This window comes from Pseudomonas sp. H3(2019) (genome assembly GCF_007713465.1).
GTDB lineage: Bacteria > Pseudomonadota > Gammaproteobacteria > Pseudomonadales > Pseudomonadaceae > Aquipseudomonas.
The window spans coordinates 1-56697 of sequence record NZ_VMSG01000012.1; the positions used below are offsets into that span (position 1 = coordinate 1).

51 protein-coding genes and 3 pseudogenes (1 of these 54 only partly in view) are annotated in these 56697 nt (G+C 58.1%); 28 read left to right on the forward strand and 26 right to left on the reverse strand.

Annotated elements, in window-relative coordinates; all coding sequences use genetic code 11:
* Window positions 1-52: 52 nt before the first annotated feature.
* Both FPT12_RS13610 and FPT12_RS13615 read right to left on the reverse strand, forming a co-directional pair.
* Window positions 53-1831, reverse strand: coding sequence for a Mu transposase C-terminal domain-containing protein (locus tag FPT12_RS13610; RefSeq protein ID WP_145016716.1), 1779 nt, complete (start codon window positions 1829-1831; stop codon window positions 53-55).
* A 1672-nt stretch (window positions 1832-3503) separates the two neighbouring features.
* A complete protein-coding gene (locus FPT12_RS13615) occupies window positions 3504-4460 on the reverse strand; it encodes a GlxA family transcriptional regulator (protein ID WP_145016717.1) in 957 nt (318 codons plus the stop codon).
* A 94-nt stretch (window positions 4461-4554) separates the two neighbouring features.
* Here FPT12_RS13615 and FPT12_RS13620 point away from each other — a divergent pair, with 94 nt between their 5' ends.
* The gene (locus FPT12_RS13620; RefSeq protein ID WP_145016718.1) at window positions 4555-5019 is read left to right on the forward strand and encodes a tautomerase family protein; all 465 of its coding nucleotides are present in this window, start codon (window positions 4555-4557) and stop codon (window positions 5017-5019) included.
* Between the two features lie 382 nt (window positions 5020-5401).
* Here the strand turns inward: FPT12_RS13620 and FPT12_RS13625 are convergent, their stop codons facing one another.
* Genes FPT12_RS13625 through FPT12_RS27985 form a run of 3 tightly spaced genes read right to left on the reverse strand, consistent with a single transcriptional unit; the run spans window position 5402 to window position 6715 of the window.
* On the reverse strand, window positions 5402-5710 hold the full coding sequence (locus FPT12_RS13625) for a hypothetical protein (protein ID WP_145016719.1): 309 nt from the start codon (window positions 5708-5710) through the stop codon (window positions 5402-5404).
* A 44-nt stretch (window positions 5711-5754) separates the two neighbouring features.
* Window positions 5755-6468, reverse strand: coding sequence for a YafY family protein (locus FPT12_RS13630; RefSeq protein WP_145016720.1), 714 nt, complete (start codon window positions 6466-6468; stop codon window positions 5755-5757).
* Window positions 6461-6715, reverse strand: a complete 255-nt coding sequence (locus FPT12_RS27985; RefSeq protein ID WP_145016721.1) for a helix-hairpin-helix domain-containing protein — start codon at window positions 6713-6715, stop codon at window positions 6461-6463. The genes FPT12_RS13630 and FPT12_RS27985 overlap by 8 nt, the downstream gene beginning before the upstream one ends.
* A gap of 154 nt (window positions 6716-6869) precedes the next feature.
* Between FPT12_RS27985 and FPT12_RS13640 the strand changes: the two are divergent.
* Window positions 6870-7007, forward strand: a pseudogene (locus FPT12_RS13640) (transposase); the annotation flags it as partial.
* A gap of 187 nt (window positions 7008-7194) precedes the next feature.
* Here the strand turns inward: FPT12_RS13640 and FPT12_RS13645 are convergent.
* From FPT12_RS13645 to FPT12_RS13660, 4 genes and pseudogenes are all read right to left on the reverse strand, one after another.
* Window positions 7195-7560, reverse strand: a complete 366-nt coding sequence (locus FPT12_RS13645) for a histone-like nucleoid-structuring protein, MvaT/MvaU family (RefSeq protein ID WP_145016722.1) — start codon at window positions 7558-7560, stop codon at window positions 7195-7197.
* A gap of 307 nt (window positions 7561-7867) precedes the next feature.
* A complete protein-coding gene (locus tag FPT12_RS13650; RefSeq protein ID WP_145016881.1) occupies window positions 7868-8776 on the reverse strand; it encodes a carbohydrate kinase in 909 nt (302 codons plus the stop codon).
* Window positions 8777-8844: 68 nt separating this feature from the next.
* Window positions 8845-9067 (reverse strand): annotated as a pseudogene (locus FPT12_RS13655) (helix-turn-helix domain-containing protein); the annotation flags it as partial.
* Between the two features lie 13 nt (window positions 9068-9080).
* Window positions 9081-10655 (reverse strand): carbohydrate porin, encoded by a 1575-nt coding sequence (locus tag FPT12_RS13660; RefSeq protein WP_145016724.1) that lies wholly within the window; start codon window positions 10653-10655, stop codon window positions 9081-9083.
* 167 nt (window positions 10656-10822) lie between these two features.
* On the opposite strand from FPT12_RS13660, the gene FPT12_RS13665 reads away from it, so the two are divergent.
* The 6 genes from FPT12_RS13665 to FPT12_RS13690 all read left to right on the forward strand — a co-directional run bounded on the left by FPT12_RS13665 (window position 10823) and on the right by FPT12_RS13690 (window position 17660).
* Window positions 10823-12097 carry an ABC transporter substrate-binding protein gene (locus FPT12_RS13665; RefSeq protein WP_145016725.1) on the forward strand — a complete coding sequence of 425 codons (1275 nt, stop codon included), beginning with the start codon at window positions 10823-10825 and terminating at the stop codon, window positions 12095-12097.
* 21 nt (window positions 12098-12118) lie between these two features.
* Window positions 12119-13081: a carbohydrate ABC transporter permease gene (locus tag FPT12_RS13670; protein WP_145016726.1), complete on the forward strand. Its 963-nt coding sequence runs from the start codon at window positions 12119-12121 to the stop codon at window positions 13079-13081.
* A complete protein-coding gene (locus FPT12_RS13675; RefSeq protein ID WP_054597387.1) occupies window positions 13078-13920 on the forward strand; it encodes a carbohydrate ABC transporter permease in 843 nt (280 codons plus the stop codon). Before FPT12_RS13670 ends, FPT12_RS13675 begins: the two co-directional genes overlap by 4 nt.
* A gap of 27 nt (window positions 13921-13947) precedes the next feature.
* On the forward strand, window positions 13948-15093 hold the full coding sequence (locus tag FPT12_RS13680) for an ABC transporter ATP-binding protein (protein ID WP_145016727.1): 1146 nt from the start codon (window positions 13948-13950) through the stop codon (window positions 15091-15093).
* The gene (locus FPT12_RS13685) at window positions 15090-16592 is read left to right on the forward strand and encodes a glycoside hydrolase family 32 protein (protein WP_178098749.1); all 1503 of its coding nucleotides are present in this window, start codon (window positions 15090-15092) and stop codon (window positions 16590-16592) included. Before FPT12_RS13680 ends, FPT12_RS13685 begins: the two co-directional genes overlap by 4 nt.
* Before the next feature lie 75 nt (window positions 16593-16667).
* Window positions 16668-17660, forward strand: a complete 993-nt coding sequence (locus FPT12_RS13690; RefSeq protein ID WP_145016729.1) for a LacI family DNA-binding transcriptional regulator — start codon at window positions 16668-16670, stop codon at window positions 17658-17660.
* A gap of 27 nt (window positions 17661-17687) precedes the next feature.
* Here FPT12_RS13690 and FPT12_RS27990 read toward each other — a convergent pair.
* The 6 genes and pseudogenes from FPT12_RS27990 to FPT12_RS13720 form a co-directional block, all read right to left on the reverse strand.
* Window positions 17688-17858: pseudogene (locus FPT12_RS27990) on the reverse strand (amino acid permease); the annotation flags it as partial.
* Window positions 17859-17883: 25 nt separating this feature from the next.
* Window positions 17884-18948 (reverse strand): 2,3-butanediol dehydrogenase, encoded by a 1065-nt coding sequence (locus FPT12_RS13700; RefSeq protein WP_256676756.1) that lies wholly within the window; start codon window positions 18946-18948, stop codon window positions 17884-17886.
* A 91-nt stretch (window positions 18949-19039) separates the two neighbouring features.
* Window positions 19040-20164 (reverse strand): acetoin dehydrogenase dihydrolipoyllysine-residue acetyltransferase subunit, encoded by a 1125-nt coding sequence (locus tag FPT12_RS13705; RefSeq protein ID WP_145016731.1) that lies wholly within the window; start codon window positions 20162-20164, stop codon window positions 19040-19042.
* On the reverse strand, window positions 20161-21180 hold the full coding sequence (locus FPT12_RS13710; protein ID WP_054597393.1) for an alpha-ketoacid dehydrogenase subunit beta: 1020 nt from the start codon (window positions 21178-21180) through the stop codon (window positions 20161-20163). Before FPT12_RS13710 ends, FPT12_RS13705 begins: the two co-directional genes overlap by 4 nt.
* A gap of 33 nt (window positions 21181-21213) precedes the next feature.
* On the reverse strand, window positions 21214-22191 hold the full coding sequence (locus tag FPT12_RS13715) for a thiamine pyrophosphate-dependent dehydrogenase E1 component subunit alpha (RefSeq protein WP_145016732.1): 978 nt from the start codon (window positions 22189-22191) through the stop codon (window positions 21214-21216).
* On the reverse strand, window positions 22169-23269 hold the full coding sequence (locus FPT12_RS13720; RefSeq protein ID WP_145016733.1) for an ATP-NAD kinase family protein: 1101 nt from the start codon (window positions 23267-23269) through the stop codon (window positions 22169-22171). The genes FPT12_RS13715 and FPT12_RS13720 overlap by 23 nt, the downstream gene beginning before the upstream one ends.
* A 342-nt stretch (window positions 23270-23611) precedes the next feature.
* On the opposite strand from FPT12_RS13720, the gene FPT12_RS13725 reads away from it, so the two are divergent.
* The gene (locus FPT12_RS13725; protein WP_145016734.1) at window positions 23612-25504 is read left to right on the forward strand and encodes a sigma-54-dependent Fis family transcriptional regulator; all 1893 of its coding nucleotides are present in this window, start codon (window positions 23612-23614) and stop codon (window positions 25502-25504) included.
* Between the two features lie 66 nt (window positions 25505-25570).
* Here FPT12_RS13725 and FPT12_RS13730 read toward each other — a convergent pair whose 3' ends face one another.
* Entirely contained in the window at window positions 25571-26071 is a 501-nt protein-coding gene (locus FPT12_RS13730) for an Lrp/AsnC family transcriptional regulator (RefSeq protein WP_145016735.1), read from the reverse strand.
* Window positions 26072-26190: 119 nt separating this feature from the next.
* Between FPT12_RS13730 and FPT12_RS13735 the strand changes: the two genes are divergently transcribed.
* The 3 genes from FPT12_RS13735 (at window position 26191) to FPT12_RS13745 (ending at window position 29904) form a co-directional block, all read left to right on the forward strand.
* Window positions 26191-27225 carry a histone deacetylase family protein gene (locus FPT12_RS13735; protein WP_145016736.1) on the forward strand — a complete coding sequence of 345 codons (1035 nt, stop codon included), beginning with the start codon at window positions 26191-26193 and terminating at the stop codon, window positions 27223-27225.
* A 50-nt stretch (window positions 27226-27275) separates the two neighbouring features.
* Window positions 27276-28328, forward strand: a complete 1053-nt coding sequence (locus FPT12_RS13740; protein ID WP_145016737.1) for an ornithine cyclodeaminase — start codon at window positions 27276-27278, stop codon at window positions 28326-28328.
* 160 nt (window positions 28329-28488) lie between these two features.
* The gene (locus tag FPT12_RS13745) at window positions 28489-29904 is read left to right on the forward strand and encodes an amino acid permease (protein WP_145016738.1); all 1416 of its coding nucleotides are present in this window, start codon (window positions 28489-28491) and stop codon (window positions 29902-29904) included.
* A 404-nt stretch (window positions 29905-30308) separates the two neighbouring features.
* Here FPT12_RS13745 and FPT12_RS13755 read toward each other — a convergent pair whose 3' ends face one another.
* The 6 genes from FPT12_RS13755 to FPT12_RS13780 all read right to left on the reverse strand — a co-directional run bounded on the left by FPT12_RS13755 (window position 30309) and on the right by FPT12_RS13780 (window position 37810).
* Complete coding sequence (locus FPT12_RS13755) at window positions 30309-30578, reverse strand: hypothetical protein (RefSeq protein WP_145016740.1); 270 nt, start codon at window positions 30576-30578, stop codon at window positions 30309-30311.
* A 201-nt stretch (window positions 30579-30779) separates the two neighbouring features.
* The gene (locus tag FPT12_RS13760) at window positions 30780-31676 is read right to left on the reverse strand and encodes a hypothetical protein (protein WP_145016741.1); all 897 of its coding nucleotides are present in this window, start codon (window positions 31674-31676) and stop codon (window positions 30780-30782) included.
* The gene (locus FPT12_RS13765; protein WP_145016742.1) at window positions 31673-32641 is read right to left on the reverse strand and encodes a hypothetical protein; all 969 of its coding nucleotides are present in this window, start codon (window positions 32639-32641) and stop codon (window positions 31673-31675) included. The genes FPT12_RS13760 and FPT12_RS13765 overlap by 4 nt, the downstream gene beginning before the upstream one ends.
* Before the next feature lie 4 nt (window positions 32642-32645).
* Window positions 32646-34328 (reverse strand): hypothetical protein, encoded by a 1683-nt coding sequence (locus FPT12_RS13770; RefSeq protein WP_145016743.1) that lies wholly within the window; start codon window positions 34326-34328, stop codon window positions 32646-32648.
* A 106-nt stretch (window positions 34329-34434) separates the two neighbouring features.
* On the reverse strand, window positions 34435-36735 hold the full coding sequence (locus tag FPT12_RS13775; RefSeq protein ID WP_145016744.1) for a hypothetical protein: 2301 nt from the start codon (window positions 36733-36735) through the stop codon (window positions 34435-34437).
* A gap of 406 nt (window positions 36736-37141) precedes the next feature.
* Window positions 37142-37810, reverse strand: coding sequence for an ATPase (locus tag FPT12_RS13780; RefSeq protein WP_145016745.1), 669 nt, complete (start codon window positions 37808-37810; stop codon window positions 37142-37144).
* A 365-nt stretch (window positions 37811-38175) separates the two neighbouring features.
* On the opposite strand from FPT12_RS13780, the gene FPT12_RS13785 reads away from it, so the two are divergent.
* The 3 genes from FPT12_RS13785 to FPT12_RS13795 all read left to right on the forward strand — a co-directional run bounded on the left by FPT12_RS13785 (window position 38176) and on the right by FPT12_RS13795 (window position 40936).
* Window positions 38176-39417 (forward strand): molybdopterin-dependent oxidoreductase, encoded by a 1242-nt coding sequence (locus FPT12_RS13785; protein ID WP_145016746.1) that lies wholly within the window; start codon window positions 38176-38178, stop codon window positions 39415-39417.
* A gap of 11 nt (window positions 39418-39428) precedes the next feature.
* Window positions 39429-40067, forward strand: a complete 639-nt coding sequence (locus FPT12_RS13790; RefSeq protein WP_145016747.1) for a c-type cytochrome — start codon at window positions 39429-39431, stop codon at window positions 40065-40067.
* A gap of 209 nt (window positions 40068-40276) precedes the next feature.
* A complete protein-coding gene (locus FPT12_RS13795) occupies window positions 40277-40936 on the forward strand; it encodes an MliC family protein (RefSeq protein ID WP_145016748.1) in 660 nt (219 codons plus the stop codon).
* A 217-nt stretch (window positions 40937-41153) separates the two neighbouring features.
* Here the strand turns inward: FPT12_RS13795 and FPT12_RS13800 are convergent, their stop codons facing one another.
* Genes FPT12_RS13800 through FPT12_RS13810 form a run of 3 tightly spaced genes read right to left on the reverse strand, consistent with a single transcriptional unit; the run spans window position 41154 to window position 44311 of the window.
* A complete protein-coding gene (locus tag FPT12_RS13800) occupies window positions 41154-41951 on the reverse strand; it encodes a transglutaminase family protein (RefSeq protein WP_145016749.1) in 798 nt (265 codons plus the stop codon).
* Complete coding sequence (locus FPT12_RS13805; protein WP_123581615.1) at window positions 41948-42898, reverse strand: alpha-E domain-containing protein; 951 nt, start codon at window positions 42896-42898, stop codon at window positions 41948-41950. Before FPT12_RS13805 ends, FPT12_RS13800 begins: the two co-directional genes overlap by 4 nt.
* Window positions 42899-42901: 3 nt before the next feature.
* A complete protein-coding gene (locus FPT12_RS13810; protein ID WP_145016750.1) occupies window positions 42902-44311 on the reverse strand; it encodes a circularly permuted type 2 ATP-grasp protein in 1410 nt (469 codons plus the stop codon).
* Between the two features lie 906 nt (window positions 44312-45217).
* Here FPT12_RS13810 and FPT12_RS13815 point away from each other — a divergent pair.
* The 8 genes from FPT12_RS13815 to FPT12_RS13850 all read left to right on the forward strand — a co-directional run bounded on the left by FPT12_RS13815 (window position 45218) and on the right by FPT12_RS13850 (window position 52072).
* Window positions 45218-45808, forward strand: a complete 591-nt coding sequence (locus FPT12_RS13815; RefSeq protein ID WP_047226613.1) for an amino acid synthesis family protein — start codon at window positions 45218-45220, stop codon at window positions 45806-45808.
* Window positions 45809-45853: 45 nt separating this feature from the next.
* A complete protein-coding gene (locus FPT12_RS13820; protein ID WP_145016751.1) occupies window positions 45854-46687 on the forward strand; it encodes an alpha/beta fold hydrolase in 834 nt (277 codons plus the stop codon).
* Entirely contained in the window at window positions 46684-48165 is a 1482-nt protein-coding gene (locus FPT12_RS13825; RefSeq protein ID WP_145016752.1) for an aldehyde dehydrogenase, read from the forward strand. The genes FPT12_RS13820 and FPT12_RS13825 overlap by 4 nt, the downstream gene beginning before the upstream one ends.
* Before the next feature lie 12 nt (window positions 48166-48177).
* A complete protein-coding gene (locus FPT12_RS13830) occupies window positions 48178-48663 on the forward strand; it encodes a flavin reductase family protein (RefSeq protein ID WP_123581620.1) in 486 nt (161 codons plus the stop codon).
* Between the two features lie 146 nt (window positions 48664-48809).
* On the forward strand, window positions 48810-50282 hold the full coding sequence (locus FPT12_RS13835) for an NAD-dependent succinate-semialdehyde dehydrogenase (protein WP_145016753.1): 1473 nt from the start codon (window positions 48810-48812) through the stop codon (window positions 50280-50282).
* Complete coding sequence (locus FPT12_RS13840) at window positions 50279-50668, forward strand: carboxymuconolactone decarboxylase family protein (RefSeq protein ID WP_145016754.1); 390 nt, start codon at window positions 50279-50281, stop codon at window positions 50666-50668. Before FPT12_RS13835 ends, FPT12_RS13840 begins: the two co-directional genes overlap by 4 nt.
* 85 nt (window positions 50669-50753) lie before the next feature.
* A complete protein-coding gene (locus tag FPT12_RS13845) occupies window positions 50754-51506 on the forward strand; it encodes a GntR family transcriptional regulator (RefSeq protein WP_123581623.1) in 753 nt (250 codons plus the stop codon).
* Window positions 51507-51508: 2 nt separating this feature from the next.
* Window positions 51509-52072, forward strand: a complete 564-nt coding sequence (locus tag FPT12_RS13850; protein WP_145016755.1) for an NUDIX hydrolase — start codon at window positions 51509-51511, stop codon at window positions 52070-52072.
* Window positions 52073-52183: 111 nt separating this feature from the next.
* Here the strand turns inward: FPT12_RS13850 and FPT12_RS13855 are convergent, their stop codons facing one another.
* On the reverse strand, window positions 52184-52480 hold the full coding sequence (locus tag FPT12_RS13855) for a DUF1330 domain-containing protein (protein WP_145016756.1): 297 nt from the start codon (window positions 52478-52480) through the stop codon (window positions 52184-52186).
* A gap of 71 nt (window positions 52481-52551) precedes the next feature.
* Between FPT12_RS13855 and ribBA the strand changes: the two genes are divergently transcribed.
* The 5 genes from ribBA to FPT12_RS13880 form a co-directional block, all read left to right on the forward strand.
* Window positions 52552-53661, forward strand: coding sequence for a bifunctional 3,4-dihydroxy-2-butanone-4-phosphate synthase/GTP cyclohydrolase II (ribBA, locus tag FPT12_RS13860; protein WP_145016757.1), 1110 nt, complete (start codon window positions 52552-52554; stop codon window positions 53659-53661).
* A gap of 227 nt (window positions 53662-53888) precedes the next feature.
* Window positions 53889-54914 (forward strand): ABC transporter substrate-binding protein, encoded by a 1026-nt coding sequence (locus tag FPT12_RS13865; protein ID WP_145016758.1) that lies wholly within the window; start codon window positions 53889-53891, stop codon window positions 54912-54914.
* Window positions 54911-55855 carry an ABC transporter permease gene (locus FPT12_RS13870; RefSeq protein ID WP_178098752.1) on the forward strand — a complete coding sequence of 315 codons (945 nt, stop codon included), beginning with the start codon at window positions 54911-54913 and terminating at the stop codon, window positions 55853-55855. The genes FPT12_RS13865 and FPT12_RS13870 overlap by 4 nt, the downstream gene beginning before the upstream one ends.
* 6 nt (window positions 55856-55861) lie before the next feature.
* Window positions 55862-56671: an ABC transporter permease gene (locus FPT12_RS13875; protein WP_024264991.1), complete on the forward strand. Its 810-nt coding sequence runs from the start codon at window positions 55862-55864 to the stop codon at window positions 56669-56671.
* A gap of 17 nt (window positions 56672-56688) precedes the next feature.
* A protein-coding gene (locus FPT12_RS13880; RefSeq protein WP_145016760.1) for an ABC transporter ATP-binding protein crosses the window boundary here: on the forward strand, window positions 56689-56697 show its 5' end (the start). The gene runs 1146 nt beyond the window's last position; only the first 9 of its 1155 coding nucleotides appear in the window; it begins with the start codon at window positions 56689-56691; its stop codon lies off the right edge, out of view.

Here is a 56697-nt window from a genome sequence, read left to right on the forward strand (position 1 = left end):
CCTATCCCTTATCGTAAGGGGGAAACGGTGTCCTGTCTTTCATGGGGCTCGTTCACCAAGCACCTTCGTCGGTTTGAACATAGACTTTACTTTCTTCAATAGGGTATTCCTCGACGTCCTCTAGGTCATCCCCCTCGACGGAATGAGGCGCTGGAAGTGGTGGCGGTAGAGCTAACTGCTTCGGCGCACTCATGAAAGCCGTTTTCAGCGCCTCAGCTTCTTGAAGAATTTCTTCCTGCCGATCCATCGCGGCGAGTGCGAAATCATCATCGATAGTCCCGTCTGCCTTGTTAATCAAAGCTGGCATACGCTTTGATAGTTGTTTGTGATTCGAGTAGGATTCCCAATGTGTAGACAGACCGTCACGAGTGTAAGAACAAGGAATTTTTAGGAATGCATGAGGAGTCTTCACCCAAATATAGTTAAGGTCGTGCTGCAAGTACTTCACATCCAGCTTTTGGCCAACATAGTCTTCCAAAGTATCACTTGCATATCTGCGGCCGGCGAAATTAATGCCATACGGGTGCACCTTATGGGAGAACGAGGTTGGGCAAAAATCGATGAGAAACCTCTGCGCATCCTCCGTGGAAATAATTCTGGATGAGTCATACTTTCCTTGAGCTTTGTAGTGAGCGAAAGCTTGCCTCGGAGTACAACCAAGTGCGGCTTGTTTTTTTCCATGGTAAACTGTAACTTCCTTCATCATCCACTCCGCACATTGCTTGAAGTCCATTTTGGCGTTTAACTCGCTTTCAAAACTTTGTCGCTCCATCACGTTGCTCCCGGTCGAACCGGGAAGAAAATGCACTCCAGTGGTCATGAACGAGCCAATTACACGCTCTATTATCCCGCCGTACCATTTTTTGCCGATGGGGCGATGATCCCACTCCATCCCCCATTCTTTGCACTGCTGAATGAAGGCATCGCTCGTAAACTCTGCAGCATTGTCGGTGAAAACTACAAACGGGATGCCATGAAACGGATACTCATCAGGATGAGTCAAAAAACTAAATAAACTGCCTTGCTTATTCATAACCGCAAACGCCAATGCGGCAGCAACTGTACTTATACTCGGAGCTTCCATACTTAGATAAAACCCTAGGATTACCCTTGACCTGTCACAAACGATCATGGTTATCCAGGGTCGCCCGATGATGACATCCCTGTTATACTCATCGACGAGCAATATATCCACTCGAGTATGATCCATTGACACACGACGCAACAAACCATCGATAATAAATTTTTTGGGCTTAAAGCCATACTTTTGATCAAATTGCTCCGCAGTGAGCACCTTCCGGTCACGGTCTTTTTCCGGTATGTTAAGAAGAAATTTTCTTGCCGTATGACGGCTTACCGGTTTTTCACCAGTAGCTTCACAATAATGGCGGGCCCACTTTAGCAACTCACTGATGGACGCCTTTGGGCCTTTATAGTGAGCTTCGTAAGCTTTGCTGAGCGCTGCCACCTGTCCTGACGTTGCTCTACTGCCTCCTATAGGTGTCCCCCTGTGTTTTCGAACGATATTTTTTCCGTTGCGATAATCCTCCAGCAACTTATAGAAATGTGATCTTTTTAACCCAGTGAGTTCCATGCCCCTCTTGGCAGGCAGCCCTTGATCAATCTCCTCGAATACAGATATACGCTCACTTGCGAGTTGCTCCTCTCGGTGATCAATCGTTCTGATCTGATACGGAATGGCTTCAGTACTGGGTGGAACTCCAGACTCCTTCCAATCTCTGGGGATTCCATCGTGGGCATTTTTTACTGGAGCCAACTGAGCATTTAGTTCAATTCCCTGGTTATCTCTCTCCAGATCATCGTCATCCATATCCAACCCCAACGGCTCTGTTGAACAACTGAATCACATGACACTTGAGTGATCATAGCCGCCCAATTAAGACATGCAACCCCTGGACAAAAGACCGAAGGGAACGCGACCCAAAGTCAAAGACCGATTTAATTTAATATTGAACTTTAAAAGCAGGGGGATAAGTACACTTAGTTGACAATTAAAAGTGTGCAAATTTCAATAAGTTAACCCTCCCACGCCCAGGCATCGAGATTTTAAATACACAATATTCATATAAATCGAAACAGCTTCTTTATAACCGAAAGTCAATTACCGCAAAAAATATTGTTATAAAAATATTCGGGCTTAATCACGGGAATGGTCGCCCGCTGTCAGCCGGCATCACAAAGATACGCGGTTGTGAGAATGCTATATGAGCGTCAGCGATGCAGCCTTCACCGCTTGTGGGGGTGATACTTCACCAATCAACGTGGACATATCGGGCGACCGAGGACAGTAGAAGGAGAAAGGTTAGCCATCCAGCCGTACCGAAAACTGCCTGGATGGCCTGTACATTTCATTGCCGGAAAAAAGATAATGTTCTTTTCATTGCCGGAAAAAAGATTTCTGTTTTCCGGTAATAGAGCGACATTCTCGCTAACTACCTGTAATCTCTAAATATTCTTATTGTCCGCTTAGATTTCAACGTTCACAGCTCCTGACTCCTAACTGACGCAGCGATGAGCGAACGATGGTTGCATTTTAGACTTCCCTCGTCAGGTCTGTTGTTCGCGCGACGGTGCTCTGGCTCAATCGTCTGTGGCAGCATAGCGGTAGGATTTATCCCTAGTAGCGATAAATCCCTACATCCCTTCAGCCAATCTGCTCGAACCGCTGCCGCTTCTGGAACAACCCCACCCCCATCGCCACGGCAAAGATCGACAGCAACTTCGACTTGTAAACCACGGTGGTTAACACATCAAAAAATAGGTTTACACACCGTAATTTACCAGCCACCTCGAAGCTAGCACGCCTGAGTGATAGTTGTCCCGGATGGAGTTCAAAATAACGCCTGCTTTTGTATCATCCCCTGCCCCAGCGTCTACTACTTCACCAGTCACCGTCGACCCCCTCCTCGTTCAGCAAGTCTAGATCCCAAACAGCTTGCAATAATCTACTGCAGTTTTGGATACGGTACCTCCATCCCTTGGAGTGTCAATTGTGTGGTGGCGTGATCGGTTGGCTGATTGATGAAGTTAATCATATTTCACTCCGCTCTCGACAATAAAGTCGCGATCAATGCCTAGATGCATATAAGGAAAGTTAGATTCGCCACAGAACTGACCAGTCGCGCTGCAGCCTTTTAATGGCAAGTACTGCAGTGAGGGAGCGTTATCGTTTTCGTCTGCTCAGGAATCAACTGGTTAAGCCCTTCCAGAAAACTTCGAAACGGTGGATGCAACTATCGACTCGGCGTGACTATCAGATATTACTGCAGATAAAAACTTCAAATTGTCAGCCTGGAGCCTGAACAATGACATCCAGGTCTCCCAGGAAAAATCAGCCCGAGCGCCTCATCGCGGTCGCTAGATCTACCGACTCACCTCCAAGTGTCGAACATGGCCGAACGCACCTACCCTCTACCGACATAACCTCGCCCCTTCAGGACGGATGCGTCCGTTGATTCGCATTAATTTTTGTTCCCGCTGTATTACCTCAGTTGCCTCGGGGTTACGTTCAGGTGACTCTTCAGCAGGCGACGCAAGGCTGTTGGGTCGCTGAAGCCCACTTGCTCGGCGACGTGCTCTACCGAGCATCGACTACTTTCCAGTAATGCTCGTGCCTTATTCAGTTGGACTGTTCGAATTAGGTGTAGAGGGCCGCGCCCTGTGGCCTTGGATACCTGCCTGGAGAGTGTTCGTGTGCTCATTCGCATTTTTGTTGCCAGGGCGCTAACACTCAAAGGTGTTGGCAGCGACGCCTCGACATGAGCGATCACCTGCGCGATTAGTTCACCATGCGCCATCAGTGCGGGAACCATGAAGGGGGATTGTAACTGCCGCTGATTTAAAAGTAGGGCTTTAGCCACTGCTTCGACCAGTTCAGGGCCAAAGCGTTGGCCGATCAAATGCATCAATAAATCGGTATGCCCTAAGGCGGCACCTGCAGTAATCAGAGGCGCATCCTCAATAACCATACGGTCTGGATCGACGATGCAGCGATTTGCAAGTTGCCGCAATGTGGCGGCCAGCCACCAGCTCGTCGTAACCGTCCTCCCTTCAGTTAGTCCTGCCGCGTACAAGAGAAACACGGCTGAACATGACGCTGCTACAGTTCCGCCTGCAGCCACATGCTGACGTAAGGCTGCTAGCACTGGCTCCATTTCGGGCTGTAATAAGTGCGATTTCAATACGACTGCAGCATCGATATCTAATCCGGGAAGTATCCAACAGGCCCGCCCATCGGAGGGGAGTATCAAACTCTGCGCGAGGAGGCTGAGGCCATTTCCTAATGAAATAGCCCCTTCTACTGCTGAGTGCACAGTCCAGCGCGGCGCTGGTAAACCTAGCCGTGGCGCTAGCTTTGATGCGGTTGAAAGTATGTCCAGCGATAGAGCGACGCTGGAGGCAAACGCTCTGGGGGGGACAATAACAATGAAATCGTTCATTGGCCGATTCTGCTTGAAAGATGTCTGATCGGCCAATTTTTTTTGCGAACAGACCGCGTTCTAATGGTGGCCTACTCACCAAGAGGATTTATTTGTGCCAAATATCATCATTAAGCTCCCTGCTAATGTGCTAAGCAGTGGCGCTATACAGCAACTTCTGGCAGCGGTTGATTCTGCAGCAGTAGAGGCAACGGGGCTAGGAAATGATCCTCGGCAGCGACTCCTGTGTTGGGTCATTCTCGATGAAATTCCCGATGGGCGTTGGATTTGTGGTGGGCGCTGCGACTTTGACCAATTCATACCCTGTCATGTACAGGTGCTAGCTCCAGCTGGAGAGTTGAATGCTGGGCGTCGGGCTCATTTCGCCGCATTGCTGCATAAGGCAATTGCCGGCAGTCTGGTCGCGGATGATTCCCGTGTTCTAATGACTTCTATCGTAATAGGCGACGTGGTGGATGGAACTTGGGCCGCTAACGGCGATATTTGGCATCTGCCGGATTTCGTGAAGGCTGCTGGCTACGTACCTCAACAGGTTGTGGCAGATGCTTCGCTCAAATAGTTGAATTAAGTATAGGGGGCTGTCTAGGTGTTTCTATCTCTGACGTTGCACGGCTTAAAGAGTAGAGATCATCTCCACTTAAGGTTGCGCTACACATCCCCTGTGGTGCTTAACGATTATATGTCTATCGTTCTGTATTCAGCAGGATTCAGGACTTCCCGCCTGGCAGCTTCTATCACCTTGCCCTCGATTCGCTTGAGGGCCCTTTCATAGATTTCTACAGCGCGGCATGAATCGCATCCACGATGCTTTGCGTCAATGTTTCATTCGGTGCCGTCGTAAGAACTGGTGTCCGAATGGTCATGGAATCCGCAAGTGACGACACCGATGCCTGACAGCAAAGGCATCGGTGTCTCTTGCCTGCTCTGGCAGTCCGTTGGGGTCAACTCATCTCTGGAACGAGGTGACTCATGAACGTCAGGTTTTCAATAGCGTACATATACTCAGAGAATCTCGGATCTCCATCGTTGAACGCCTTTGCCACTTTTTGTGCGCTCTCAAGACTGTCCCACATTGCTAAGTCCGCGAAGATTCGGTCGTCGCTCATCGGGCAGTAGGCACGGTACTCAATCAAACCAGGAAAGGTCTTTAACGTTTCACGAAGCCCTGCGCGGAGCACAGGCACTTGCGCAACGCATTCCTGTTTGACCTTGAAAATGGCCAATTCGAGTACATGAGATAAGTGCTGCATAGGGATGACCTTCTGTGTGTTAGGGAGTCCCAATTATCAGTGGCTCATACTGACAGCGTAGTGTCAGTAGTGGTGATCGCTTTCCACTGGCTTGCCTGGTGCTTCATATACGCTTGGAGATCAAGGGCAGGATTGTCGGGTGATGGTTGTTGGGTAATAGCGATGGAGGCTATGCGATCGACCCGAAAATCGCGGTAAGCCGCCCTGGCACTACACCAGCTTCCAACTGTCCACTTTCCTCCCCAGTAGAAAAGGCCAAGGGGGGAAATGAGGCGTTGCGAAACCGCACCGTCCAAGCTGGTATAAGTTATCTTCAGCGCCTGAGTGTTTTCGATGGCATTTCGAAGGGTTGCCAAATGGCCACGCGTCGAGGAAGGTGTTGTTCCAAGTGCCCTGATTTTTGCCGTGCTGGGGTCGACCTTGTGATGGACTATGGACGCTGAGATTTTGCTCAACAACATCCTTGCAGCAGCACTTAGATCGTTATCGGCGGAAGCTGAAAGCATTTCCATCCCGAGCATCAATGCATCCAGTTCGAGCCTGTTCAACGTTAAAGGCGGCATCTCAAAATCGGCATCCAAGGCATACCCCACGCCAGCGGTACCATAGATTGGGATTCCACTGAAGGAAAGGTCGTCGATGTATCGATAGATTGAGCGAACGGAAACGCCAATTCGGCTAGCCAGCCGTTCAGCAGAGATTGGCTGATGAACACGAATCAGATTTACTAATTGAAATAAGCGATCAGCTTTACGCACCAGGTGTGCTCAACTGAGAGTCCTTTGCAAGCTCAATGGCCGCGTTAATGGCAGCCCGAGCTTGGGGGCTGTTCTTCCAGCAAGTCGATCCCACTACTGCCGATACCTGAGCCAGGATGTCACAAGCATTCGCTTCGCTGAGCACAGCTAGCGAGTCAATGCCCATCTGCTCAAGGCGAGCGATAACGGCCGGCCCTACGCCCTTTAGGGTCAACAAGGCATTATGTTCCGTCAGTGGAAATGGCATCCGTAAACTCCTGTTATCGGCCAATGAAGCAACCGGAGTTTGCCCGACGCAAGGGGACATCTCAATAGATGGACTGCATCGCCCTGAACGAGCCCCATGAAAGACAGGACACCGTTTCCCCCTTACGATAAGGGATAGGCAAACGGTTATGTTTATGACTAACAGCAACGATAAGAGTGGTGAGCTTTTGGGCCAGGAGCGGCGGCGTCGCTGGAGTCCAGAGCAAAAGCTGGCCATGGTTCGCGAGAGCCTTGAGCCCGGGCAAAGCGTTTCGGTGGTGGCTCGGCGCAACTGGGCGCTCAAACTGGTTGTTTGCCTACTTGATTTTGTCTACTCCCTCTAATCGCTGGATCAACAAAACGTATTGCCCAGACGCTTATAATTGATCGTGATAATCCACTACGCTGACGCCAGATTCAGTGTCCCTCAATTCGGTACAAAAAAGGCCCTATTAGGGCCCTTTTGTACTCAACCCAAAATCACTTGGTCAGCCAAGACTCGACGGTCGCAGAGCCGTGTTCTGCTTTCCATTCTTTCAAAGTCTTGTGGTTGCCACCTTTAGTTTCCACGACTTCACCGGTGTTCGGATTTTTGTAGATCTTCACTTGGCGTGGTTTACGAGTGCCGGTCTTGGGCTCGGCTGCTGGTGTGCGACGACCGGCCTGTGGATTAAGCAAGTTGATCACGCTCTGCAAGCTGTAACCGTATTCGGCGAGCAAAGCGCGCAATTTGCTCTCGAATTCCATTTCCTTTTTCAAGCCGGAGTCGCTTTTCATCGATTCAAGCTCTGCGAGTTGGGTAGCTAATTGTTGTTCGAGCTTTCGGTATTCAACTAGACGAGACATTTAATAATTCCCAACAGGAGAGAGAGAATTTCAAGAGAAGCTTCAGCACGACCCTGACGCAGTGACGACTTATGCCACCAAGCCTGAGCCGGAACGCAAGCCATATACCAGTAAGCCTACGGCTCAGGACAAGGCATTTATCAAGGAGCTCGATCAGATGCGTGCGGATGCTGAAGCCGGAGAGCTTCATAAATCGGTATAGCAGGGAGTCGAACTTTTTAATCAGAAATAGTCAGCAACGCTTATGGCCAGGGTCGGGGGCGTCGCGTTTTTTACTTAGACAATTTCTCGGCACTGGCAACCATGGTCAGGTCTCTATTAGCAATTTCAGCAAACCTTCCACATCAGCTAGCGCAGGAGCATGTGCTCCGGCATGGCGGCAAGATATGGATGCGCAAGCCGCTGAAAATCGCAGGCGCTCTCTCAAGTCTGCGATCCCCAGCAACTCCGCAGCCAGCCAACCAGCCATACAAGCGTCTCCTGCGCCAACCGTGTCTTCCACTTTCACGGCAATAGCCGGCTGATCGAGTTGGCGGTCCGGGGTGTGGAGAATCATCCCGTGTTCCCCTCGGGTAAACAATATCTGCGCCTTAGGATTAAGAGCGCGAAGCTCATCCATTGCCTGGTGTTCGGTCAGCCCTGGATAAATTTGCCGAAGGTCTTCGTCGGAAAGCTTAATCATGTCAGCAAGGGTGGTCATCGTAGGGAAGGTCTGCTCCCGATAATGACTGTCCATTAAATTGCGCCAGTTCGGATCATAGCTAATCCGTTTACCAGCTTCTTTGGCCTGCTGAGCAATTTTAACCAGCCTGTCTGCGAGTGGCTGTCGAGCTAAACTGATGCAGCTGAAATGACACAGCTCTGCTTTGTCGATCCATCCTTCGGGCATCAGATCTGGATCAAAAAACAGATCGGCATCTCCAGCAAAAAAGTATCTTGGAGGACGGCTCGATGGAACGATGGCGACCAAAGGATCTCGATCTACTCGTTGGATAAAGCTCATATCTAACGCTGCCGCTTCCGACTGCGAAACTATCTCGTCACCCAGTGAATCTATGCTCACCGCCCCAGCAAAAGCGCTGCTAACACCCAAGCGGCTTAGCGCTCGTGCAACGTTCCAGGGAGCACCACCCGGGTAGCCCTTCCACTGTCCAGGAGTGCCTTGGACAAGGTCGGTCAGGGCTTCGCCAAATACTACCGCGCGAGGCAATACCATCGTCATTTCCTCAATTTTTGTCATAGGGATAACTGCTGGCTGATCAGCTTCGACCGGTAATCACTCACTCAATGCGCATTGGTGAAAGGCCGGGATCGATGAGTGCCGTTTCGATTGAATAATCGTCATCGCTGTTCCGCGACGATATTCGCTCGGTGTCTGTTCCTTTTCGATGCGAAAGTATCTGTTGAAGTTAGGGAGATTTTCATAGCCAACCTCAAAGCGGATGTCTGCAACCGACATCTCTGTTTGCAACAACAGCCTGCAGGCGCGCTGAAGGCGTGTTGGCCGGCGCGTTCAAATATTAAAACCAGGTTTCCATTTGTATACCGGCTTGCCATACACCTCCGGCGTTGAAGTCCGTCTTGCCGAAGGAGTCTGAGGTACTGTATCTGTCCAGATCGGAAGACCAATTCATGTAGCTTGCGAACACTCGCAATTCGGGACGTGTGAGCAGGTCTCCAACGTCAAGTTTGAATGTCGGGGCGACCGTGAATTTCCAGAAGTTACCGTCGACCGCATTACGTTGTAGATAGCCCTTGGGGTCGAGGTTCATGGTTTGCCAGCTCATTTCGTAGGCCATCTCGAAGTTGCTGTTGATTGTGTTAGCCAATCGCACGTTCAGGGTCAGCCAGCGGTAGTCGTCACCCTTGACGTATCTATCCTTGCTCTGTTCGGCCAGCAAGCTGGGCCCGATACGCCAGTCAGGCGCAAGGGGTGTCTCACCGTAAAGTGCCAGACGCAGAGCGCGGGCATCGTCAATCAGTTCACCATCCGAGCCGACGTTCTTGACCTCTGCGCCCAGACCTTGCCCATAGAGCAGCGCTGTTTTGAAGAAGCCTTCTCTGCCGAAAAAGTTTTTCTGGTGATTGGCCAGCATGGTGTGCAAGCCGGATTCCGCAGGCGTCAGACCTGCTTTATTGGTGCGAGTACCGAAATCGTTTTTCTTTGCGCCGATGCCATTGAACATCCACTGCCACTGACCATCCTCGAAGAACTGGTTGGAGGTCAGGATGTAGCTCGCCACATCGGCATTAATACCCCCTTGACTGAAATCCCCGTAGCTACGTCCAATCAAGGAGTAATTCGAGCGCCAATTCTTGTTCATCTGCATATCGTAGATTCCACCGCCGGTACCGGCCAGGTAGACGACGTCCGAGTCCAGCCAGTGGATATCGAAGTTATCCCGATCAAATCGCTTACCTGCCCACAGGGTGGCGTTCTCGAACACTGGATTGCCCTTGAACGCAGCGACATGGTCGAGCGCTGTGAATACCTGGCGCACGTTCAGTTTGCTTTCGTCGGCCGTCCAGTCATTGGAGCTTTCCACACCGTCGGCGATGGAGACCGTGAATTTGGAACGGGTGCCATTTTGCGCATAGATTTCTTTCGACAGGTCTATACGCATGTAGGTGTCGTCTTCGTTACCGAGTCGCCCGACTGCACCACCAACCGAGCCGGCCGGAGTTGTATAAGGGCCGCCACGGCCACCACCAAGCCCCTCGTCGATCAGCAATCCAGAGCGGGCATAGCCGTTGAAGCTGAACCCATCAGTGAGGTTTGAAGTGCTGGCCTGTTTTTCCATGCTTTCCTGGCGGGCTTCAAGTTTTGCCAGTCGGGTGTCCAGAACGGGATTGGTTGCCTGGGATGCAGTGGATACAGTGGATGCAGCGGGCTGCAAAGCGGGAGTGGCGAGTTTGATCTGCTGCAATTCCCTCGCAAGTGCCTGGGTTTGCTGCTCGGCTGCGGCCGCACGCTTTTCCGCTTCGCTGGCACGGGCTTCAAACGCGGCCATGCGTTCTTCCAGAGTCGCGGCCTGAGAGGTCGCCGCCGAGGTGCTGAGCACGCCCGCGAGTAGCCATCTTGATGCTTTCTGCATGTGGATTTCCCTGTTTTGTTTTTATTGTTTTGTTCCAGCGACAGGCCGTTTTTTCGTGAGTTGTGAGTTGTCCAAATCGACAAAAAAAAGGTGCCTCATCGCAAATACGCTGCTACATTGAGCGTGTTAACGTTAACTTTTCTAAAAACAAAAATAAAGAGGGCTTTATGAAACAGCTAAAAACTCTCCTTCCAGCAGCGCTGCTCACCCTCTGTGCCGGACTTCCATCCGTCTCGAGCGCAGCCGATTTGACGATCTCATGCGGTGCGGTGGGTGCAGAGTTACAACTCTGCAAGGAGGCTGTCGAGGCGTGGTCGAAACAGACCGGCAACAATGTCGAGGTGGTTTCCACGCCTAACTCGGCGACCGAGAGGTTGTCGTTTTACCAACAGATCCTCAGTGCGCAGTCCACCGACATCGACATCATTCAAATCGATATGGTGTGGCCGGGGATGCTGGCCAAACATCTGATGGATCTGCGCGAGGTGCTTCCAGCCAACGCTACCCAAGGCTACTTCCAGGCACAGGTCGATAACGCCACGGTAAACGGACGGCTGGTGACGATGCCGTGGTTCACCGACTCGGGTCTGCTGTATTACCGCAAGGACTTGCTCGAGAAGTACAACAAGCAGGTTCCCCAGACGTGGGAGGAAATGACCGCTACCGCCAGGGAGGTTCAACAGGCCGAACGCAACGCCGGCAACCCCAATGTGTGGGGTTACATATTTCAGGGACGCGCCTACGAGGGCCTGACCTGTAATGCGCTGGAGTGGATCAGCAGCCAACCGGAAGGCGGACTGGTCAATCCACGAGGAGACATCGTGGTCAACAGTCAGGCCTCAAGAGCCGCTTTGACCCTGGCGAAAAGCTGGGTGGGAGACATCTCCCCGCGTGGCGTGCTCAATTACACCGAGGAAGAAGGACGTGGCGTATTCCAGTCGGGAAATGCTCTGTTCATGCGTAATTGGCCTTATGTCTGGGCCCTGGTACAAAGCCAGGACAGCGCCGTAAAAGACAAGGTAGGCGTCGCTCCCCTGCCCCGAGGCGGCATGACCGGCAACCATGCATCCACCCTCGGCGGGTGGGGCCTGGCGGTATCACGTTACAGCGCCCATCCAAAACTTGCCGCAGAGCTGGTGAGCTATCTGACCAGTGCCCAACAGCAAAAACATCGTGCTCTGATAGGCGCCTATAACCCGGTTATCGAGTCGCTGTATCAGGATCCCGAACTGCTCGCGGCAATGCCTTACTACGGTCAGCTCCACAGCATTCTCAACGATGGGGTCATGCGCCCTGCCTCAATAACCGCCGATCGCTATCCACGGGTCTCCAATGCGTTCTTCGATCGAGTGCATGGCGTGCTGGCGGGTGAGTTGCCTGTCGATCAGGCGCTGGCCGAACTGGAAAGCGAACTCACGCGCATCAAACGCCGGAACTGGTAAGCCACAAGGAAGGAAATCACCATGTCTGTCTCTACTACCCATGCCTCCTGTGACGAGCTCCTGCTCACCAGGGAAACGCCCATACAACGTCGCCGAGTACGCGCCGCCTGGCTGTTTCTGACACCAATGCTGCTGTGTCTGGCCCTGGTGGCGGCCTGGCCGCTACTGCGCACATTCTGGTTCAGCCTGACCGACGCCAGCCTGGCGGACACGAGTGGCGGTTCCTTCGTAGGCTTGAGCAATTATCTGTTCCACGACGGTTCCAACTGGTCGGGCATTCTGGTCGATCCACAATGGTGGAACGCTGTGCGCAACACGTTGCATTTCACCGTGGTGTCGGTGGGACTGGAAATCGTGCTAGGGCTGCTGGTGGCGTTGCTGCTGAACATCAAGTTCACCGGTCGTTCCCTGGTGCGTGCGTTGATTCTGATTCCCTGGGCGATTCCTACCATTGTCTCGGCGAAGATCTGGTCATGGATGCTTAACGACCAGTTCGGCATCATCAATCATCTGATGCTGAGCCTCGGACTGATTGATGCTCCTCTGGCCTGGACGGCAGATGCGGATCTGTCGATGTGGGCGGTCATCATCGTCGACGTCTGGAAGACCGTACCTTTTGTCACGCTGCTGATGCTGGCTGCCTTGCAGATGTTGCCGAGCGATTGCTACGAAGCCGCCAGGGTCGATGGCATTCATCCGCTGAAAGTGTTCTGGCGTGTCACGCTTCCACTGTTGATGCCTGCATTGCTGGTGGCGGCGATCTTCCGCATCCTCGATTCCCTGCGGGTATTCGATGTCATCTATGTGCTGACCTCGAACTCTTCGAGCACCATGAGCATGTCGGTCTATGCCCGCCAGCACCTGGTGGAGTTCCAGGATGTTGGTTATGGCAGCGCGGCCTCGACTCTGCTGTTTTTGGTCGTTGCGGTGATCGCCATGCTTTATCTCTACCTCGGACGTCGTCAACTGGAGGTTCGCTCATGAGTCAGCGTCTACTCAAAAAAGCGCTGTTGCGCCTCGGGTTCTGGTGTCTGATCGGGATTTTGCTGCTGTATGCGGTCTTCCCTTTCTACTACGCCATCGTGACTTCGCTGAAGCCATCCAGCGCCTTGTTCGAGGTGAGCTATTGGATCGATAGTCCCGACTTCTCCAATTACGCGGCGGTACTCCACCAATCCTCATTCCTGAGAGCTATCGGTAACTCGCTGGTGGTTGCGCTTTGCGTGGTGACGCTGGCGCTGTTCCTCAGCCTGACCGCTGCCTATGCCTTGGGCAGGGTGAAGTTCCGTGGGCGTGGCACGGTATTGATGATGGTTCTTGGCGTCTCGATGTTTCCCCAGGTCGCTGTACTGTCGGGGCTGTTCGAAGTGATCCGCGCCTTGGGTCTGTACAACACGTCCTGGGCGTTGATCCTGAGCTACACGATTTTCACCCTGCCCTTCACCGTCTGGGTGCTGACCACGTTCATGGGGCAACTGCCCCATGAACTGGAAGAAGCGGCAATCATGGATGGCGCTTCGCCCTGGGTCACACTTACCCGTGTGCTGTTGCCGCTGCTCTGGCCCGCACTGGTCACCACTGGCTTATTGGCCTTTATCGCCGCGTGGAACGAGTTCCTGTTTGCCCTGACCTTCACCCTCACAGACACGCAACGCACGGTGCCGGTCGCCATCGCCTTGATTTCCGGCGGGAGTCCCCATGAGCTGCCTTGGGGACTGTTGATGGCCGCATCGGTGCTGGTCACCGTCCCACTGGTGATTCTGGTGCTGATCTTCCAGCGCCGAATCGTTTCCGGTCTCACTGCCGGCGCGTTAAAGGGTTGATGCCCAACAACTACAAGGAACAGCATCGTGATCAAATTGAAGCTAGACAACGTGAACAAACAATTGGGCGGCGTGCGGATTCTTCGCGACGTCAGCCTGGAGATCGCTGCAGGTGAGTTCGTGGTGTTCGTTGGCCCTTCGGGCTGCGGAAAGTCGACCCTGCTGCGACTGATCGCCGGACTGGACTCGATCTGTGCCGGCGACCTGCTGATTGACGGGCGACGGGTCAACGACCTGGAGCCGCGCGAGCGTGGCGTCGGCATGGTGTTTCAGTCTTATGCGCTTTACCCGCACATGAGCGTCTACGACAACATCAGTTTTGGTCTCAAACTGGCCAAGACTGAAAAGAGCAGCTTGCGCGAGCGGGTGCTGAGAACTGCGCAAATCCTGCAATTGGACAAACTGCTGCAACGCAAGCCAAAGGAACTGTCCGGAGGGCAGCGTCAGCGGGTGGCCATGGGCAGAGCCATGGCGCGGGAACCGGACATTTTGTTGTTCGATGAGCCGCTTTCCAACCTGGATGCGTCCTTGCGGGTGCAGATGCGCAACGAAATCGCCCGTCTGCATGCTCGACTGGGCTCGACCATGATCTACGTCACCCACGATCAGGTGGAAGCGATGACCCTGGCCGACAAAATTGTCGTGCTCAATGGCGGTCGCGTAGAGCAGGTCGGTTCACCACGCGAACTCTATGAACGCCCGGCCAGCCGCTTTGTCGCCGGTTTTCTAGGCTCGCCCAGAATGAACTTCCTGGCGGCGCGCCTGCATGCACCAGGCGAAACCAGCCTGGTCGACACCCCCGTTTTGGGTATGACCTCCCTGCCCTTCGACAGCTCGAACCTGACAGCGGACACGCAGTTGAGCCTGGGGATTCGCCCGGAGCACATTTCGCTCAAATCGGCTGAGGGAACCGTCGGCATCGTCGTGACCGGGGTCGAATACCTGGGTAGCGAAACCTATGTGCACCTCGAAACAGGTCAGGACGAGCCACTGATCTGTCGTTGTGAGGTCAACGCCGGATGGCAGGCGGGCGATCGGGTCGAACTGCAGCTGGACATCGACAACCTGCACCTGTTCGACGCCGACGGCACGGCCTTGAAGCGCCACCCACAAGCCATTGAAAACCTGCCGAATGAAATCTCTCTGCGCTCTGTCCGAGCACGCGCCCTATGACCTTGTCTGTGAATACCATGAGCGACCCAATGGCTTCTTCCCTTGACCTTGCGCAGCGCGCACTGAGTGACGGCGTGTCTCGCGTCATCCACGATTATCGACCCGGTTATCATATTGCTCCCCCGGCAGGCTGGATGAACGACCCTAACGGGGTGGTGTACTTTCGTGGCGAATATCACGTTTTCTATCAACATTACCCTTTTGAGGCGAAATGGGGCCCTATGTATTGGGGGCATGCCAAGAGTGCCGATCTGGTTCATTGGCAGCACCTGCCCATTGCCCTGGCACCCGGCGATGACTTCGACCGTGACGGTTGTTTTTCCGGTAGCGCGGTGGTGTGTGGAGATACCCTGGCATTGATCTACACCGGACACACCTGGCTCGGGGAAGTGGGTGACGAACACTCGATCCGTCAAGTTCAGTGCCTGGCCACCAGTATCGATGGTATCCGCTTCGTCAAGCATGGCGCAGTCATCGAGACCGCGCCGCAAGACACGATCATGCACTTTCGTGACCCCAAGGTATGGAAAGAGGATGACTGCTGGTACCTGATTGCCGGCGCTCGTCTGGGCGATACACCGCTGCTCCCGTTGTACCGTTCTACGGATCTGCACGCCTGGGAGTTCCTTGACTATGTGTCCGGCGGCAGCGAGGGCGATGGCTATATGTGGGAGTGCCCGGATCTGTTTCGACTGAACGGACGCGATGTACTGCTGTACTCCCCCCAAGGCATGCAACCCCACGGTTACGAACGGCTCAACAAGTACCAGACTGGTTATCGAGTGGGTCGACTCGACAGCGAATGGCACTTCACTGGCGGGCCTTTTATCGAGCTGGATAACGGCCACGATTTCTATGCAGCGCAAACGCTAATGGCCGCCGATGGTCGACGACTTTTGTGGGCGTGGCTCGACATGTGGGAAAGCCCGATGCCGAGCAAGGCCCATCACTGGTGCGGCATGCTCGGTTTGCCGCGCGAACTTGAACTGCGCGCAGATCGCCTTTGCGTGTATCCGGCACGGGAGCTCACCGCTCTACGCAAGGCGCCATTGCCTGGTACACCCTGGTGGGATGAGTCGGGAACCCGGTGGGTGCCGGAAGTGAAAGGCGATATGCTCGAAATCCATGTGCATCTGGATTTGCTCGGCTGCACCGACGGCCACCTGGGAATCGCCTTGCGCTGCAGCGACGATGGCCATGAAGAAACCCTGCTCTACTACGATGCGGCATTGCAGCGTCTGGTTCTTGACCGCAGCCGCTCGGGTGCGCAAGTCACAGGTCAGCGCAGCGTATCGATAGACCCGACACAAGAACGACTGGCACTGCGTGTGTTCCTCGATCGCTCGTCCATTGAGGTGTTCGACGAAGACGGGCGCTTCAGCCTCAGCAGTCGCCTCTACCCACAGCCCGGCAGTCTGGGTGTGAAGCTCCTTGCAAGCGGGAGTGGTGGGCGTGTCTCCATTTCCAGGGCATGGCCACTCGCCTCGGGATGGCTATGAACCGCGTCATTCGTATCGCGAGAAGCGCAGGCCATGTGTCATGATTCTCCGTCAGCCTGACCGGTTTCGCCTCGCATGACTTCAGTGAAAGACGTTGCACTGCTGGCCGGCGTGTCCCTGATGACGGTTTCTCGAGCGCTCAACAATCCGGAAAAATTGAGCCCCGAAACCTATCAACGGGTGCGTCGCGCCATTGACGAATTGCAATTCGTGCCGAGCCTGTCGGCGCGAAGAATTCGCGGCGACAACCTCCAGACGCGAACCATCGGTGTGTTCGCACTGGACACCGCGACCACACCGTTCGCCGTCGAGCTGCTGCTCTCCATCGAACAGACTGCGCAGCAAGCAGGCTGGAATGTATTTATCCTCAACCTGTTAAACAACCCGCCCACCGACCAGAACATCGACCTGATGTTATCGCACCGTCCCGACGGGTTGATCTTCAGCGCCATGGGGCTGCGCCAGGTGTGCATTCCCGAGCGATTGAAGAGCAACCCCCTGGTACTCGCCAATTGCCTGGCGGATGACAGTCGCCTGGTCAGTTATGTGCCCGACGACGAAATGGGGCAGTATCGAGCCGTACATCACGCATTGAGTCAAGGCTATCGGCGCCCTCTGTTTATCAATCTTCCAAAACAGAGCCTGGCTTGGGGTCTGCGACAAAGAGGCATGCAGCGTGCCTGTCAGGCATTCGGGCTGTTGCCTGACGCACTCCTGCAATATGACCTTTCCGATCATGACGCCTATGGTGAAACCGCAGCCATCCTCGACCGGCACATCATTGATAGTCGTCCCCAATTCGACATTCTGATCTGTGGCAACGACCGTATTGCTTTTTGTGCCTATCAGGTGTTGTTGGGCCGCGGGCTGAAAATCCCTAATGATGTTGCCGTGCTCGGCTATGACAATATGATCGGTATCGCTGAACTGTTCGTCCCACCGCTGACAACGGTACAACTGCCGTACTACGAGATCGGTCGCAGGGCTGCCCGGCAGCTGATCGAAGCTCTCGACGTATCAGGAGCCCAGCCAGTTGATTGTCCATTGGTTGCCAGGGCATCGCTATAAGGGATTAGTTAACTCGGGGAAATCCGCGATCAATTTTCCAGCCACCGTCAGCACCAACGCCCGTCGGGGCACACCTTGGACGGCGGTTTTCTCAAAAAGAGCAGGAGCCTGCTTTTGCTCAGTCAGGTTCATGAGCATACGACCAGTGCTGTAAATGCTGCCATTGCACGATGACAAGGCAGCAGTAATCACAACGAAGGGGCCATCGTCCGATTCAGCCGCTTCAGACTCGAGCGGGAGACACGATGATTTTGACGTTGTGCTCCTTGTTGTTGACCAGCTCCTCGAAGCCCTGCCCGACGATCTGCTCCAACTGAATGCGCCCAGTCACCAGCGGAGTGATGTCCAGCCGGCCATCAGCGATAAAAGCGATCACGTCAGCGAACTCACCGTTATAGGCCAGCGCACCCAGCACCTGTTTTTCGGTAGCCACCAACTCGAAAAAGTTGAACTCGCTGGGCTCCTCAAAGATCCCCACCAGTACGCACTTGCCGGCCTTGCGGATCAGATCGATCGCGAGCTTGGCCGTGTGTTTGTTGCCGATACATTCGAAGCTGACATCTGCCCCGAGCCCACCCGTCAGGCGCCGTACCTCAGCCAAAGCATCACATTCATTGGGATCGAGCACATGGGTCGCCCCCACTTCCAAGGCCTTGGCCTTGCGCGCTCCAGACATTTCCAGAGTGATCACCTGAGCCGCACCGGCAGCCTTGGCGCACATGATGGTGCACAAGCCAATGGTGCCTGCACCGACCACCACAACGTTCTGCCCGAGCAGGCTCCCGGCTTTTTTCACCGCGTGCATGCCCACCGCCAGCGGCTCGATCAGTGCCCCGGCTTCAGCAGGAAAGTTCGCCGGCAACTTGTACAGCAGGTTGGCCGGCACGTTGACCAGTTCGGCGAAGGCACCATTATTCATCAGCCCGGTGAAGGCCAGGTTCTCGCAGATGTTGTACAGCCCGTGAGTGCAGTAGTAGCAGGTGCCGCAATGTTGGCAGGCATCGGCCGCCACCGGTTCACCAACGCTGAAACCCTGAACACCGGTACCGAGCTCGACGATTTCGCCACAAAACTCGTGACCGAGAATGCACTGGCCCTTGATCCCGGTCAGTGGGTGCGGCGCGTCAACCGGTATGAACACCGGCCCAGCCACGTACTCATGCAGATCGGACCCACAAATGCCGCACCACTGCACGCGGATCTGCACCCAGCCGGCAGGTGGTGCTATTGGTAGCGGAACGTCTTCGACACGGATATCGTGGCGGCCGTGCCAGACAGCGGCACGCATACTGCGTTGCGGATTGTTTGAAAGGCTCATAGCGAAATCTCCTTGAAATAGTTGCTCCTGGCGCCCTACGAGAGGCCGCCAGGAGGAGGTGTCAGTGCTGTTGCACAAAGTCCAGAATCAATCGGTTGACGTGCTCGGCCGCTTCCATCTGCACCATGTGTGCCTGACCTGGCAGGACCTCGACCTCGACCTCGACCTGGGCCTTGAGCCCGGCGCTGTGGTTCGCCGGAATAATCGCGTCGTCACTGCCCCAGATCAGCAACACTGGCTGCTGGCCATCCTGCACCACGCCGCGCAGATCGAACTGTTGCGATCCTTCTTTGAACACGCCTGATACCAGCAGGCGCAGGGCCGCACCCACTCCTTCCAGGCGCTTGTACTTGAGCATGTCTTCGAGCATCTGCCGGTTGACCAGCTCGGGATTGGAGAACAGTTTCACTAGCTGTGGCTTGAGGGCATTGCGGTTGGCAGCCTCGACAAAACCTTCCAGGTAATCGCCGTTGATGTCCTCCCCCAGACCTGCGCTGCCGATCAAGATCAAGGACCGTACTCGCTGCGGTTCCAAACGCGCAACGTTCAGCGACACCGCTCCGCCCATGGAATGACCCACCAGATGCGCTGCGGGAATGTCCAGGTGATCAAGCAGTGCCAGCACTACGCCGCTCAGCTCATCCAGGTCTCCGCGCTCAAGCTGTTTGGTAGACTCGCCATGGCCCGGCAGGTCCATGGCAACCACCCGGCGTCCGGCGGCCAATGCTTCATGATTGAACATCCAGTTGTTCAGGTCACCGCCAAAGCCGTGCACCAGCACCAACGGCACCCCGCCTTCGCCGCGCTCGAAGTAACGGATCAACCGCCCGTCCAGCTCGACCTTTTGCGGCTTCGGCCCGCGGTCCACCTCGGCGTCGTCGCCGGGCACGAACGTGGCGTGAAACTGCTCGACGACCGCATCGATCTCGACCTCGCTGGCCTCGCCGTCGACTACGATGCCGAGCAACGCACCCACCGCGAGGGTTTCATCCTGACGGGCGATCTGCCGACGAAGCACCCCGGAAAAAGGCGCCTCGACACTGCTGGAGATTTTGTCGGTTTCGACATCCAGCACTTCGTCGCCCTTGGCGATGGCCTGGCCTACTTCCTTGAGCCAGGCATCGACCCGGCCCTCGGTCATGGACAGGCCCCACTTGGGCATGGTCAAAGTATGGATCTGGCTCATGAACGCTTGCTCCACTCGATCAGCTTGAGCACGGCGCTCTCGATCTTCGCCGCGTCGGGAATGTAGAGGTCTTCCAGGGCGTCGGAGAACGGCACCGGTGTGTGCGGCGCAGTCACCATCTCGATCGGCGCCTTGAGCGAGGCAAATGCTTTTTGCGCCACCAAAGCTGAAATATCAGTCGCCATGGAGCAACGCGGATTGGCTTCGTCGATGACCACCAGGCGTCCGGTCTTCTCTACACTTTCCAAAATACTGTCTTCGTCCAACGGACTGGTGGTGCGCAGGTCGATCACCTCGCAGTCGATACCGCGCGCGGCCAAATTGCGCGCGGCGTCCATCGCGGTGTTGACCGTGCGGCCATAGGAGACCAGCGTCACATCCTTGCCATCACGCAGGAAGTTGGCTTCGCCGAAGGGGATGGTATAGAGCTCTTCCGGTACTTCACCCTGCATGCTGTAGAGCATTTTGTGTTCACAGAAGATCACCGGATCGTTGTCGCGGATCGCCTGGATAAGCAAACCTTTGGCGTCATAAGGTGACGACGGGCAGACCACTTTCAGCCCCGGAATGTGGGTCCACAACGAGGTCAGCATTTGCGAGTGCTGGGCGGCGGCCCGCAACCCGGCACCGACCATCGTGCGGATCACCAGTGGCGTGGAGGCCTTGCCGCCGAACATATAGCGAAACTTGGCCGCCTGATTGAGAATCTGGTCCAGGCAGCAACCGGCGAAGTCGACGAACATCAACTCACATACCGGGCGCACGCCACAGGTCGCGGCGCCCACTGCTGCACCGACATAGCCCAACTCCGACAATGGCGTGTCCAGCACTCGTCCGGGGAATTGGTGATAGAGGCCCTTGGTCACGCCCAGTACCCCGCCCCAGGCGTCGTTTTCACCGGGGGCACCGGCACCGCCGGCGACGTCCTCACCCATGATGAACACGCTGGGATCGCGGCGCATTTCCTGGGCCAGGGCTTCGTTGATTGCCTGCTGATAACTGATTTTTCTCGCCATGATGAAGATCTCGATTCTTGTTATAGGGGGCGTTCAGGGATAGGAAACGTAGACGTCGGAGAGCAGATCGGCCGCGCTCGGTTTGGGGGCTGACTTGGCCTTGCGCACGGCGTTCTCGATCAGCAGATCCACCTCGCTGTCGATCTGGTCCAACTGGCTGGCCTGCGCCTGCCCGGCGCGGATGATGCGTTCGCGCAACTGCATCAAGCAGTCGTTGTGCTCGCGGAAATGCTTGACCTCGTCCGGCGCCCGATAGGTCTGGGCGTCACCCTCAAAGTGACCGTAATAGCGAGTCAGCTTGACCTCGATCAGCGACGGCCCCTCCCCGGCCCTGGCCCGCTGCACTGCGGCACCCGCGGCTTCGTGAACGGCGAAGAAGTCGAAGCCGTCCACCGTGACCCCGGGCATGCCGAAGCCGGCTGCGCGGTCGGCAATGTGATCGCAGGCCACCGACCAGTTGGAGGCCGTGGCTTCGGCGTAACCGTTGTTCTCGGCAATGAACAGGCACGGCAGATTCCACACCGAGGCCATGTTCATCGCTTCGAACACCGCCCCTTCGTTGGAGCCACCGTCACCAAAGAACACCACCGCAACACTGTCAGTCCCCTTGAGTTTGGCGGCCAGGGCCGCGCCCACGACCAGCGGCGCACCGGCCCCCACAATACCGTTGGCACCGAGCATGCCCTTCTCGAAATCGGCGATGTGCATGGAGCCACCTTTGCCTTGGCAGACCCCGGTTTTCTTGCCGTAGATTTCGGCCATCATCCCGTCCACATCGACGCCTTTGGCGATGCAGTGGCCGTGACCACGGTGGTTGGAGGCAATGCAATCGTCATCACCCAAGTGGGCCATGACCCCGGCGGCCGAGGCCTCTTCACCGGCATACAAATGGACAAAACCGGGAATCTCGCCGGTGGCGAATTCCACGTGCAGGCGCTCTTCAAAGACGCGGATGGTGCGCATCACCTGATAGGCATGCAGCAATTGATCAGCGGTTAGCTGTGTCGACATTTTTATTCTCCAGGGTGTCTTGAGATGAGAGGTTCAGAGGGTGTTGCGGGTGTTCACGGCCGATGGCCAGAAGTCGCTGTTGCGCTGCATAGTCCAGGACCGCATTGACATCGATGCTTAGCGGGCCGCTGGAATCGAGGGTCACCGTAGGCCGGTCATCGGCGTTGAATTCGATCTCGCGCTCGCCATCCAGAGCGAGGGTTCCGCTGGCCAGGCACAGACTATGGGCGACACCGGGTTCAAGGCTTCCCGCAGCGAGTACGCCGCAGCCTTGCAGCAGGCCGGGAGCCAGAGGCACCAGCAGCGCTTCCGGAGATTGAGCATCGAGGCGGATCCAGGCCCCACTCGGAGCCTGACGCGATACGGGAAACCACAAGCCGCAAAGGGCCGAGATGCCAATGGACTGAGGTTCGGCGAAGGTCACAAACACCTCGGCCAGATCGCCCCCGCGAGTGATGGCCCGTGCGCCGACGAAGGGCAACGAGGACACAGCCACGTCCACCAGGGCCATCTCGCACAGGCCACAACTTGGCTCGCGTACCAGCAAGCGTTTGTTGCGGCGCAAGGCGATCTCGGGCGGGATCCGCCCACTGACAAACAGCCCGCCGGCCAACCCGGCGCTGGTGGCTTCACGCAGTTCCGGAAAGGCATTGTTGGTGCCGGTGGACAGGGTCAGCAGCGGAATGTCGCCGACTTCGGCGGCCACCGCCTTGTGAGTACCGTCGCCGCCTAGCACGGCGATCAGGGCAACGCCGCGTTCGGCCATCCAGCGGGCCGCGTGACGGGTATCCTCGACGCTTTGGCGCAGGGTCAGGTCGAGGAACTCAAGGGCTGGCCAGTGACTGCTGCGAGCCTGGCGGCCGTGGCTGTTTTTCAGCACGGCGGCGGCGATGCCGGTCATGTCTGTGGGCATCAGCACCCGTTCGACACCCGTGGCGCCAAAGGCAGCCAGCAAGCGCTGGATCACCGAGACCTTGTCGGTGCTGGAAAACAGTCCAGCGTTGGCGGTCAGGCGCCGCACGTCCCGGCCGGATGCCGGATTGGCAATGATACCTACGGTCAGCGGCGCACGACTCATGACGCCACCACGGGCAGAACAGGGAACGGATTTCGGCAGGACATCGGGCACCTCTTTTTATTATTGGGTTGCCAGTCAGGCTGGTTGCCAGAGCTAGAGCAAGGCCAGTGCCAGATCCGCAAAAACAGCTGCACAACCCCGTAGTAGAGCGGTTCGATGGAAACCAAAGGGGAGCGAAATCAAGCCTGAATGAAACGCGTGATGTCAGGCAGTACGAGGTGGCGGCGAGACCGTGAGACATTGCGTCTCACCGCCAGCCCCGGTTGACTCGACGCTTGTCTGCAGCCTATGAACGGCGCTTAATAGCCGCACAACTAAAAGAATATGGAACCGGAGGCCTGAATGCTTTCCGCATACTCAAAGGCGCATGTGGATTGCGTCAGCCGTGTTTTGAAGAATGCCGGGCACCTGCCGCAGCTGCCTGTGTCGGACTTGGTTCTCGACTCCTGGCGCCGCTCCATGGAGCAACACCACCTGGATCCGGGCTCGCTACAAGGGCCACGGATCCTCTCGCAGAACGTGCTGCAGGAATGCCGCGAGCGCTCCGAGTTATTCTTGCGAATCGCCAGTGAAGAAGTCGCCCGCCTCCACGGTCGGGTCCGCGATGCCGACTACTGCGTCCTGCTCACAGACGCTCAGGGCCAGACCATCGACTACCGCGTCGAATCCTCCATCCGCAATGACTGCCGCAAGGCAGGTCTTTACCTGGGCACTTGCTGGTCGGAAGGTGAAGAAGGTACTTGTGGTGTGGCGGCGGTACTGACCGCGCGAACGCCGGTCACGGTTCATAAACGCGATCACTTTCGCGCCGCGTTTATCGGACTCACCTGCTCCGCGGCGCCGGTCTTCGACCCCAAGGGCGAACTGCTTGGGGTGCTCGACGTTTCGGCGGTGCGCTCACCCGACGACCGCCGCTCTCAACACCTGATCCGGCAGATGGTGGTGCAGAGCGCGCGTGAAATCGAACAGGCATTTTTCATGAGTTGCGCCCAGGGTTACTGGGTGCTGCGAGCCCACAGCAGCCCGGGCTACGTCGACAGCCAACCCGATTACTTGCTCGCTTGGGACAACGACGGCTGCTTGGAGGCGCTGAACCCGGCTGCGCGGCAATGGCTGTTGCGCAGTTTTGGACAACTGCCGGAACATATTGGCCAAGTGTTCGATCAGCAGTTGCTGCATCGGATCAGTGACGAGTCGCTATGCCTGTTGCACAGCCAGGGTGGCCACACGCAATTGCATGGTCGCCTCAGCGTGCCACGGCAGGTGAAGCGCAACGCGTCGCGACTGGCACTGACACCCGCCGAACTCGATCCGCGACTGGAAGAAAGCCTGCGCCTTGCAGTGCGGGTTAAAGACCGCAACCTGCCGGTGCTGATCCAGGGCGAGACCGGCTCCGGCAAGGAAGTCTTCGCCCGTCAGTTGCACCAAGCCAGCCAGCGCCGCGAGCGGCCGTTCGTTGCGGTAAACTGCGCGGCGATCCCCGAGAACCTGATCGAAAGCGAATTATTTGGCTATGTCGCTGGCGCCTTTACCGGAGCCTCGAGCAAGGGCATGCAAGGTCTGCTGGAACAGGCCGATGGCGGCACTCTGTTTCTCGATGAAATCGGCGACATGCCCTTGCCCTTGCAAACCCGGCTGCTGCGGGTCCTGGCCGAGGGTGAAGTGGCGCCTCTGGGAGCCTCACGGCGCAAAGCGATCGACCTCCAGGTCGTCTGCGCCAGCCACCGCGATCTGGAAGGACTGGTCGCCGCGGGCGAGTTTCGCGAAGACCTGTACTTTCGTTTGAATGGAGCGCGCTTCCAGTTACCGCCGCTGCGCGAACGCAGTGACCGGCTGGCGCTGATCAACCGGATTCTCGATGAGGAATCGACGCTTTGCGCAGAACCCATGCAACTGGGAGGTGCGGCTCTGGAGTGCCTGCTTGGCTACCGCTGGCCAGGTAACGTTCGCCAGTTACGGCACGTGCTGCGTTATGCCTGTGCGGTGTGCGACTCAAACCTGATTCAGGTCAGCCATTTGCCCGAGCAACTGCAAGATCACCGACTTGATGGCCCAAGCTCTGGCGACACCATTGATTGCTGCGCGAGCCCGGAGCGCCAGGCACTGCTCGATGCCTTGGTGCGTCACCGCTGGAAACCCACCGCTGCTGCAAAGTCTTTGGGTATCTCCCGGGCAACCCTGTATCGAAGGGTGCATCAGCACGGCATCGACATGCCTGGCAGAAGCCAGGTGTAAGCCTGGCTCCCCTTGCAAACCGCTGCAATGAGCGCTCGTGTTGCTCACCTAAAGACATCTGCCCGCTCAGTCCTTGAGCGATTTGGGTATCGCAATACGGCTACTGGTCTTAACCTCGCGCAAAGCCAGACTGGACTGAATGGATGCAATACCTACCTGACGCCTGAGTACCTGCTCGATAAAGTCACTGTAGCTATCAAGATCCTCTGCCAACACTTGCAACACATAATCGGAATCCCCAGTGATCTTGTGACAAGACAACACCTCGGGCAATTGCGCAATCACCGCCTCGAAGGCGTCCGGAGCATGATCCGCATGGGTGGAAAAACGGATGTGCACGAACGCCATAATGTCCAGCCCTAGCATGCGTCGATCAAGATTGGCCTGGTAGCCCTTGATTACGCCCGCCTCCTCCATTCTCTTACGCCGTCGCCAGCAAGGCGTCAGGCTTAACGACAGGCGCTCACTGAGCTCGGCGTTGGAAATGCTCGCATCTTCCTGCAGCAACGTGAGTATCGCCAGGTCGGTCTCATCGAGGCTAATGCGTTTGGATGATTTTTTCTGCATTACGCCATTCCTGAGTAAAAACGCCCGATTAATCTAGCAAACCATGAAAACAAAGCAAAGAAAGCGCGTCCCGGCCGGAACAGAATATTTGCACTGGCTCACATTAACGGATGCGCAGAATGTTTACAGTTTTCAGTGATTCCCATCGCTTGCACCACGGCACCGAATTGAAAGACGGTGTGCTCAAGCCGTCGTTCGAACAGCCCAGTCGGGCAGATACTGTCCATAACCGCGTCAAGCAGGTAGGCCTTGGCCAGATCGTCGAACCGCGAACATTTGACCGGTCGTGTTACGTCAATGCGCACAGCGAGCGCTACGTCAGTTTTCTGGAAAGCGCCTGGTCAGAATGGTGCGCGACTGGACGTACCCACGATGCCCTGCCGCTGGTATGGCCAGTGCGCGACCTGTCCAACGAACAAGTCCCGACTTTCATCGACGGCAAGCTCGGTTTCTACGCCATGGACGCCGGCTCCCCGATCACCGCTACCACTTGGCAAGCGGTAAAAACCAGTGCAGACATCGCCCTCACCGGCCTGGCGCTGATCGATGAAGGCCACGACAGTGCCTTTGCCCTGTGCCGCCCGCCCGGCCATCATGCAGCACGTGAATACATGGGCGGCTATTGCTATCTCAACAACGCCGCCATTGCTGCACAACAGGCCATTACCCAAGGCGCCAAACGTGTCGCGGTACTGGACGTCGACTTTCATCACGGCAACGGCACCCAAAACATTTTCTACGGGCGCAGTGACGTCATGTTTGTCTCGCTACACGGTGAGCCGACGGTGTCCTATCCGTACTACTCAGGCTTCACCCACGAAGTCGGTACAGGCCACGGCGAAGGTTACAACCTGAACTATCCGCTGCCGAAGAACACCACCTGGCAAAGCTACCGCAACGCCCTGCTCCACGCCTGCAAGAAACTCCAGCAATTCGCCCCTGAAGTGCTGGTTATTTCACTCGGCGTCGACACATTCAAGGATGACCCGATCAGCCACTTCCTGCTGGAAAGCGAAGACTTCATCGGCATCGGCGAGCTGGTAGCAGGCGTCGGCTGCCCGACCCTGTTCGTGATGGAAGGCGGCTACATGGTCGATGAAATCGGGATCAATGCGGTCAACGTGCTGCATGGCTTCGAGAGCAAACGCGCCTGAGCCATCCCCTGCCCTACAGCATTTCAACTACTGAATCGGAAAATAAAAACATGACTCTTTTTATCGATGTCGATCATGCCGCACGCCTGTTCGCCAAGGTGGGTATCCGCCGGGCAATCCGCGAGATGGCCACATACATCGAAGCGGACTATTCACGCTGGGCGCAGTTTGATAAGTCGCCTCGCACCGCCAATCATTCCGCCGACGGTGTGATCGAGTTGATGCCTACCGACGATGGCCAACAGTATTCGTTCAAATACGTAAATGGCCACCCGGGCAATGGTCAAAGGGACTTGCTGACCGTCATGGCTTTCGGTGTTCTCGCCGATGTCCACAGTGGCTATCCAACCTTGCTCAGTGAATTGACGCTGACCACTGCCGTGCGCACCGCCGCGACATCCGCGCTGGTCGCGCAGTCCCTGGTACGCCCTGGTGCAAGCATCATGGCAATCATCGGCAACGGCGCTCAAAGCGAATTTCAAGCCCTCGCCTTCCACGAAATGCTGTCGATCAGGGAAATCCGCATTTTCGATATTGATCGTGACGCATCACTCAAGTTGAAGCACAACCTGTCGGCATTCCCGGGTATCGAAGTGATTCTGTCCAGCTCCGTACAGGAAGCGGTCAAGGGCGCGCACATTGTCACTACAGTGACTGCCGACAAAGCTTATGCAACGATTCTCACGCCCGAGATGATCGAACCCGGCATGCATATCAACGCTGTCGGTGGTGACTGCCCGGGAAAAACCGAACTGCACGCCGAGATCCTGCGCAACGCCCGGATCATCGTTGAATTTGAACCGCAAACCCGGATTGAAGGCGACATTCAACAACTGGAAGCCGACTCTCCCGTCGTCGAGTTTTTCCGCATTGTGCTGGGCGAAATTCCGGGGCGCGAGAATGACGCCCAAGTCACCGTGTTCGATTCGGTGGGTTTTGCTCTCGAAGATTTTTCGTCACTGCGCTACCTGCACGACCTGGCGCGAGAGCACGAGATCGGCGAGCGCATCCATCTAGTGCCGACACCCGCCGACATAAAAGACCTTTACCAGTTGCTTGATCAGCAACCCGCTAAACCGGCGCGTCTGCGCACAGCCAACTGATAACCGTAGGTGATGCCTCCGAGCAGCGTGCCAAGGGGCCGCTCACCGCCCTGTAAGCCCCCAAAACCACCACCGTCGGTAGCCGTTGCATTTCTAACAACAACGCTAGACACCCACTTTCTGCCAAAACTCAAAAAACATAAAATCAAGAGGTTTTGTAATGAAATCTACTCCGTCCGAGCGGGTTGAACAGCCCGCGCTGCAGCGCACGCTCAGCAATCGTCACATTCAGTTAATGGCCATGGGAGGTGCCATCGGTACAGGTCTGTTCATGGGTTCCGGGAAGATCATTGCCCTCTCAGGCACGTCGATCATCCTCATTTATATGATCATCGGGATGTTCGTCTACTTCGTCATGCGCGCCATGGGCGAACTGTTGCTCTCCAACTTGAACTTCAAAACCTTCGCGGACTTTACCGGTGCCTACCTTGGCCCGCGAGCGGCATTCTTCCTCGGCTGGTCGTACTGGCTGAGCTGGAGCGTCGCGGTAGTGGGCGATGCCGTAGTGGTCGGCGGATTCTTTCAGTACTGGTTCCCCGATGTACCCGCCTGGATCCCGGCCATCGGTATGTTAATGACGCTGTTCGCCTTGAACGTGCTGACCGTCAGGCTTTTTGGTGAAGTGGAGTTCTGGTTCGCGATCATCAAAATCATTGCCGTCGTCACCCTGATTGGCGTTAGCCTGGTGATGATTGCCAGCTCCTTTGTATCACCCAGTGGCGTTACTGCATCCCTGAACCACCTGCTGGATAAACAGGCAGCCTTCCCCAACGGCCTGTTTGGTTTCTTTGCCGGATTCCAGATGGCAATCTTCTCCTTTGCCGGCACCGAGCTGATCGGCACTGCTGCCGCCGAAACTCGCTCCCCCGAGAAGACTCTGCCTAAGGCCATCAACTCGATTCCGCTGCGAATCATCCTGTTTTATGTGCTGGCACTGGCCTGCATTATTGCCGTGACTTCCTGGCAACAGGTTTCGCCCAACAAAAGCCCTTTCGTCGAACTGTTTCTGGTTGCAGGGTTTCCCGCAGCAGCAGGTATCGTCAACTTTGTGGTGCTGACGTCTGCCGCCTCATCAGCCAACAGTGGCGTATTTTCATCCAGTCGCATGCTGTTTGGACTGGCCAGTCACGACAATGCTCCCGGGATTTTTCGGCATTTGTCGGGTAATAGCGTGCCTCTGCTGAGCTTGGCGTTTACCACACTGTTGATGCTGCTGGGGGTACTTTTGCTGTTCATCGTTCCGGAGGTCATGACAGCGTTTACCATCGTCTCTACCGTGTCGGCAATCCTGGTGATTTTTACTTGGTCGACCATCCTCGCGTCGTACATTGCCTATCGCAAAAGCCGGCCCGATCTGCATGCGCAATCAACCTACAAGATGCCTGGCGGTGTGCCGATGGCCTGGTTCGCTTTGGCGTTCCTAGGCTTTGTCCTCTGTTTGCTGGCATTAAGACCTGACACCCGTATCGCCTTGATGGTCATGCCTGGGTGGTTCATATGGTTGGCAATAGCCTATCAGCTGACTCACACCTGGAAGCCCAAACCCGCTTTTGGATCGACAAGCCAGTACAGATGATGTTCATCAGGAGCCTTTGGGTGCCGATGCAGTGAAACGCTATTTGCGGGGCACCTGCAGGTCGAAAAGCTGCAAGCGACGGATGGGCTGAAAGGATTATTTTCAGGAAAAAAACAAGCGCCCCGAACATATCGAGGCGCTTGTTGGAACCATGGAAAGACATCAACTCATCAGTCACGATACTCAACGCGGAAGGAATCACGGTGATGGAGGCAACAACGACTGGAGTGCTGCCCGGAACGGCAGAGCGTGAATGCCTAAAACAGATGCTTTCTGAAGGAGATCCCTCAAACGGTGCAGCCCAATCCATGAAAGGCAGTGGTTGTCATCGACCAGCGTGTTGATCCTCCCAGTAGACGTCGGGTCCCGCTATCCGTGCGCGACCCGACGGGCTTGATACGTGCTTAGATCCGGATGATCTGGGTGATGTGCGGCTTGCCGTTAATAGGCGCGTAAATTTCCACGATCGCTTGCCAGCTGTTTGACGAGCCAGGCTGCGTTGCTTTCGCCTGATAACGATAGTTGGTGCCATTGACGACCTGGGTTGAAACCAGTTCAGCCGTGTAGTGCACACCCACCAGCCCGGCCAGGGCTTCATCGAATACTTCCTGATCCTTTGGAGTCAGTTCGTGATAAGGAGTCCATCCGCCAACAAGATTTTCTTGAGCCGACATACGATATATCTCCATATATAAGTTCCTACTCGTCTGGCTTTTCGGAGTTCGCCCCGTTTATTTAATGGTTTCCGGAATCCATTGTGCTGAGTGGTTTTCCGCGCCGCCCTGTTTGTCGTGCATGCCACTGGATGGCTTTAAGCTATCAAACTTAAGTGGAAAGTATGTCCGCATTTAACTGTACGAGATGTAAGGCATTGGCTATTCATGATGCGCTCTCGCATCTCGGTGGCGACAGAGTTGCCGCGCTTGCTGGAGCACGGGCGCACGCCAGACGATTCGCCCATCGTCCGAGCTGCAGACCGGGGTATTGAGCGGCCAGCCGGCAGGATCGGCCGCGTACGACCAGCCGAGGTCCCGCAGTTTGTCCCGGCACGGCAGCAATTCGGTCACGCCCAGGCGGATCGCGCGATCGATCGCATGACCGAGTTCGGCCGGATGCGGATAGTAAGGCGTCAGCAGGAACGCTCGCTGCGGCGACGCGCCCGCCCACGTGAGTCCTGCATCCACCATGTCGACGATCGCGGCCAGTCCGGCAGCATGCTCCGGCCCCGCGCGCTTAAGCAACGCGGCAACGTTGATGTTGACGCAAAGATCAACAACATTCGGATAGACCAATTCATCCAGCCAGGTCAGATAGACGCCTTCGCGATGCCAGGGCTTTGCGTCGGCTGCGACCCACCTCAGGCGAAACGACTCGAGCACCTGGCGCGGGGCGTGCGTCAGCCGCTGCGCCGGCCAGCGGCCGCCGCTGACCAGCGCGAGCGTGAAGAGCGCGGTGTCGTCGGCGTCCGGCAGAAGCGCAATGGGCATCCACTCCGGCTGGCGATCGGGCGGATAGAATGAGAACGCGCCGCGTCGGTCCGTCCGCTCGCAGCACGCCAGGAAGTCGAGCGCGCGCTGTCGTGCCGCGGTCAGCGCCGGTGTGGCGGGCCATGCCGAGAGTTCATGCAGGACGAGTGCGGTCACGAAACCGTTCTCGTCGGCGACCGGGCCTGTCGGCAGATCGACGATCGACCCGAACGCGCCGCTGGGCGATTGCGCGGCGAGCAGTGCATCCAGCGTGGCGGCGATGGTGGTCGGGTGGACGACGCTCATGCCGGCTCCAGCGGCGGCGCAATGCCAAACGTGACGCCGAGCTCGGCGTCGCCGTGCACGGTGATGCCAAACATCGTGTGATGGGTCGTCGGGTCGTCGAGCGCGGCGAGCGGCTCCGTCAATTGCGCGTAGAAGCGCAGGTCCCATCCATGGCGCCGGCCAAGCTCCAGGATACGCGCACGGGTCCGTCCATCGCCGCCGAACAGCGCGCGCGCGTGGGTGTAGAGCGTGAACGCGGTCGGCTCGCCACGCGCGGAGACCGAATAGCTGAAACCGTACAGATCACCCGGAAGTTCGCGCCAGATCGGCACGCCGCAGCATTCGCCCAACAGCTCGACGAGTTCGCGGTAGCGCGATGCGAGATTCACCCGCGCGAGCAGCGCGACCAGGTCCGGCGCGATCATGCCTTCGATTCGCGAGTAGAACTCCGTGCGCTGCGAGTCGGGGTCCACGCCGATCAGTTCGATGTGCTGGCGCTTGTCCGGGAGCGACTTGGGCCTGCCGATCACGTCGGCGGCGAAGGCGTCGGCATCGGCCGCCGCGTCCTTCGACAGCTCGACGTAGAGCTTGGTGCGACACTGCCCCGCGCGATGCCGTCCACCAACATACGTGCCGAAGCGCAGCGGATGACCGGCCTGGAGCCGGCGAACCGCGTCGACGGTGGACGCGGGCGCCGGTGTGGCGCCGAGCGCCGCGAGCTGCCCGAGCGCGGCATCGACCCCGCCGCGCGGATCGCTGTCGGGCAGCGCCGGGTCGAGCGTATAGCGCAACGCATCGTCGGCGGTGGAGAACGCGATCTCGACCGGGAAGCCGCTCATGGTCAGCAGGCTGCCCGTGAAGCCGTCGGCTGCACGGACGCGATCGTCGAGCAGGCGCAGGAGCCGTGTGCGCGCCTGCTCCGCGTCGTCGCCGTGAAAGTGCCGGGCGATGTGCAGCGCACGTTCAAGTGCCGGGTGCCAAGCCATCGCGCTACCCCTGTCCGGTGCCGCGTGGGGGCAAAACCAGCAGCATGCTCGTCTGATTGTCTGCGGACTCGATACGCGTCGTCCCGTCCGCCAGGTAATAACGGGCAACGTAACCATAGATCGGCGTCACGCCGTCGACGGACGTGCTGCTTGCATACTCGTAGCCGCTTTCGCGCGTGAACGGGAAGTCTTGCCCGTCGTTCGGTTGGCTCGTGAACGTTACCGTCACCTTCACGTGCTCGTTCACGCTCCAGTCGATCCGCGACGGATCGAGCGTGACTGACGCGGGCAGCGTATGAGGAGTGATGTCCACGCTGACGGCGGCCGTCGGGACATCGATCGGCGTCAGTTCGTCGTTGGCCAGCAGCGTGCCCGTGAAGCTGGTCGCTGCGCAATCCGGATCGACCACCATGTACCTGTACGTGACGGACGGATGGGCGCGGTTGAGCGTGACATTCGCCGGACCGATGCCCTGGATCGCCCATTTCCGTGACGGGATGCCCAGGTTGCCCGATTCGCTCGTGCTGAGCGCAAGTTGCACCTGATCTCCCACGCCGAGCTTGCGCGCGGTCAACGTGACCGATTTCTCTTGCAGCACAGACGTGGCCCTGACGAACGCGAGGGCGGGCTGCGTACCGGGCATGAAGACGGTGCCGGTTTCCTCGCCGTTTGAGTCCGGCGTCTTGCCGGCAATCTTGTATTCGAGCCAGTACGAGAACAAGCCCGGCGTATAGTTTTTGCGCGCGACGAGGAGCGCAGGCAGCACGTGCTTGTCGCTCATTTCGCCGGATTCATAGTGGACGATGACGCTCTGGATAAGGGCGGGCATCGCGTCGGCCAGGACGAAATTGCGAATGCCGACCTCGTCGAGCGTGATCGACGTCGCGCCATGCCCGTCGATCTCGCCCGAGTCGAACGGCTGAAGTCCTGCATTCGGCTTGAACGTGACGACGTAGCGATAGCGATAGTCGAGCCGCCACGCGACCGGGGAAATCGCTGTCTGGAAGATGCCGGTCGACCACGGCTGCGTGTGGCCCGGGTTGAAGACGCTGTGGCCAGGCGACCCGCCCGGGTTTGCGACGGTCAGCACGATCGATTCGATCGGCAGTGTTTCGAAGTAATCCGCGACCGGCGTGAAGGTGACTGGTGTGACGGGCGGCAGCGCCGGAAGCACCAGTAGCGGCGTCGCGCCGACTCCCGATTGCGCCCAGATCGAGCCGTCGTCAAGCGTGTAGGTCGCCGTCCATGGGTAGCCCGCGGCCGGCAGCGACAGCCAGCGAGCGGTGGCGCTGGCAGCGGTGAAGGTCAGCGGGTGGCCGGAGAGTTCCGCGTCGACGCGCGTGACCCGGCTCCAGTCGATCAGCAGCGGTGTGACGGTGATGGCGATGGTGGCGGGAACGCCGGCGCCGACCTGGATCGTCGTGCCGTCGGCCACCGTGAGTGGAATCGGCGTGGCTTCGCCGGTGGGGCCGAACTGCTGGCCGTCATACAGGACGCCGCCGGCGGTGGCGGGGCCGGGATCGAACTGCCACGTGTCCTCTGGATGCTCAGCGGTGAGTGCGCACCAGTGGTTCGCGCAGTAATTGTGATCCGTGTCGAGGTAAACGAGGTTCAGCACGATCAAGCTGAGTGTCGGGATATCCCCGTCCAGCCCGTGACCGACGATGCGATAGAGGATGTTCGCCATGGTGACTCCGAACCGGTGGGTGCGTGCAGGAAATGCGGGGGGCGACAGCGTCGCTTCCCCCCGCGGCATTGCAGTCCGCCCGACGCGAGCCGGGCAGTGGCGCAGGTTATTTCACACTCGCGAGCTCTTCCTCGTCGGCCAGGTTGATGCCCGTGAGCAGACGGAGGTGGGCGGCCTCGATCGCGTGCGCATGCTCTTGCGGAACGAGGTAGGGCCGTTCGTTGGCCAATACCTGCTTGTTGCTCCACATCCTCGGCAGCACGAGCAGTGCCGACGTCATTTTCGTCTGCTGGATGACGACTGGCGATGCGTCCTTCGGATAGTAGGCGCCCGAGTAGTACCAGGTCAGGCTAGGCTCCTGTCCGTCGAGCATGAACGAGTAGTACTGACTGCCCGTTCCCTTGAGGAACTGGAACGGGTGTTGCTTGATCGGTTGCCCGGTCGCATTCAGCAGGTAGACGTCGATCTTGACCATGTCATAGAGGTTCCACTGGATCAGCGACGGATCGATGGTCACCATGAACGGAGTCTGCTTCGCCGTAACGTTGATCGGTTGCCGCTGCGGCACGTACCACGGCGTCGGATAACCGATGATTTCGCCGTCGTCCACGTATTGCACCGTCACGTCGCAGTAAGCGTTCTTGTTGTTCGGCGCGAGGAATTTCCACGGAGTGACCGGATCGCCTTTCTTCTCGATCTGCCAGACATTGCCCTGCACCGACACGCTGTTGTCCGGATCGACGTAGTACGCGGATACATAGACGTTTTCCATATCCTTCGCCCATACCGGATACAGGATGACCTGCTGCAGGGCCAGCGGCGATCCAATCTGCACGGAGTTCTGGTTGGTCGGCTGGCTGGGCGCGAGGGTCACGCGCGAACCGTCTCCCATGACGTAGAGCACCGAGTAGGTGTAGTTCGTCGTATAAGGAAGTGCAGTCAGGAACGATACGGGCCACTTTTCCTCGTTCGCATGGAACACATAGCTCTTGGTCTTGGCTTCTGCCGCCTGGCCGGGGGCCACGTTGGTGTTGACGAATACGAAGTCGACTTGCACTTGCCGCACCGATTGCTCAGAGGTGCCAAACTGGATGCCCGACGTCTCGAACGTAACGGCCAGCGCTGCGAGCGAGCCGGCATTGAACGTCACGCTCGCCTGTCCCTCGACGGCGGCGTCGCGCTGGATCGTCGGCGACTCATACGACGTTTTGTCCGTGTAGGTGACGATGTATTTGTACGAATAGCGCAGGTTGGGCGAACCATCCGGATTGGTGACCGCAGGGCGTTTGAAGATCCAGCTGGTGGTGTCCTTGGTCAGGGTCTCGGAGTCGTTGCCCGACGGCGATTGCGCCAGGACCTGCACCGACGCGACCCCGGAGCTGATCAGGTCGACGTTGGTAAGCTGGAACACGACCGAGAGCGGGCTGTAGTCGACCACCTCGTAGACCCGGTCCCACACATCATTCGCGAAGGCGGGCAACAGGGTCGACGACTGCGCAATCCAGTCGACCACTGTGTTCTGCGTGTACGTGTATGAGAACGAACTCACCTGGCTCATGCTGAACTTGTAGTCGTTTCCTGACGGATTATTCGCCTGCATCATCGCGATGGTCGAATTGACCGACTGGGTGACGGCATTCTGCAACGTTTGCTGTGCCCAGTTGGTGATCGCCTGCCCCTGCGCCGACATCGGGTCGATCTTGCCCCAGATATAATCGATCGTGCCGGACTGCGACTGGCTCAGGTACTGATTGACTTCGACGGTGCGGCTGGTTTCCGACCCCCAGACGTTTTTGTCGACGTGGATGGTCTGCTCGTACTGATAGGCGACGCTCGAGTCGAATCCAACGGTGACTGCCACGCCCGGCAACGATCCCGGCACGTGCATCTGGTACTGGACATCGTACGTGCCGCCGCCACCCGGGTTGCTGAACGCGGTGATGAACGCTGCGACTGCGGCCTGGTTCGGCAGGGAGATCGAGAACGACGCGCGGGCACTCGCCTGCCCGATGTCACCGGTCGTCGGTGCCAGAGAAGGCCAGGCCACTGCCGAATAGCTGCTCACCTGGCCCTTGTCGTCGGGATACTGGTAGTTGAACCAGGTCGTCCCAAGGGTCCAGTCCCAGCCGCCGATCCGGATGTCGCTGCCGAACTTCTTCTGCACGGCCTCGATCGCCCCCGGCGGCGTTTGCAGCACGGTCTGGAAATTGCACTGTCCAGAAATGCCTTTGCCATTCGTGAACTGCCGCAGCGAGAATTCCGGCAGACCGCTCGCGGCGATCGCGAATTGCGGCTGCGGAACGATGTAATACTTTTTCGTGTCCTGATTGTCCTTGTAAATCTGGATCGTGTATGACCTTCCACCGAAATCGTACTTCAAGGTATCCGAGCTTCCGATATCCAACATGACTCTGTCTCCCTAACGTGTGACATGAAGTGAGCGTCGCGACCTGCGTGTATCGCGGCCGAAGCTGGTGCCCCTTGTCTCATGCCGACTGCCCCACGGCATGCGAATACATTCGACGCCGAAGCATCGATAATCCGAGCGATATCTCCCGTTTTCCTTCGGGCGCTCCGGTGGGCATTGTTTGGGTCGTTGATACGGCCGAGTGATCGGCCGGCTCATCATTCGGATATTTTTGAGCATTGACAACTACCAGAATTGGTAGGTGCACGTGGCATGCGATCTGCGTTTCGAATCGAGCAGAATGCTGTCCGATCCGGATAAAAGTGCGCCGTTTACGGCTGAACCGAAAAACCGACGCTGGGCGTCGGTTCGTGTACTTCGCGGATGCGGTTTATGGGCTGCTGCATCAGTTGTTTGCGAGCCGAGCCACGTCGCTGGATGAAACGAGCGCCTTCAGTGACACATCGAACTGCTTCAGCGCGTTCAATTGCAGTTCGGTTTGCCGGTCGATCTGCGCGGCGATCTCTGGCGCTGCTTTGCCATGAACCCAGACCGAAGGCATTTGCTGTTCTCGAGAACCTTCGGCCTTGCCGATGTACTGCAGGTTCGAGTCGTAGAACTTGGCCATGAATCGCGCTTCAACCTGGTTGTTGCGCTTGGACACCAGACGGCTGTAAGTGTCCAGCATCACCACCACGTCTGGGTGGGCTTGCACCACCGCGTCGAGGTTGTCGTAGACGGTCACCGAGGCGAACTCTTTGTGTAGCGAACCCATGAGCCAGTTGATCGCGAGTTTCGGATCGGAGCTGTTGACGAACGCGTTGCTGATACGCGAGTCGAGCGCAGGGTTCTTCGCGCCGTTCAGCGCTACCGAATGGTACTGCTCCAGGTATTCGAGGGTGTTGAGGGTGTTTTCGCTGTAGAGCACACCCACCGATTGGGCATGCTGCAGGCCGATGTTGCTGTCGACCACGGGTAAAAAGTGGCAGGACTGTTCAGCCGCGTAGGCCGGCGCTGTGGCCGCAACGCTGCCGGTCAAAACGGCGACAAGTGCCAGCAAGGTAGAAATTCTCATCGCACAGTTCCTTCAGAAGCGCCTTTGGTATAGCGCCATCCTCCTCCTTTGCCGGAAAAACAGAACTTGCATTCCTTGATGATAACTATCGACTGAACGAATGGTGGGAAGCCTATGAGCTACAGTTGTGATGAGCGTGGGCAGGCTATACCCCACATGCCGGTATCGTCTGTCATCAAATGCCAAGTCACTGACGCTCAATGAAAAGCAGTCGTTTTGTGCGTGACGATACTGGCTTGCTAATCGAAGTCGGTCAGTTAATTGAAAACCCACTTGCGTATTACATCGGATACCTCTCCTCCCCCATTGGTGTATGTGGGGGGTGCTGTCAGATACATCTCAGTAAAAAACAAAGAGAGAACAGCATGAAGTTCAGTCTTGTTGATAACAGCAACCCGAGCCGTCGGCGCGTTCTACGCGATGCCTTCGCCCTGGCTTTGGCAGCGTCGCCATTGGCTAACCTTGCCAAGGCAGCCGACGAAACACCGGAAGAAGTGACCTTTGCTGCCGGGCCACGGCCGCTGGTGCAATACCCGCAAAAACGTCCGTTGACCCTGGTGACCACCCGCCCGCCGCACCTTGAGACGCCATTCCCGGTCTTCAACGAAGGGCCCATCACGCCGAATGACGCCTTTTTTGTGCGGTACCATCTGGCCAATATCCCTACCAGCATCGATCCGGACAGTTACCGCCTGACGATCAAGGGCTCGGTCAACACACCGCTGTCGCTTTCCCTTGCAGAACTCAAGGCCCTGGCCGAACCGGTAGAAGTAGTGGCCGTCAATCAATGCTCGGGTAACAGCCGTGGCTTCTCGATGCCACGCGTGTTCGGCGCTCAGCTGGGCAATGGTTCAATGGGTAATGCCCGCTGGGTGGGAATACCGCTCAAGGCGGTATTGGAAAAGGCCGGGGTGAAAGCCGACGCCAGGCAAGTGACATTCCGTGGGCTCGATAAGCCAGTGCTGCCAAGCACGCCGGAGTACATCAAGGCCCTGGACATCAGCCATGCCATGGACGGCGAGCCAATGATCGCCTGGTCGATGAATGGTGCCGACCTGCCATTCCTCAACGGTTACCCGATACGTCTGGTGGTGCCGGGCTATTTCGGTACGTACTGGGTCAAGCACCTGAGTGAGATCGTAGTCGTCGACCACACCTACGACGGTTTCTTCATGGCTAAAGGTTACCGCGTTCCAGACAACGATTGTTTTTGTGTCGCCCCCGGCACCACTGCGGCGCAAACGCTGCCGATTTCCAAGTTGCCGGTACGCAGCTTCATCACCAGCGTCAAACACGGTGATGTGTTGCCGTTGAAAAAAAGCGTGGAGCTCAAGGGCATTGCGTTCGACGGCGGCGATGGGGTCGACAAGGTGGAAGTGTCGATCGACGGCGGAAAAACCTGGCGCGAAGCCAGGCTTGGGCAGGATCTTGGCCGTTTCTCCTTCCGTGAGTGGACGCTGCCGATCACTTTTACCAGCAAGGGCGCCACACAGTTGATGGTGCGGGCCAGTAACCGTGCGGGCGAGACGCAGCCACTGCGAGCCGACTGGAACCCCGGTGGCTACCGCCGCCATGTCGTAGAAACCAGCCATGTGACCATCGCCTGAGGGGGCCCCGCATGAAACGCATGACCACCTTGCTCTGCGCAGCTCAGGTTTGTTTGGTTACCATGGCTAGTGCAGCGCCACTATCGATCACGTTGCCGGCCGAAACGGCTGTGTTCAAACCCAATGCCCTGCCCGGCTACCCATTGGCTCAACAGAAGTGCTCCACCTGCCATTCTGCCGACTACATCAACTTCCAGCCTCCCGGCATGAGCCTAGGGCAGTGGACTGGGGAAGCAAGCAAGATGCAGCACGTATATGGTGCTCCGATCAGCGATCAGGATGTGAGCGTCATCGGCGCCTACCTTGCGGTGACCTACGGCAGTGCCCGTGCGAGCGATTCCGATGTGCAGGCAGCCTCAACCCCGTCGGCAAGTCAAACCCCGGCGGCGCCTGTAGCCAAAGCCGACGCCATGGCCTTGCTGCAGAGCAACTCCTGCCTGAGCTGCCACGCGATCGATCATAAGGTCGTAGGCCCGGCCTATCATGATGTGGCTGCCAAGTATGCCAATGACCCGCAGGCACTGGCCAAGGTAACGTCCAGCATTCAGCAAGGCGGTACCGGCAAATGGGGGAATATCCCGATGCCATCTTTCACGCAGTTAAGCCCGGACGATCTGCAAACCCTGGCGACTTTCGTGCTGCGTCAGTGAACTCACTTCCGACCCGGCGAGGTATCAACGATGCATTAGCCTCTGTGCGATCTCGGCACTAACGCTCCTCCTGAAACCCGGGACCGCCGGGCGGTGTGGCAAGATTTGAGCACTGCCTTACACTGCGATACACCCACTGCGACTGTTCAACGGATCGACAGGTCCCACGGCAATCCGTGGCATCACGTCATGATCTGGGTGAAACCAACATGAAAACGGTCACCGCCCTTTTCACCTGTCTGCTCGCTGCCAGCGTTTGCGCGGCGACAAGCACCTGTGTGAACGCGGCCCCTTCTTCGCCAATCTTCAAGACCAGTTTCGACTGCCCCCAGGCAAGGGCATCCATCGAAAAGCTTGTCTGTCGCGATCCGCAACTGGCACAGATGGATATCGAACTGACGCGTCTTTATCGCCTGGCGCTCACGGATGAACATTCAGTACCGCGCCCAGACAAAGTCATGATCGACCAGCAGTTCTGGATCAAGGCCCGTAATCAGTGTGCCTCCGCACCTGCGCCCAAGGCGTGCACGATCCGAAGTTATGCCGAACGCGCGCACCAGTTGCGTCAAGGCTCGGCAATTGTGAGAACCAAGGATCCAGACCGGCTCACCGAAGGTCCCCTGGCTTTTCGTTGTGCGGGGTTTGACCCGCTGATTACCGCCACCTACTTCAGCACGCAACCGGGTGTCGTGTACCTGAAATGGGCGAATACTTCGATCACCCTGAGCCAGGTGCCGAGTGATTCGGGAACCCAATACACGGGCAAGGATTCCCAGGGAAATTACAGCTTCTGGCAAAACGACAACGTCGTCCTTTTCCAAAAGCCAGGCTCCGCGGAAATGAGTTGTACAGCCGAGCCGGCCGGCTGATTGCGCTGGCGCAATAGTGGTTGAGTTTCCGTTGGAGACCGGCAGGCGAGGATACAGCACCCTCGCCACTCACCTGTCCCTCAAAAAACAGCGATATGCGAGTCCGTTCGAAAGGCGCGAGTGCGGGCGTGGCTCGGCTGGCCGAAGATCTGAATGATGAGCGACCATACCGTCATGGAGACGGTATAGCCGGTTATGGTGACGGTGCGAACGAGTTTTATGGGTGCTGAACCTGCAACTGGGACGACACCTGGACCCGCGCAAGCATGTGCTCGGCCCCTCCCCCGCGACGCATGCCGCGCACCGGGCATGCGTCGAGGTACTCGAGGCCCACCGCCAGTTTCAGATGACGCTCGGGCAGCGCCAACCTGTTGGTGACGTCGAAGCTGTACCAACCATCGTCGAGCCAGGCTTCGGCCCAGGCATGGCTGGCCAAATGGCTTTCATCTTCTGTGCACAGATAACCGGAGACGTAGCGCGCAGGAATGCCCAGGCTGCGAGCGCAGGCCAGGAAGGCATGGGTATGGTCCTGGCAGACCCCGGCTCTGGCGGCAAAGGCTTCGGCGGCCGTGGTATCCACCGCTGTAGCGCCCGGGCTGTAGACCATGTGCTCGGCGAGACCATGCATCAGGTCAATCAACGCCCCGCGATCACGCCGCGTGCCGCACCGCTGTATGGCAAAGGCACTGAGGGCGTCGTCAGCCTTGGTCAGATGGCTGGTGCGCAAGAACGGCAACGGTGACTGACTGTCGTGCTCCACGTCCAGGGTCTGGTCGATTTCAACCTGACCATAGGCGGTCAGTACGAGGGCGCCGTGGGGCTCGTCCATCGTCAATACATGCAGGATATTGCCGTAAGGATCGAGCTGGCTGCGCACCAGGCGCGGCAGCTCCAGGTGCCATTCCAGAATGTGCTGGCGCTCGGTGTTCTTGGGCGTCAAACGCAGGAACTGGATGCTGGTGCAAACGTCGTCGGTGTAGCTGTAGGTGGTGTCGTGGCGTATGGACAGTTTCATACGACCTCCAGATAGGATTCGTGGACGGTCTGGCCGAGATGGCGAACCTGGGAGATGAAATCAGTCAGCCAGAGGTGCAGACCGAAGCCGAGAATCTCGTCGATCCCGGTGTAGCGCAGCCGCGCATTCAATTCGGCGGCCAAGCGCTGGGCCGCCCGCCCGTTACTGCCCGGCAGGCTGGCGAGGATCTGGTCCAGCTCCTCGATGCAGGCGTGCAGCGAACGCGGAACGGCGGCGCGCAACAGCAGCATCTCGGAGACCTGCTCGGCGTTCGGCGCATTGCGGTAGATCTCGTTGAACGCCTCGAAAGACGACAAGGCACGCAACAAGGCGCTCCATTGGTAGTAGCCGCGGGCTGAGTTGTCGCTCACCTCCTCCGACTCCTCGCCGTACATTTCGTAGCGCGCATCCAGCAGGCGCAGGGTGTTGTCGGCGCGTTCGAGGAAGGTGCCCAGTCGAATGAAGCAGTAGGCATCGTTGCGCATGATGGTGCCGGAGGTTGCCCCGCGGAACAGGTGCGAGCGCTCCTTGACCCATTCGCAGAAATGGCTGATGCCATAACGACCCAGGCCATTGCGGGCGATGTTGCGCATCTCCAGCCACGTGGCGTTGATGTTCTCCCACATGTCGGCGGTGATCCGCCCACGTACCGCGTGGGCATTGGCCCGCGCCGCCTGCAGGCAGCAATAGATACTGCCGGGGTTGGTTTCATCCAGCGCGAAAAAATGCAGCATGCGTTCGGTGTTGAGTTCGCCGTAGCGCTGGTTGTAGTCGTCCAGCGTGCCGGCGGCCAACAGCGACATCGACAGCTCGGCATGGCCATCGGTGCGCCCGGCCTGGGGCATCAGCGACAGCGAGTAACTGACTTCGAGCATGCGCGCCAGGTTTTCGGCGCGCTCCAGATAACGGGACATCCAGTAGAGGTCCGAAGCGGTTCTTGAAAGCATGTCTTAGTCCTCCACGACCCAAGTGTCTTTGGTGCCACCGCCCTGGGACGAGTTCACCACCAGCGAGCCTTCGCGCAATGCCACGCGGGTCAGGCCGCCGGGCACCAGGCGGGTTTCACGGCCCGACAGCACAAACGGGCGCAGGTCGATGTGGCGTGGGGCGATGCCGCTTTCGACAAAGGTCGGGCACGTGGACAGGCACAGCGTCGGCTGGGCGATATAAGCTTCGGGGCGTGCCTTGAGACGCGCGCGAAAGTCCTCGATTTCCGCCGCTGTGGCGGCCGGGCCGACCAGCATCCCGTAGCCACCGGACCCCTGGGTTTCCTTGACCACCAACTCGGGCAGGTGGGCCAGTACGTGGGACAACTCTTCGGGTTTGCGACATTGCCAGGTCGGTACGTTCTTGAGGATTGGCTCTTCGTCGAGGTAGAAGCGAATCATGTCGCCCACATAGGGGTAGATCGACTTGTCATCCGCCACACCCGTGCCGATCGCATTGGCGAGGATCACGTTCCCCGCGCGATACACCGTCACCAGCCCGGGCACGCCCAGCATGGAGTCCGGATTGAAAGACAGCGGGTCGAGAAACGCATCGTCGAGGCGCCGATAAATCACATCCACCTGTTTCGGGCCGGCGGTGGTGCGCATGTAGACATGATCGTCGCGGACGAACAGATCGGCGCCTTCAACCAGTTCCACGCCCATTTCACGGGCCAGGAACGCGTGTTCGAAGTAAGCGCTGTTGAAGCGGCCCGGGGTCAGTACCACGGTCGTCGGGTTGTCCAGAGGGCTGGAGCTCTTGAGCGTGTCCAGCAGCAGGTTCGGGTAGTGGTCGATGGGCGCCACACGCTGGGCTGCGAAGAGTTCGGGAAACAGGCGCATCATCATCTTGCGGTCTTCGAGCATGTAGCTGACGCCGCTGGGCGTGCGCAGATTGTCTTCGAGTACGTAGTAACTGCCGTCGCCATCGCGCACCAGGTCGACCCCGGAGATGTGGGCATAGATGCCGCGGTGCAGATTCAGGCCCTGCATGGCGACCTGATAACCCTCGTTGGCCAACACCTGTTCGGCCGGAATAATGCCCTCCTTGAGAATCCGTTGCCCGTGATAGATATCGGCCAGGAACATGTTCAAGGCCTGGACCCGCTGAATGCAGCCACGCTCGACCATCTGCCATTCGCTGGCCTTGATGCTGCGTGGAATGATGTCGAACGGAATCAACCGCTCGGTGCCCTGCTCGTCCCCATATAACGTGAAGGTGATGCCGGCTCGATGGAACAGCAGGTCGGCTTCGCGACGACGCTGATCCAGCAGCTCCAGGGGCGTGTCCGCCAACCAGCGCGCAAACTCCTGGTAATGTGGGCGGCAGCCACCACTCGCATCATACATTTCATTAAAAAAAGCTCGGGACATACCCCACTCCTTGCCGCGATACAGCCGGCATTTTTTTATAACTTTGTCATTCCAATAGATGAAGCCTTACGTTGTTTTAGTGAGTACTGTTTCTGTAAAGCACCTCAGTGTGCACCGTGAACTTCCTGTCCCTTTATGAAGCTGGAAGCTCACGATTCCGACAGCGCCTTGACGCATTCTGGCGTCAGAGATCTGGCCGTTTCCGGATTAGCTTACTGGCGCTCCTACTTGTAACGCCCCCAGTTTCTTTTTTTGCAAAAACCACACTTTCGGTGGTTTGAAAGTGCTTCTGCAAGGGCTGTGCCCACGCAACACCAGGGCCGCTAAAAATCGGAAAAAGCTCCAGTAATGATATTGAGGCGACATTTCCATTCATTTTTACGGTGTTTTTCTCGTAACACGCTGAAACGTTTATTGCACTTATCGTTTGCACAACTCTGGCGCGAACAAAATCGGTGCATTGGGTAAATACGTTGACTTTATTGCCCTGTAAACGGGAAATTTTTACCCACTCTTTTTTATGAGCTTTGTAATACCAATCCTTCAGACCCGTGCATCAAACTTCATCCTTGCACCATTAATGCGCACACAAATGCACTCCATGACTGCGCATGGAATTAAAGTGCCCGCTAGTGATGCGCGACGGTATTCAGTTGAATGAGCGTTCAAGTGCCGTCGAGCTCCCCCGTTGTCAGGCAGGTGCAGCCTCCAATCCAGTCCGACAGATCAACCTTGTCTGCAAGCGATCTCCACCGTACCTGCGGCGCATCGCATGACCCGTCTCCGATGCCCTTCCCTCTTTTCATCGCCTTCTGGCCGGAAACTCATTTCAACCTCTTGCGCTACCAATATTATGGTATACCATCATACGCACAAACACCTCTCAACCCGCATACGGAGCAGCTCATGAGTTTCGAAATCCGCAAGATCGTCAGCTACGTCGAAGAAACCTTTATTGAAGGCGGCAAGGCCACCGACAAGCCGGTCACCATGGTCGGTCTGGCTGTGGTGATGAAAAACCCCTGGCTGGGCCGCGGCTTTGTCGAAGACCTGAAGCCGGAAATCCGCGCCAATTGCTCCGACCTCGGCGCACTGATGGTCGAACGCCTGGTGGGCATCATCGGCGGTGCCGAGAAGATCGAAGCCTACGGCAAGGCGGCTGTAGTGGGCGCCGACGGCGAAATCGAGCACGCCTCTGCCGTCATCCACACCCTGCGCTTTGGCAACCATTACCGCGAAGCAGTTAAAGCCAAGAGCTACCTGAGCTTTACCAACAAACGCGGCGGTCCGGGGACCTCGATCCAGATTCCGATGATGCACAAGGACGACGAAGGCCTGCGCTCGCACTACATCACCCTGGAAATGCAGATCGAAGATGCACCACGCGCCGATGAAATCGTTGTGGTCCTGGGGTGTGCCGATGGCGGCCGTCTGCACCCACGCATCGGTAACCGTTACATCGATCTGGAAGAACTGGCCGCCGAGAAAGCCCAGTAATTCCGGTGAGAGCCACTACAACAAAAAGGCATGCAGGAGCGCTCCATGATTCGGCTCACCGCTGAAAGCACCCCGGCTGGCACCAGTTACCTGGCGACCGGCCAAGGCCAGCCCGTGGTCTTGATCCACGGCGTGGGCCTGAACAAAGAAATGTGGGGCGGCCAGGTCGTTGGCCTGTCCACTAAATACCGTGTGATTACCTACGACATGCTCGGCCATGGCGCCAGCCCACGTCCAGAGAGCGGCACCCCCCTGCTCGGCTATGCCGACCAGTTGCTGGAACTGCTAGACCATCTGCAATTGCCGCAGGCGACGGTCATCGGCTTTTCGATGGGTGGGCTGGTGGCCCGGGCTTTTGCCTTGCATTACCCGCAACGCCTGCAAGGCCTGGTGGTGCTCAACAGCGTGTTCAATCGCAGCCCCGAACAGCGCGCCGGGGTGATTGCCCGTACCGCCCAGGCTGCCGAACACGGACCGGATGCCAACGCCGAAGCTGCGCTGTCGCGCTGGTTCAGTTGCGAATACCAGGCGGCTAATCCGGCACAGATTGCCGCGCTGCGCCAGACCTTGGCGGATAACGACCCGCAGGGTTACCTGACCACCTATGAGCTGTTCGCGACCCAGGACATGTACCGCGCCGAGGACCTGGCCAATATTCAGGTGCCGACACTGATCGCCACCGGTGAACTGGACCCTGGCTCGACACCGGAAATGGCCAGGCAATTGGCCGAACGAATTCCAGGCGCCACCGTTGCCGTGCTCGCCGAGCAACGGCATATGATGCCCGTAGAATCGCCGCGCTTGGTCAACCAGCTGTTGCTGGAGTTTCTCGACACCGCAAACGCCCGACAAAACCAAATAAAGGGGATCGTTGCATGACACTCACACGCTTCCAGATGTGCATCGGCGGTGAATGGGTCGATGCCCTGTCCGGCAAAACCTTTGAAAGCCTGAACCCGGCCCTGGCCCAAGCCTGGGCTGAACTGCCCGATGCCGATGATGCCGACGTCGAGCGTGCCGTACAGGCGGCGCAGACTGCTTTCGACAGCCCGGCCTGGCGCGGCCTCACCGCCACCGCTCGCGGTAAATTGCTGCGTCGTCTTGGCGACCTGATCGCCGAAAACAAGGAGCAACTGGCGCAGCTGGAAAGCCGTGACAACGGCAAGCTGATTCGCGAGACCCGTGGCCAGGTGGGCTACTTGCCGGAGTTCTTCCACTACACCGCAGGTCTGGCCGACAAACTTGAAGGCGGCACGCTGCCCCTCGACAAGCCGGACCTGTTTGCCTACACGGTGCACGAAGCTATGGGGGTGGTCGCGGCGATCATCCCCTGGAACAGCCCGCTGTACCTGACGGCGATCAAACTGGCCCCGGCCCTGGCGGCGGGCAACACCATCGTGATCAAGCCGTCCGAGCACGCCTCGGCAACCATCCTCGAACTGGCCCGACTGGCTCTAGAGGCCGGCATTCCGCCGGGCGTGGTCAACGTTGTCACCGGTTACGGCCCGAGCACCGGCGCGGCCCTGACCCGCCATCCGCTGGTACGCAAGATTGCCTTCACCGGCGGCGCCGCCACGGCACGCCATGTGGTGCGCAGCAGCGCCGAGAACTTCGCCAAGCTGTCGCTGGAACTGGGCGGCAAATCACCCAACATCATTTTTGCCGACGCCGACCTCGACAGTGCGATCAACGGCGCTATCGCCGGGATCTACGCGGCCTCCGGTCAGAGCTGCGTCTCCGGCTCGCGACTGCTGGTGCAGGACGAAATCTACGACGAATTCGTCTCGCGCCTGGTGGAGCGTGCCAAGCGTATCCGCATCGGCAACCCGCAGGATGACACGAGCGAAATGGGCCCGATGGCCACCGCGCAACAACTGGCTGTGGTCGAAGGCCTGGTGGCCGATGCCATCGCCGAAGGCGCGCGCCTGCGCCTGGGCGGCAAGCGTCCGCAGAATCTGGGCGACGGCTGGTTCTACGAACCGACCTTGTTCGAATGCGACCGCAACTCGATGAAGATCATGCAGGAAGAAGTCTTCGGCCCGGTGGCTTCGGTCATTCGTTTCAAGGACGAAGCTGAAGCACTGGCGATTGCCAACGACTCGCAGTTCGGTCTCGCCGCCGGCATCTGGACCCGCGACCTGGGGCGTGCCCATCGTCTGGCCCGGGACGTGCGTTCGGGGATTATCTGGGTCAACACTTACCGTGCGGTCTCGGCCATGGCGCCGATCGGCGGCTTCAAGAACAGCGGCTATGGACGCGAAAGCGGCATCGATTCGGTGCTGGCCTACACCGAGCTGAAAACGGTGTGGATCAACCTCTCTCAGGCACCGATGCCTGATCCCTTCGTGATGCGCTAGGAGACCGCCGACATGATCGAACCCGGCATTTACAAAGACGTCATGAGCTCGTTCCCTTCCGGGGTCACGGTGGTCACCACTCTGGACCCGGACGGCGGCATCGTCGGCATCACGGCCAGCGCGTTCAGTGCGTTGTCGATTGATCCGGCGCTGGTGCTGTTCTGCCCCAACTATGCCTCCGACACTTACCCGATCCTGCGCGACAGCAAGCAGTTCGCGATTCACTTGCTGTCGGCCGACCAGACTGCCGAAGCCTATGCGTTTGCCGGAAAAGGCAAAGACAAGGCCAAAGGCATCGCCTGGCACCTCAGTGAGCTGGGCAACCCGCTGCTGGACAACGCCACGGCGATCATCGAGTGCGAACTGTGGCGCGAATACGACGGCGGTGATCACGCCATCATCGTTGGTGCGGTGAAGAACCTGATTCTGCCCGAGCAACCGGTGACGCCGATGATCTACCACAAAGGCAAGCTGGGTCCCCTGCCCGCCCTGGCCTGATATTTACTTTCAGGGGCGCAGGTCCATGTGGGAGTGAGCCTGCTCGCGATGACGGCGGCGCATTCAATATCAATGTGACTGACACACCGCTATCGCGAGCAAGCTCGCTCCCACATAAAGCGTCCCCCATTTCCTTAGGAGCCGGCATGAGCCCAGCCTTGCAACTGTTCCGCCAGCAGGCCTTTATTGATGGCCAATGGCTGGATGCGCCGAATGGCGCCTGTCAGGACATCTTCAACCCGGCCTCCGGAGAACTGATTGGCCGGGTGCCGAACCTTGGTGCCACCGAAGCTCGCCAAGCCATTGCCGCCGCCAATAAGGCCTGGCCGGCATGGCGTGCGCTGACGGCCAGGGAACGGAGCCAGACACTCAAGCGCTGGCACGCACTGATGCTGGAACATGCCGACGCCCTGGCTGAAATCCTCACCCTCGAACAAGGCAAGCCACTGGCCGAAGCCAAGGGCGAAATTCTCTACGCGGCGAGTTTCATCGAGTGGTTCGCCGAAGAAGCCAAACGCATCTACGGCGACACCATTCCCAGCCACAAAGGTGATGCGCGCATCGTGGTCAGCAAAGAGCCGATTGGCGTGGTTGCGGCCATCACTCCGTGGAATTTCCCGGCGGCGATGATCACCCGCAAGGCCGGTCCGGCGTTGGCCGCCGGTTGCCCGTGCATCGTCAAACCGGCCCCGGAAACCCCGTTTTCGGCGCTGGCCATGGCGGTGCTGGCCGAACAGGCGGGCATTCCACCGGGCATTTTCAACGTAATCACAGGTGACGCGGTTGCCATCGGTGCTGAGCTGACTGCCAGTCCCTTGGTGCGAAAACTGTCGTTCACCGGCTCCACCGCCATCGGCAAATTACTGATGGCGCAGTGTGCGCCGACGCTGAAAAAGGTCTCGCTGGAACTGGGGGGCAATGCGCCCTTCATCGTGTTCGACGACGCCGACCTGGAGCGCGCGGTGGACGGTGCGCTGATCGCCAAGTTTCGCAACGCCGGGCAAACCTGCGTCTGCGTCAATCGCTTCCTGGTCCAGCGCGGTATTCACGACGCCTTTGTTGCTCGCTTGGCCGAACGCGTAAAACAACTACATGTCGGCAGCGGTTTCGACGCCAACGTGAATCAGGGTCCGCTGATCAACGAACGCGCCGTGGCCAAGGTCGAAGATCACGTACAGGACGCGCTCGCCCAAGGTGCCCAACTGCTCTGCGGCGGTGAGCGTCATGCACTCGGGCACGGGTTCTTTCAGCCGACGGTACTGGCCGGCGTCTCCACGCAGATGAAGGTTGCCCAGGAAGAAACCTTCGGCCCTCTGGCGGCGGTGTTCCGCTTCGACACGGAAGCCGAAGCTGTACAGCTGGCCAACGACACCGAATTCGGTCTCGCCGCTTATTGCTACACCCGCGATCTGGGCCGTGCCTGGCGTATGAGTGAAGCCCTGGAGTACGGCATGGTCGGGATCAACGAAGGGCTGATCTCCACCGAGGTCGCGCCGTTTGGTGGCATCAAATCCTCGGGCCTGGGCCGTGAAGGTTCCAAGTACGGCATCGAGGATTATCTGGAACTCAAATACACCCTGATGGGTGGACTTGAAGACTTCGGGAGCACGCAGCGATGAACAGCGAGAAATATGAACAAGGGCTGAAAATCCGTACTCAGGTGCTGGGCGAAGCCTATGTGAACCGTTCGATCGAGAACGCCGACGACTTCACCCGGCCGCTGCAAGAAATGGTCACCGAGTACTGCTGGGGCCACGTCTGGGGCCGTGAGGGTTTGTCGCTTAAAGAGCGCAGCATGATAAACTTGGCGATGATTTCGGCCCTCAACCGGCCCCACGAACTGAAGCTGCATATGCGCGGCGCCTTGCGTAACGGGCTGAGTCGTGAACAAATACGCGAAATTCTGCTTCAGGTCGGTATTTATTGCGGTGTCCCCGCTGCCGTAGACAGCTTCCGGCTGGCCCGTGAAGCCTTCGCCGAAGCCGACGCCGAGGCCTCCAGTTAACCCTTGGCTGTTTTGATGACCGAGCACGATGATCCTCGATCGAAGTGCTCTTTTTGCATGGACAGCCACACTCAGAGCGGACCCCATGAAACGCCTGCCACTCGACGACAGCTTCAAGGTCAATCGCAACCCCGTTACCCTGCGCGAAATCGTGCTGGATAAACTGCGAAGCGCCATCATGAACTTCCAGCTTATGCCGGGAGACCGTCTGGTCGAGCGCGATCTGTGCGATCGCCTGGGGGTCAGCCGCACGTCCGTACGCGAAGCCTTGCGTCACCTGGAGTCCGAAGGCCTGGTGGAGTTCGCCGACGCCAAGGGCCCACGGGTCGCGATCATCACCTTGGCCGATGCAGTCGATATCTATGAGCTGCGTTGCGTGCTCGAAGGCCTGATCGTCCAGCTGTTCACCCTGCGCGCCAAGGCCAAGAACATCAAGGCCCTGGAAAAGGCCCTGGAGGAAAACCGCAAGGCCCTCAAGGAAGGCGAACTGCAACAGGTTATCGACTCGGTCCAGGGTTTCTACGACGTCCTGCTCGAAGGCTCCGGCAACCATGTCGCGGCTACCCAACTGCGTCAGTTGCAAGCACGGATCAGCTACCTGCGGGCGACGTCGGTATCCCAGGAAAACCGTCGCAGCAGCAGTAACCAGGAAATGGAACGCATGGTCGAGGCGATCAAGAGCGGCGATCCGTTGGCCGCTCACCAGGCGTGTGTCGACCACGTGCGCGCCGCCGCCAAGGTCGCTCTCGATTACCTCAAGCGCAAGCAGGAAGAAACCGGCGTTATTCCGGAGATCACCCTGCCCATCGCGCTCAAAGAACCGCGTATAGGTCGCTGAACATGTTCAGCCCGAGCTTTTGTCCAAAGTGCGGCGGTAGTGACCTCGGTCACCAGCTGCCACCGGGCGATACGCACGAGCGCCTGATGTGCCGCGGTTGCGGCTACATCCACTACGTCAATCCGAAAATCATTGCCGGCTGCATCATTGAACAGGACGGCAAGTACTTGCTGTGTCAGCGCGCCATCCCGCCGCGCCCGGGCACCTGGACCTTGCCGGCGGGGTTTATGGAAGGTGGCGAGACCACCGAGCAGGCGGCGCTGCGCGAAGTCTGGGAAGAGAGCGGCGTGCGCGCGGAAATTCTCTCGCCCTACTCGATCTTCAGCGTGCCGAAGATCAGCGAGGTGTACATCATCTTCCGCGCCATCGCGCTGGAGATCACCGGCCAGTACGGGCCGGAAACCCTCGACTACAAATTCTTCGCGCCTGAGGATATTCCTTGGGACAGCATCTACTACCCGGCGATCCGGCAGATCCTCGAACGCTATATCGAGGAACGCCAGGCCGGGGTCTACGGCATCTACATCGGTAACGACGACACCGGCAAGATCCACTTCATCCGCTAGCGGCTTACTCCTACAGACCCAATCGTCTTGCGTAGGAGCTGCCGAAGGCTGCGATCTTTTGATCTTGAACCGCCAAAAGATCGCAGCCTTCGGCAGCTCCTACGGGTGGCATTACAACGGCGCTACGCCCTCGACAATGATCACCTCGGCCCGAGCCACGCCCTCGCGGTGCCGTTTCGCCTCTTGATATTGCTCGCTGTGGTAACAGGCCAGCGCCTGCTCGTAAGAGTCGAACTCGATTACCACACTGCGTTGTGGCGTGCGACGACCTTCCATCGCTTCGCTGCGCCCGCCCCGGGCCAGCATCCGCCCACCGTACAACGCAAAGGCCGCCGGTGCCCGCTGGGTGTAATGGAGGTATTGATCGGGGTCGGTGACATCCACATGTGCAATCCAGTACGCCTTCATAGTGACCTCTTGGCTTATTTTGTATTATGGTATACCAATAAATATACCCACCAAACACTGAGAGTTCCAGCATGGCCTTCAACAGCATCAAAGAAATCATCGAAGATTATCGCCTCGGCAAAATGGTGCTGCTGGTCGACGACGAGGATCGGGAAAACGAAGGCGACCTGCTGCTCGCCGCCGACTGTTGCAACGCCGAGGCCATCAGCTTCATGGCCCGCGAAGCCCGTGGCCTGATCTGTCTGACCTTGACCGACGAGCACTGCCAACGCCTCGGGCTGGAGCAGATGGTGCCGAGCAACGGCAGCGCCTTCAGCACCGCCTTCACCGTGTCTATCGAGGCCGCCACTGGCGTGACCACCGGTATCTCCGCCGCCGACCGGGCGCGAACCGTCGCGGCTGCTGTCGCCGCCAACGCCGGGCCCGCCGATCTTGTGCAACCCGGCCATATCTTTCCGTTGCGCGCCAAGGAAGGCGGCGTGCTGACCCGCGCCGGCCATACCGAGGCCGGTTGCGACCTCGCGCGCCTGGCCGGCTTTACTCCCGCCTCGGTGATTGTCGAAGTGATGAATGATGACGGCACCATGGCCCGCCGCCCGGACCTGGAAGTGTTCGCGCGCAAGCACGGGATCAGGATCGGCACCATCGCCGACCTGATCCATTATCGCCTCAGCACCGAACGCACCGTGGTGCGTATCGGCGAACGTGAACTGCCCACGGTGCATGGCACCTTCCGGCTGATCACCTTTGAGGATCGCATCGAAGGCGGCGTCCACATGGCGATGGTCATGGGTGAGTTACGCCGTGACGAACCGGCGCTGGTGCGCGTGCATGTAATCGACCCGCTGCGCGATCTCGTGGGCGCCGAATACAACGGCCCCTCCAACTGGACGCTATGGGCAGCGTTGCAGCGGGTGGCCGAAGAAGGTCGCGGCGTGGTGGTCGTGCTGGCTAATCATGAATCGTCCCAGGCACTGCTTGAGCGCGTGCCCCAGCTGACCCAGGCACCGCGACAGTTCAGCCGTTCGCAATCGCGCATCTATTCTGAAGTCGGTACCGGGGCGCAGATTCTGCAGGATCTCGGTGTGCGCAAGCTGCGTCATCTCGGCCCACCGTTGAAGTACGCCGGCTTGACCGGATACGACCTGGAAGTGGTGGAGAGCATCCCTTTCACCGAGTGATTCCGGGCTTGTCGCTATACCCGCGCAGGCCGCTACACGGCGGCCTGATGGAAAAAAAAGCGCTTTTGGCTGATAGCCGGTCAGGCAAAGTGCTTGCACAAAGCTTGGAATACCATAATATGATATTCCATAGACCGGACAGTCGTAACTGACCAGATGGACCTACTGCTCCCGATAGGCGGGCACTCAAAAGCCCCGCTCATAAACACAACAATGAGGGCGTGAAAATGGTGTTGAACAAATCTGCAACCGCAATACTTTTTGCGGGACTGCTTAGCGTGACCAGCCAGGCGTTGATGGCGGCTGAAAGCGTCAACTTCGTCAGTTGGGGCGGTAGCACCCAGGATGCGCAGAAGCAGGCCTGGGCCGATCCGTTCAGCAAGGCCAGCGGCATCACCGTGGTCCAGGATGGCCCTACCGACTACGGCAAACTCAAAGCCATGGTCGAAAGCGGCAACGTGCAATGGGACGTGGTCGATGTCGAAGCCGACTTCGCCTTGCGCGCAGCCTCCGAAGGCTTGCTCGAACCCCTCGATTTCTCGGTCATCCAGCGCAATAAAATCGATCCGCGGTTTGTCTCCGATTACGGCGTCGGCTCGTTCTTCTTCTCCTTCGTCCTCGGCTACAACGAGAGCAAGCTCGGCGCCAGTAAACCTCAGGACTGGTCCGCACTGTTCGACACCAAGACCTATCCTGGCAAACGCGCCCTCTACAAATGGCCGAGCCCAGGCGTGCTGGAACTGGCCCTGCTGGCCGATGGTGTAGCCGCCGACAAGCTGTATCCGCTGGATCTGGATCGCGCCTTCAAGAAACTCGACACCATCAAGAAAGATATTGTCTGGTGGGGCGGCGGTGCTCAATCGCAACAACTGCTGGCCTCTGGCGAAGCGAGCATGGGGCAGTTCTGGAACGGCCGGATCCATGCCCTGCAAGAAGATGGCGCACCGGTAGGCGTGAGCTGGAAACAGAACCTGGTCATGGCCGACATTCTGGTGGTGCCTAAAGGTACGAAAAACAAGGCAGCGGCCATGAAGTTCCTAGCCACCGCCAGCGGCGCCAAAGGCCAGGCCGACTTCTCCAACCTGACCGCCTACGCGCCGGTCAACGTCGACAGCGTGGCGCGCCTGGATTCGGTGCTGGCCCCTAACCTGCCGACTGCCTACGCTAAGGATCAGATCACTCTTGATTTCGCGTACTGGGCCAAGAACGGTCCGGCCATCGCGACACGGTGGAACGAATGGCTGGTCAAATGAAAATGACGGCCACTGCGTCCCGTCACTCCATTGCGACCGGGGGCGTCCCTGACGCCGCCGGCTCGTCCCCTGGCAAGGCGGCTGTGATGAAGCAATCCCCGTCACTGGCACAACGCTGGCGTGGCGCGAGCAATCTGCTCCCCGCCCTGCTGTTCCTCGGCCTGTTCTTTCTGGCGCCGTTGATCGGCCTGTTGTTGCGTGGCGTGCTGGAGCCGACCCCAGGCCTGGGTAACTACGAGCAACTGTTCGCCAACTCAGCGTATGCACGGGTGTTGCTCAATACCTTCTCGGTGGCTGGACTGGTGACCCTGTTCAGCCTGCTGCTGGGCTTTCCTTTGGCCTGGGCGATCACGCTGGTGCCCCGTGGCTGGGGTCGCTGGATCCTGAACATCGTGCTGCTGTCGATGTGGACCAGCCTCCTGGCACGGACCTACTCCTGGCTCGTGCTGTTGCAAGCGTCCGGGGTGATCAACAAGGCGTTGATGGCAATGGGCATCATCGATCAACCACTGGAGATGGTGCATAACCTGACCGGCGTGGTGATCGGCATGAGCTACATCATGATCCCGTTCATCGTGCTGCCGTTGCAGGCGACCATGCAGGCCATTGACCCGATGATCCTGCAGGCCGGCTCGATCTGCGGTGCCAGCCCCTGGACCAACTTCTTCCGGGTGTTCCTGCCGCTGTGCCGGCCGGGGCTGTTCTCCGGAGGTCTGATGGTGTTCGTGATGTCCCTCGGGTACTACGTCACCCCGGCGCTGCTGGGTGGTGCGCAAAACATGATGCTGCCGGAATTCATCATTCAGCAGGTGCAGTCGTTCCTCAACTGGGGCCTGGCCAGTGCCGGCGCCGCCTTGCTGATCGTGATCACGCTGGTGTTGTTCTACTTCTACCTGAAGCTCCAGCCGGAATCTCCGGTCGGTGCCAGCAACGCGAGGTAAGCCGTCATGCTCCTGACCCCCAATGCCATGAGCCGACGCATGCGTTTCGGCCTGTATTTCACCACTGGGCTGATCGCGCTGTTTCTGCTGTTGCCGATCGTGTTCATCGTGCTGCTGTCCTTCGGCTCCTCCCAGTGGCTGGTCTTCCCGCCGCCGGGCTGGACGCTGAAATGGTACGGCCAGTTCTTCTCCAACGCCGACTGGATGAACGCGGCCCTGGCCAGCCTCAAGGTCGCGGTACTGACCACGATCTGCGCCGTTGCCCTGGGCTTGCCGACCGCGTTTGCGCTGGTGCGCGGTCGCTTCCCGGGACGGGAAATGCTCTACGGTCTGTTCACCCTGCCGATGATCGTGCCGCTGGTGATCATCGCAGTGGCGGTGTATGCGCTGTTCCTCAAGCTCGGTTACACCGGGACGATGTTCGCCTTCGTGGTCAGCCACGTGATCGTCGCGTTGCCGTTCACCATCATCTCGATCATCAACTCGCTGAAGCTGTTCGATCAGTCGATCGAGGATGCCGCGGTGATCTGCGGTGCCTCGCGCCTGCAGGCGGTGTTCAAGGTGACTTTTCCGGCGATTCGTCCGGGCATGGTGGCCGGTGCGCTGTTCGCCTTCCTGGTTTCCTGGGATGAAGTGGTGTTGAGCGTGATGATGGCCAGCCCGACCCTGCAAACCCTTCCCGTGAAAATGTGGACCACCCTGCGCCAGGACCTGACGCCTGTGATCGCCGTCGCCTCGACGCTGCTGATCGGCCTCTCGGTATTGGTCATGGTCATCGCCACCGCCGTTCGCCGGCGCAATGAAATCAGCGCCTGAGCGCCCAGGAGTACGACATGAGTGCC

Excerpts from the sequence above, each read along its gene's own strand:
- FPT12_RS13610 (WP_145016716.1), bottom strand. The coding sequence starts at position 1,831 with ATGGATGACGATGATCTGGAGAGAGATAACCAGGGAATTGAACTAAAT.
- FPT12_RS13615 (WP_145016717.1), bottom strand. The coding sequence starts at position 4,460 with ATGAACGATTTCATTGTTATTGTCCCCCCCAGAGCGTTTGCCTCCAGC.
- FPT12_RS13625 (WP_145016719.1), bottom strand. The coding sequence starts at position 5,710 with ATGCAGCACTTATCTCATGTACTCGAATTGGCCATTTTCAAGGTCAAA.
- FPT12_RS27985 (WP_145016721.1), bottom strand. The coding sequence starts at position 6,715 with ATGCCATTTCCACTGACGGAACATAATGCCTTGTTGACCCTAAAGGGC.
- FPT12_RS13645 (WP_145016722.1), bottom strand. The coding sequence starts at position 7,560 with ATGTCTCGTCTAGTTGAATACCGAAAGCTCGAACAACAATTAGCTACC.
- FPT12_RS13650 (WP_145016881.1), bottom strand. The coding sequence starts at position 8,776 with ATGGTATTGCCTCGCGCGGTAGTATTTGGCGAAGCCCTGACCGACCTT.
- FPT12_RS13660 (WP_145016724.1), bottom strand. The coding sequence starts at position 10,655 with ATGCAGAAAGCATCAAGATGGCTACTCGCGGGCGTGCTCAGCACCTCG.
- FPT12_RS13665 (WP_145016725.1), top strand. The coding sequence starts at position 10,823 with ATGAAACAGCTAAAAACTCTCCTTCCAGCAGCGCTGCTCACCCTCTGT.
- FPT12_RS13670 (WP_145016726.1), top strand. The coding sequence starts at position 12,119 with ATGTCTGTCTCTACTACCCATGCCTCCTGTGACGAGCTCCTGCTCACC.
- FPT12_RS13675 (WP_054597387.1), top strand. The coding sequence starts at position 13,078 with ATGAGTCAGCGTCTACTCAAAAAAGCGCTGTTGCGCCTCGGGTTCTGG.
- FPT12_RS13685 (WP_178098749.1), top strand. The coding sequence starts at position 15,090 with ATGACCTTGTCTGTGAATACCATGAGCGACCCAATGGCTTCTTCCCTT.
- FPT12_RS13690 (WP_145016729.1), top strand. The coding sequence starts at position 16,668 with ATGACTTCAGTGAAAGACGTTGCACTGCTGGCCGGCGTGTCCCTGATG.
- FPT12_RS13700 (WP_256676756.1), bottom strand. The coding sequence starts at position 18,948 with ATGCGTGCCGCTGTCTGGCACGGCCGCCACGATATCCGTGTCGAAGAC.
- FPT12_RS13705 (WP_145016731.1), bottom strand. The coding sequence starts at position 20,164 with ATGAGCCAGATCCATACTTTGACCATGCCCAAGTGGGGCCTGTCCATG.
- FPT12_RS13710 (WP_054597393.1), bottom strand. The coding sequence starts at position 21,180 with ATGGCGAGAAAAATCAGTTATCAGCAGGCAATCAACGAAGCCCTGGCC.
- FPT12_RS13715 (WP_145016732.1), bottom strand. The coding sequence starts at position 22,191 with ATGTCGACACAGCTAACCGCTGATCAATTGCTGCATGCCTATCAGGTG.
- FPT12_RS13720 (WP_145016733.1), bottom strand. The coding sequence starts at position 23,269 with ATGAGTCGTGCGCCGCTGACCGTAGGTATCATTGCCAATCCGGCATCC.
- FPT12_RS13725 (WP_145016734.1), top strand. The coding sequence starts at position 23,612 with ATGCTTTCCGCATACTCAAAGGCGCATGTGGATTGCGTCAGCCGTGTT.
- FPT12_RS13730 (WP_145016735.1), bottom strand. The coding sequence starts at position 26,071 with ATGCAGAAAAAATCATCCAAACGCATTAGCCTCGATGAGACCGACCTG.
- FPT12_RS13735 (WP_145016736.1), top strand. The coding sequence starts at position 26,191 with ATGTTTACAGTTTTCAGTGATTCCCATCGCTTGCACCACGGCACCGAA.
- FPT12_RS13740 (WP_145016737.1), top strand. The coding sequence starts at position 27,276 with ATGACTCTTTTTATCGATGTCGATCATGCCGCACGCCTGTTCGCCAAG.
- FPT12_RS13745 (WP_145016738.1), top strand. The coding sequence starts at position 28,489 with ATGAAATCTACTCCGTCCGAGCGGGTTGAACAGCCCGCGCTGCAGCGC.
- FPT12_RS13755 (WP_145016740.1), bottom strand. The coding sequence starts at position 30,578 with ATGTCGGCTCAAGAAAATCTTGTTGGCGGATGGACTCCTTATCACGAA.
- FPT12_RS13760 (WP_145016741.1), bottom strand. The coding sequence starts at position 31,676 with ATGAGCGTCGTCCACCCGACCACCATCGCCGCCACGCTGGATGCACTG.
- FPT12_RS13765 (WP_145016742.1), bottom strand. The coding sequence starts at position 32,641 with ATGGCTTGGCACCCGGCACTTGAACGTGCGCTGCACATCGCCCGGCAC.
- FPT12_RS13770 (WP_145016743.1), bottom strand. The coding sequence starts at position 34,328 with ATGGCGAACATCCTCTATCGCATCGTCGGTCACGGGCTGGACGGGGAT.
- FPT12_RS13775 (WP_145016744.1), bottom strand. The coding sequence starts at position 36,735 with ATGTTGGATATCGGAAGCTCGGATACCTTGAAGTACGATTTCGGTGGA.
- FPT12_RS13780 (WP_145016745.1), bottom strand. The coding sequence starts at position 37,810 with ATGAGAATTTCTACCTTGCTGGCACTTGTCGCCGTTTTGACCGGCAGC.
- FPT12_RS13785 (WP_145016746.1), top strand. The coding sequence starts at position 38,176 with ATGAAGTTCAGTCTTGTTGATAACAGCAACCCGAGCCGTCGGCGCGTT.
- FPT12_RS13790 (WP_145016747.1), top strand. The coding sequence starts at position 39,429 with ATGAAACGCATGACCACCTTGCTCTGCGCAGCTCAGGTTTGTTTGGTT.
- FPT12_RS13795 (WP_145016748.1), top strand. The coding sequence starts at position 40,277 with ATGAAAACGGTCACCGCCCTTTTCACCTGTCTGCTCGCTGCCAGCGTT.
- FPT12_RS13800 (WP_145016749.1), bottom strand. The coding sequence starts at position 41,951 with ATGAAACTGTCCATACGCCACGACACCACCTACAGCTACACCGACGAC.
- FPT12_RS13805 (WP_123581615.1), bottom strand. The coding sequence starts at position 42,898 with ATGCTTTCAAGAACCGCTTCGGACCTCTACTGGATGTCCCGTTATCTG.
- FPT12_RS13810 (WP_145016750.1), bottom strand. The coding sequence starts at position 44,311 with ATGTCCCGAGCTTTTTTTAATGAAATGTATGATGCGAGTGGTGGCTGC.
- FPT12_RS13815 (WP_047226613.1), top strand. The coding sequence starts at position 45,218 with ATGAGTTTCGAAATCCGCAAGATCGTCAGCTACGTCGAAGAAACCTTT.
- FPT12_RS13820 (WP_145016751.1), top strand. The coding sequence starts at position 45,854 with ATGATTCGGCTCACCGCTGAAAGCACCCCGGCTGGCACCAGTTACCTG.
- FPT12_RS13825 (WP_145016752.1), top strand. The coding sequence starts at position 46,684 with ATGACACTCACACGCTTCCAGATGTGCATCGGCGGTGAATGGGTCGAT.
- FPT12_RS13830 (WP_123581620.1), top strand. The coding sequence starts at position 48,178 with ATGATCGAACCCGGCATTTACAAAGACGTCATGAGCTCGTTCCCTTCC.
- FPT12_RS13835 (WP_145016753.1), top strand. The coding sequence starts at position 48,810 with ATGAGCCCAGCCTTGCAACTGTTCCGCCAGCAGGCCTTTATTGATGGC.
- FPT12_RS13840 (WP_145016754.1), top strand. The coding sequence starts at position 50,279 with ATGAACAGCGAGAAATATGAACAAGGGCTGAAAATCCGTACTCAGGTG.
- FPT12_RS13845 (WP_123581623.1), top strand. The coding sequence starts at position 50,754 with ATGAAACGCCTGCCACTCGACGACAGCTTCAAGGTCAATCGCAACCCC.
- FPT12_RS13850 (WP_145016755.1), top strand. The coding sequence starts at position 51,509 with ATGTTCAGCCCGAGCTTTTGTCCAAAGTGCGGCGGTAGTGACCTCGGT.
- FPT12_RS13855 (WP_145016756.1), bottom strand. The coding sequence starts at position 52,480 with ATGAAGGCGTACTGGATTGCACATGTGGATGTCACCGACCCCGATCAA.
- ribBA (WP_145016757.1), top strand. The coding sequence starts at position 52,552 with ATGGCCTTCAACAGCATCAAAGAAATCATCGAAGATTATCGCCTCGGC.
- FPT12_RS13865 (WP_145016758.1), top strand. The coding sequence starts at position 53,889 with ATGGTGTTGAACAAATCTGCAACCGCAATACTTTTTGCGGGACTGCTT.
- FPT12_RS13870 (WP_178098752.1), top strand. The coding sequence starts at position 54,911 with ATGAAAATGACGGCCACTGCGTCCCGTCACTCCATTGCGACCGGGGGC.
- FPT12_RS13875 (WP_024264991.1), top strand. The coding sequence starts at position 55,862 with ATGCTCCTGACCCCCAATGCCATGAGCCGACGCATGCGTTTCGGCCTG.